Here is a 57671-nt window from a genome sequence, read left to right on the forward strand (position 1 = left end):
GGGCGCCAGAAGTTGTCCCGCATCAGCCGGCCGTTCTCGGCGTACATCTGCCGCCACTCGGCGGCCGGGTCGACGGTCACCCGCAGCCGGGCGAGGTCGACGGTGGTCTCCTCGTCGTCACCGCCCTTGTGATCGGCCGGGACGACCCTCAGCTCGCCCTCGTCCAGCACGGCCACCCGGGTGCCGTCCGCGCTGACCGCGAAGTCGTCCACACCGTGCACCAGCTGCTCGACCCGGCGCTTGCGCAGGTCGAAGCGCTCCAGCACCGGGCGGGGCCGGTCGTCGTCCAACGAGGCCGCCCCGTCCCCGAGTTCGCCCGTCAGCGGGGTCCTGGTCCAGAGCACACCGTCCTTGGCGGCGGCGAGCTCCTCGAAGCGACCGCCCTCGACCGGGAAGGGGACGATCCGGTCGGCGATGCCGTCCAGGTCCACCCTGGTCACCGGCGCGGCGTCGGCGGCCGCCTCCCCGCCGTCCGCCTTCCGGGCCTTCGGCTCGTCCTCCTCCCCGCCGAGCGGGCGCCCGGCCCGCCGCGGCCCGAACGGGGACGGGGTGTCGGCGGCCAGGGTGACCAGGTAGGGGCGGCAGCCGTTCGGGAAGGACAGGTCGAAGACGTGCGCGTCGTAGACCGGGTCGAAGTTGCGCACCGACAGGAAGGCCAGGAAGCGGCCGTCCGCGGTGAAGGAGGGCGAGGTGTCCACGAAGCGCGGCTGGGTCACCTCGCCGACCGTCCGGGTGGCCAGGTCGGCCAGCACGATCTGGCGCAGCGAGTGCGGGCCCATCCCGCGCACCGGGCGCGACCAGGCCAGCCAGGCCGAGTCCGGGCTGAAGACGGGCGCACCGGGCCCGCCGTCGGCGCTGCGGTCCAGCTCGTGCACGGCGCCGTCGGCCAGCGAGACCAGCAGCACCCGGCCGTCGTGCACGCCGAGCGCGGCCTGCCCGCCGTCCGGGGAGACGGTCAGCGAGTCGACCCGGCCGAGCCGTCCCGCGGCCAGCCGGCGGCGCTCGGCGCCGTACAGGTCGGGGGCGAACTCCAGGGCGTCCTCGCCCTCGGCGTCGGACACCCACAGCACGCCCTGGACGCCGTCCTCGCCGGGCACCACCCGGGCCAGCCGCCCGCGCACCCCCGGGGTCTCGTCCAGCACCCGGGCCGGGCCCTCGCGGTGGGTCAGCCAGTGCACGCCGCCCCGCACCACCACGGCGCTGCCCCGGCCGGTGCGGTCGGGGGCGACGGAGTCCAGCCAGTGCGCGGCGGGCACCGGGCGGGGGCGGCGCCCGGCCCGCGGGCCGGCCAGCCGCACGTCCAGGCGGCGCGGCGCGGCGCCCTCCAGGTCGTCCAGCAGCCAGAGGTCCCCGGCCCGGTGGAAGACCACCCGGGTGCCGTCGGTGGCGGCGCCCCGGGCGTAGAAGCCGTCCGGGTCGGCGGTGTGGCGGCGCAGGTCGCTGCCGTCCGGGCGGCTGGACCACAGCTCGCCGACGCCCTCGTGGTCGGACAGGAAGGCGATCCTCCCGCCCCGCCCGCCATCGGGCAGGAGGGGCCCGGCCACCCAGAGCGGCGAGTCCAGCTGCCCGTCCAGCTCCGCGTGGACCCGGGCGAACTCGTCCCGGCCGAGCCACAGCTTGCCGGCCCGCCCGCCCCGGTACCGCTTCCACCAGGCCGGGTCGCGGCCGTTGACGCTGCTCAGCAGCACGCGGTCACCGCCCGGCTCGAAGGCGAGCCCGCCGACCGGCCCGTACGGCAGCCGCTGCGGCTCGCCGCCGTCCAGCGGCACGGCGTGCGCCCAGGTGCGGCGGGAGCTCGCCTCGCCGGCGGCGGTGGCCGCGATCGGACGGCCGTCGGGCGTCCAGCCCAGCACCCGGGTCTGGTGGCTGCCCCAGTGGGTGAGCCGGCGCGAGGGGCCGCCGTCCACCGGCACCACGTGCACCTCGGGGGCGCCGTCCCGGGTGGAGGTGAAGGCGAGGTGCCGCCCGTCCGGGGAGAACCTCGGGTGGTGGACCGGCAGGTGGTCCGCCGTCAGCCGCCAGGCCCGGCCGCCGTCCAGCGGAGCGAGCCAGAGATCGTCCTCGGCGACGAAGGAGACCAGGTCACCGTGCAGGTGGGGATGGCGGAGGTAGGCGTTCGGAGGGGTGCTCAGGGAGTCCGTCACCCGGTCAGCCTAGGCAGGTGCGCGTACGATCCGCGCCGTTTTCCGCAGACTCCCGGCGCCGCCCGCGGACGGCTGCTACGCGGCCCGGACAGCGGCCCCGGACAGCGGCCCCCGGGGCGGCCCGGGGCGCTACGACCAGCGGCCGGTGCGCCCGAGCAGCAGCGCGCCGGCGGCCACCCCGGCGGTGGAGGTGCGCAGCACCGAGGGGCCCAGCCGGTACGGCTTCGCGCCCGCCTCGGCGAAGGCCGCCAGCTCCTCCGGGGAGACCCCGCCCTCCGGGCCGACCACCAGCACGATGTCCCCGCCCCGCGGCAGCCCGGCGTGCGCCAGCGGCTCGGCGCCCTCCTCGTGCAGCACGGCGGCGAACGCGGCCTCCATCAGCACCGGCACCAGTTGCCGGGTGGTCATCACGTCCCGGACCAGGGGGAAGCGCAGCCGGCGGGACTGCTTGCCCGCCTCCCGGGCGGTGGCCCGCCACTTGGCGAGCGCCTTGGCGCCGCGGTCGCCCTTCCACTGGGTGATGCAGCGCGAGGCGGACCACGGGATCACCACGTCCACGCCGACCTCGGTCATCGTCTCCACGGCCAGCTCGCCGCGGTCGCCCTTGGGCAGCGCCTGGACGACCACGATCCGCGGCGCGGGCTCCGGCTCCCGGCGCACGGCGGCGACCGTCACGTCGATCGCGTCCTTGCCGAGCACCTCGGCGACCGCGCCGTCCACCCCGAGCCCGAGCCCGTCGGCCAGGGTCACCGCCTCGCCCGGCGTCAGCCGCTTGACCGCGGCCGCGTGCCGCCCCTCCGGGCCGTCCAGACGCACCACGGCCCCGGGCACGGCGGTGGCGATCCGCTCGGTCTCGACGAAGAAGACGGGCGCGGTCATGACGGGGGAACCTCCGGGAGTGGGACGGGAACACCGAAGGGGTGCCGGGGATCCTCCCCCGGCACCCCTCCGCGGACGACTACCGGCCGTTGAAGGCGTCCTTCAGCCGGGAGAACAGGCCCTGCTGGCCCGGCGCGAACTGGCCGGACGGCCGCTCCTCGCCGCGCAGCACCGCGAGGCGGCGCAGCAGCTCCTCCTGCTCGGCGTCGAGCTTGCTGGGGGTCTTCACCTCGACGTGCACTATCAGGTCGCCCCGGCCGCCGCCGCGCAGGTGGGTGATGCCCCGGCCGTGCAGCGGGATCGACTGGCCGGACTGGGTGCCGGGCCGGATGTCGACCTCCTCCAGGCCGTCCAGGGTCTGCAGCGGCACCTGGGTGCCGAGCGCGGCCGCCGTCATCGGGATGGTGACGGTGCAGTGCAGGTCGTCCCCGCGCCGCTGGAAGATGGCGTGGGTGGTCTCGGCGATCTCGACGTAGAGGTCGCCGGCCGGGCCGCCGCCGGGGCCGACCTCGCCCTCGCCGGCCAGCTGGATCCGGGTGCCGTTGTCGACACCGGCCGGGATCTTGACGGTCAGGGTGCGGCGGGCGCGCACGCGGCCGTCGCCGGCGCACTCCGGGCACGGGGTCGGCACGACGGTGCCGAAGCCCTGGCACTGCGGGCAGGGGCGGGAGGTCATGACCTGGCCCAGGAAGGACCGGGTGACCTGGGAGACCTCGCCCTTGCCGCGGCACATGTCACAGGTCTGCGCGGAGGTGCCGGGGGCCGCGCCCTCGCCGCTGCAGGTGGTGCAGGTGACGGCGGTGTCGACCTGGAGCTCCTTGGTGGTGCCGAAAGCGGCCTCCTCCAGGGTGATCTCCAGCCGGATCATGGCGTCCTGGCCGCGGCGGGTGCGCGAGCGCGGGCCGCGCTGCCCGGCAGCGGCGCCGAAGAAGGCGTCCATGATGTCGGAGAAGCCGAAGCCCGCCGCGCCGGCGCCGAAGCCGCCCGCACCGCCTCCGCCCGGGGACAGCGGGTCCCCGCCGAGGTCGTAGACCTGGCGCTTCTGCGGATCGGAGAGCACCTCGTAGGCGGCGTTGATCTCCTTGAACCGCTCCTGCGTCTTCGGGTCCGGGTTGACGTCCGGGTGCAGTTCGCGTGCCAGGCGCCGGAACGCCTTCTTGATCTCGTCCTGCCCCGCATCCCGTCGGACGCCGAGTACCGCGTAGTAGTCCGTGGCCACCAAATGCTCCGCTTGTTCCGCCTGTAGTAGTGCTGCGACTGGACGCCACCGTTAGAACTCTAACGGCGGCCTTGCTAGGACTCGGCCAGGATCTGGCCCACGTACCGCGCCACCGCTCGCACCGCCCCCATTGTGCCCGGGTAGTCCATCCGGGTCGGACCGATCACACCCAGCTTCGCCACGCTCTCGTCGCCCGAACCGTAGCCGACCGAAACGACCGAGGTGGAATTCAGCCCCTCGTAGGCGTTCTCGCGCCCGATCCGGACCGTCATCGCGGCGTCCGCGGTCTCACCCAGGAGGCGGAGCAGGACGACCTGCTCCTCCAGGGCTTCCAGCACCGGCTGGATGGTGAGCGGGAAGTCGTGCCCGAAGCGGGTCAGGTTGGCCGTGCCGGCCAGCATGATCCGCTCCTCGTTCTGCTCGGCGAGCGTCTCGAACAGGGTCGCCAGGACCGTGCTGACGGTCGGCCGGTCGGCCTGGTCGAACAGCGCCGGCAGCTCCTCCAGCAGCCCCGGGACCTCCGGGAGGCGCCGGCCGGCGGCTCCCGCGTTGATCCGGGCCCGCAGGTCGGCCAGCACCGTCTCGCCGACCGAGCCCGGGCAGTCGACCATCCGCTGCTCGACCCGGCCGGTGTTGGTGATCAGGACCAGCATCACCTTCGCCGGGGCCAGCGCCACCAGCTCGATGTGCCGGACGGTGGAACGCGTCAGCGAGGGGTACTGCACCACCGCGACCTGCCGGGTCAGCTGGGCGAGCAGCCGCACCGTGCGGGCGACCACGTCGTCCAGGTCGACCGCGCCGTCCAGGAAGTGCCGGATGGCCCGGCGCTCGGGGGCGCTCATCGGCTTGATCTCGGCGAGCTTGTCGACGAAGAGGCGGTACCCCTTGTCGGTCGGGATGCGGCCGGCGCTGGTGTGCGGCTGGTGGATGTAACCCTCCTCCTCCAGCCCCGCCATGTCGTTGCGGACGGTCGCCGGGGAGACGCCGAGGTTGTGCCGCTCCACCAGGGCCTTGGAGCCGACCGGCTCCTCGGTGCCCACGTAGTCCTGCACGATGGCGCGGAGCACGGCGAGCTTGCGTTCGTCCAGCTGGCGGACCTCACCGGCCATGGGGCACGCACCTCCGTCTTCGCACGTTGTTCCGACTGCTTCCCTTGCTGCGGCGGGCCCCTGCGGGGAGTCCCTCGGCCCTGGCACTCTGAACAGCCGAGTGCCAAAACCGTACCTGCCAGTGTAAGGCCCGGGTCCTACGGCAGGAACGGCCCGACCGGCGTGATCCTCCCCGCAGTTCCGGACACGGCCCGCGCGGCCCCGGCGGTTCGATTCCCCGGCGCCGGGGTGGTGCCGGGAGGCCGTCCGGGTGGCAGCATCGAAAGCGACGGCGAACGGAGGAGCAAGCGATGTCGAGCTCGGGCCAGCACACCCGTTTCGCGCCCGACCGCGGCCTGACCGGCCGCATGGTCGCGACGATGTTCGTGATCGGGCTGCTGTACGTCGGTTTCACCGGCCTGCTGATCGCGCTGCTGCGCGGCGCCTGGCCACTGATCGTCCTGATCTCCGGCGGGCTGTTCGTGGCCCAGTTCTGGTTCAGCGACAAGATCACCGAACGGGCGATGGGCGCCCACCAGGTGTCCCCGGAACAGTTCCCCCAGCTGCACGGCACCGTCGACCGGCTCTGCGCCCTGGCCGACATGCCCAAACCCCGGGTGGCGGTCGCCGACAACGACATGCCGAACGCCTTCGCCACCGGCCGCAACCCGCAGAACGCGGTGGTCTGCGTGACCACCGGGCTGCTGCGCCGGCTGGAACCGGAGGAACTGGAGGGCGTCCTCGCGCACGAGCTGTCGCACGTCGCCCACCGGGACGTCGCGGTGATGACGATCGCCGGCTTCCTCGGCGTCCTCGCCGGCGCGATGACGCGGATCGCCGTGTACGGCGGGTTCATGGGCGGCGGGCGCAACAACAACGACCAGAACGCGGCCATCCTGGCGCTGATCATCCCGCTGGTGTCGATCGTCGTCTACGCGATCAGCTTCCTGCTCACCCGGCTGCTGTCCCGCTACCGCGAACTCGCCGCCGACCGGGCCGCCGCCCAGCTCACCGGCCGGCCCAGCGCCCTGGCCTCGGCGCTCACCAAGGTGACCGGGCAGATCGCGGCCATCCCCAGCAAGGACCTGCGCCAGGCCCAGGCCTACAACGCCTTCTACTTCGCCCCCGCGCTGAGCGCCCGGGAGACCGCCTCGCAACTGCTGTCCACCCACCCGAGCCTGGAGAAGCGGCTGGAGCAGCTGGCGCGGATCTCCGAGCAGCTCGGCCGCTGACGCCCGCCGTTCGGCCCTCCCGAATCCGTCCCGCCCGAGGCTTCCGTCCCGAGGCTTCCGCCCCGAAACCGTCCTCCCGAAACCGTCCCGTCCCGTCCGTCCCGAAAGGACCGCCGTGGGAATCCTGGACACGCTGTTCGGCCGTACCAAGCCCGTCAAGCCCGACCTCGACCAGCTGTTCGGCGTGCCGTCCGCCGCGCTCACCCTGGAGGCCGGGGCCGGGTTCACCCCCACCGGGCTCGGCTCGGTCTGCTTCGCGGCCGTCGAGGGAGCCGCCTTCGTCCAGGTCGAGCAGCAGGTGCGGGCGCTGCTGGACGCCGACACCGAGCGCGGCGGCGTCCCGGTGGAGGCCTCCAAGGACGACTACGGCTACTCCTGGCTGCTCGCCCGGCACCGGCCCGAGGAGCTGCCGGAGCTGGTGAACGACCTGCACGCGGTCAACAGCGAGCTGGAGGCCAACGGCTTCGGCCCGCAGCTGCTCTGCTCGCTGGTCGCCTTCCGCGACCCGCAGGGGCGCTCGCTGGCCCTGGTCTACCTCTACAAGCGGGGGACGTTCTACCCCTTCGCGCCGATGCCCGGCGGCGGGGAGAAGCGCGACAGCCCGTTGGAGCTGCAGGTCAACGCGATGCTCGGGAACGACCTGCGGCTGGAGAAGGACCTCGGCCGCTGGTTCCCGGTCTGGGGCGCGCCGGGCCTCTGACGGGCCGTCCGCCGTCCCTATGATCACCCGTATGCGCAGCCGCCAGTACGGACCCGACCTGACCCCGCCGTGGAAGAAGCAGCAGCCCGCCCCGGAGGTGCCCGCCGAGCGGGACCTGGTGGTCGAGGAGGCCTCGACCGGTTTCTGCGGGGCGGTGGTGCGCTGCGAGAAGACCGCCGAGGGGTTCACCGTCACCCTGGAGGACCGGTTCGGCAAGCACCGGGTGTTCCCGCTGGTGCCGCGCGGCTTCCTGCTGGAGGGCCGGGTCGTCACCCTGGTCCGCCCGGCCGGCCCGGCGGCGCCCCGCACCCCGGCCCGCACCGCCTCCGGCTCGATCGCCGTCCCGAACGCCCGCGCCCGGGTGGCCCGCGAGTCCCGCATCTACGTGGAGGGCCGGCACGACGCGGAGCTGGTCGAGCGGGTCTGGGGCGACGACCTGCGGGTCGAGGGCGTCGTCGTCGAGTACCTGCGCGGCATCGACGACCTGCCCGCGATCGTCGCCGACTTCGCCCCCGGCCCGGGGCGGCGCCTCGGCGTCCTGGTCGACCACCTGCTCCCCGGCACCAAGGAGCACCGCATCGCCGCCCGGGTCACCGGCGACTCCGTGCTGGTCGTCGGCCACCCCTACATCGACGTCTGGCAGGCCGTGAAGCCCTCCAGCGTGGGCATCCCCGCCTGGCCCGACGTCCCGATGGGCGAGGACTGGAAGGAGGGCACCTGCCGCCGCCTCGGCTGGCCGGTCGACACCCCGGCGGCCTGGAAGCACATCCTGTCCAAGGTGAACAGCTACCGGGACCTGGAGCCCGCGCTGCTCGGCCGCGTGGAGGAGCTGATCGACTTCACGGCCCTGCCGGGTCAGGAGTAGGTCCGGAACTCCGAGGTGTCGAGCGTGATGCCCAGCAGGTCCAGCCGGATGGGGTCACCGAACTTGCTGGTTCGCTCGACCGTGTAGTCCGGCAGCCCCGAGACACTCTCCCGGGTCGGCTCGGTCAGGAGCACGCACACGGCCTTGATCGGGTCCACGACCAGGTAGACCGGGACCGCACCCTCGGCATAGAGCTCCCGCTTGGTCCGGTAGTCGCGGAGCACGCTGGTCTTCGAGACGACCTCGGCCACCAGGGTGAGGGCGGGCGCGGGGACCAGACGGCCCCCGCCTTCGAAGGCATCCCGCTCGAACACGACCAGGTCCGGCTGAGGCTCACTCGTCAGTCCGGGAAGGTCGACGTCCTGCGTGGTCAGTCGATGCCACCTGGCCCGGGGGAGCTGGTCGCGAATGGCCTCGACAATGATGTTGTGGACCAGGTCCGGCCCGGCCATCATCACGATTTCCCCCCTGATGAGCTCGGCCTTGAAGCCTTCGGGGACCTCCAGGTTCTCGAAGATCCCCGTCACCCGGTCATCGATGGCGGTCATTGCGCGCTCCCTCCGACGGCTGACACCACGTTAACGACAATCAGTCCACCAGGTCACGCACCACCGCGTCCGCCAGCAGCCGCCCCTGGAGGGTCAGGGCGGCGCGGCCCCGGGCATGGGGCCCGGCGGCGAGGAGTCCGTCGGCGAGGGCCCGGTCGGCGGCCTCGCGGCCGGCGGCGGTGAGCAGGTCGAGGGAGACCCCCTCGACCAGGCGCAGTTCGAGCAGGATGCGCTCGACCCGGCGGTCCTCCTCGGCCAGCACCTCCCGGCCCAGGCCCGGGGTGCGGCCCTCGGCGAGGGCCTGCGCGTAGGCGGCCGGGTGCTTGGCGTTCCACCAGCGGACGCCGCCGACGTGGCTGTGGGCGCCGGGGCCGGCGCCCCACCAGTCGGCGCCGGTCCAGTACAGCTCGTTGTGGCGGCAGCGGCCCTCCGGGGTGGTGGCCCAGTTGGACACCTCGTACCAGGAGTAGCCGGCGGCGGCGAGCGCCTCCTCGGCGATCAGGTAGCGGTCGGCGTGCACGTCGTCGTCGATCATCGGCAGCTCGCCGCGCTTGACCCGGGCGGCGAGCCGGGTGCCCTCCTCGACGATCAGCGAGTACGCGGAGACGTGGTCGGGACCGGCGCCGATGGCGGCGTCCAGGGAGGCCCGCCAGTCGTCGTCGGACTCGCCCGGGGTGCCGTAGATGAGGTCCAGGTTGACGTGCTCGAAGCCGGCCGCGCGGGCCTCGGCCACGCAGGCCTCGGGACGGCCCGGGGTGTGGTGGCGGTCGAGCAGCTTCAGCACGTGCGGCCGGGCGCTCTGCATGCCGAAGGAGAGCCGGTTGTAGCCGCCCTCGCGCAGTTCGGCCAGGTACGCCGGGTCCACCGACTCCGGGTTGGCCTCGGTGGTGACCTCGGCGTCCTCGGCGAGCCCGAACTCCTCGCGGACCGCGGCGAGCATCTTCACCAGGTCGCGGGCGGGCAGCAGGGTCGGGGTGCCGCCGCCGAGGAAGACGGTCCGCACCGGGAGGTCCGCGTCCCCCAGCACCTTGCGGGCGAGGCGGATCTCGGCGACCACGTTGTCCGCGTACGTCTCCTGCGAGGCGACCGCCCCGGAGGAGCGCAGCTCGGTGGCAGTGTAGGTGTTGAAGTCGCAGTAGCCGCAGCGGCTGGCGCAGTAGGGCACGTGCAGGTAGAAGCCGAACGGCCGCGAGCCCAGCCCGTCGAGGGCGTGCGCGGGCAGGGAACCGTCGGACGGCACCGGTTCGCCGTCGGGGAGTGCGGAGGGCATGAGCCCATTGTCCCGTACGGCCCGACCGAATCGGCGGGCCGTACGGGAGCCGGGCCCCTCACACCTCGCCGGCGGGGCCTCCCGGGCCCTTTCGGCGGGCCGCTCAGGCCTCGTTGGCGGGCCGCTCAGGCCTCGTTGGCGCCCGCGTACATCGCGGTCACCGCGTCCGCGTAGGTCCGCTCGACCACCGGGCGCTTGATCTTCAGGCTCGGGGTGAGCTCGCCGTGCTCGATGTCGAGGTCGCGCGGCAGCAGGTGGAACTTCTTGATCGTCTGCCACCGCTGGAGGTCGCCGTTGACCCGCTTCACGAAGCCCTCGATCAGCTCGTGCACGGCCGGCTCGGCGGCCAGCTCGGCGTAGGACCGGCCGGCCAGGCCGTGCTCGGCGGCCCACGGCAGCAGGACCGCCTCGTCCAGGCCGATCAGCGCGGTGCAGTAGTTGCGGCCGTTGCCGATCACCAGGATGTTGCTGACGAACGGGCAGACCGCCTTGAACTTGCCCTCGACCTCGCTGGGCGCCACGTACTTGCCGCCGGAGGTCTTGAACAGGTCCTTCTTGCGGTCGGTGATCCGCAGGAAGCCGTCCGGGGTGAGCTCGCCGATGTCCTCGGTGTGGAACCAGCCGTCCGACTCCAGCACCTCGGCGGTCTTCTCCGGCAGGTTGTGGTAGCCGCGCATGACGCCGGGGCCGCGCAGCAGGATCTCGCCGTCCTCGGCGATCCGCACCTCGGTGCCGGGCAGCGGGCGGCCCACCGTGCCGATCCGCACGTCCTCCGCGCGGTTCACGCAGGAGCCGGCGCTGGTCTCGCTCAGTCCGTAGCCCTCCAGGATCGGCACCCCGGCGCCGAGGAAGAAGTAGCCGATCTCCGGGGCGAGCGCGGCGCTGCCGGAGACCGCGCCGCGCAACCGGCCGCCGAAGGCCGCCCGGATCTTCGCGTACACCAGTCTGTCGGCCAGCGCGTGCTGCACCCGCAGCCCCAGCGGGGCGGACTCGGTGCCGGTGGCGACCCGGCTCTCCTGGACCGCCCGGGCGTGCTCCCGGGCGACCTTGGCCGCCCACATGAAGATCCGGTACTTGGCGCCGCCCTCCGCCCGGGCCTTCCCGGCGATGCCGTTGTAGACCTTCTCGAAGATGCGCGGCGCCGAGGCCATGATGGTCGGCCGGATCGCCGGCAGGTTGTGGATGATCCGGTCCACCCGGCCGTCCACCGCCATCACGTGCCCGGTGGCGATCTGCCCGGAGATCAGCGTCTTGCCGAACACGTGCGACAGCGGCAGCCACATGAACTGCACGTCGTCGGGGCCCAGCAGCCCGCTGGCCTCCTGCGCCCGGCCCTCGTACGCCCAGCAGTCGTGCACCAGGCGCACGCCCTTGGGGCGGCCCGTGGTGCCGGAGGTGTAGATGAGGGTGGCCAGCTGCTCCTTGCCGAGCCCGTCGACGGTCTTCTCCACCGCGTCCGGGTGCTCCGCCAGGTACCGGGCGCCGCGCTCCTCCAGCTCGGCGAGGGTGAGCAGCTCCAGGCCCTTGGTCTCGGGGGCCCCGGCCGGCGCGTCGAAGAGGATCACGGTGCGCAGCTCGGGCAGCTGGTCGATCTGCTCGACGGCCTTGGCCAGCTGGGCCGCGTTCTCGGCGAACAGCGCCCGGGAGCCGGAGTCGGAGAGGATGAACGCGGTCTCGTCCGCGTTGGTGCTCGGGTAGACGGTCGTGATCGCGGCGCCCGCGCACATGGCGCCGAGGTCGGCGACGATCCATTCGAGCCGGGTCGAGGAGGCCAGGGCCACCCGGTCCTCGGGACGGATGCCGAGCGCCATCAGGCCGGCGGCCACCGCCTTGACCCGGGTCGCGGTCTGCGCCCAGGTGAGCGAGCGCCACTGCTCGGCGCCGGGCGCGCCGTCGGCGGCCTGCTCGTCGACGGGCGAGGGGTAGCGGTAGGCCTCGGCGTTCGGGGTCAGGGCGACCCGCTCCAGGAACAGGTGGGCGACGGAGGCGGGACGCCCGGCGACGAGGTCGGGCCTGCCGGAGTCGATCAGGGACTGCGCGGAACTCAACGAGGACCTCCGGTGGCGGGTGGCCGTCTGAGGGATTGTCGCGGCGTCCGTGGGGGCGGTCGCCGGGCCCCCGGTTCACCTGAGCGGTACCGGTCAGTAACAAAGGGGCAATCAGCAGCCTAGGGGGAAACCGGTCATTCCGTAAGAGGGCTGCACCCGACGGCACACCGCCGAACCGCCCGTGCCGCACCGGCCCCGCCACCGGCCCCGCCACCGCCGCCGCACCCGGCCGTTCGGCAAAGGCCCGGCAAACCTCCGGTTCCCACACGCCGAATGGCCTGTACGACGCTACAGAACACCGAGAATTGGGGTGCGAACCCGACCGGCGACGACAAGAGTGTGCTAGTGCTGATCAGACTGCTGAGGGCGCACCTGCGCCCGTACTCCCGACCCATCTGCCTGCTGGTGCTGCTCCAGCTGGTGTCCACCCTCGCGGCGCTCTACCTGCCGACGCTCAACGCCGACATCATCGACGACGGCGTGGTCAAGGGCGACACCGGCTACATCCTGCGCGTCGGCGGGGTGATGATCGCGGTCACCCTCCTCCAGGCCCTCTGCTCCATCGGCGCCGTCTTCATCGGCGCGCGCACCGCCATGGCCTTCGGCCGGGACGTCCGCGCCGCCGTCTTCGACCGGGTGCAGAGCTTCTCCTCCCGCGAGGTCGGCCAGTTCGGCGCCCCCTCCCTGATCACCCGCACCACCAACGACGTCCAACAGGTCCAGATGCTCGCCCTGATGAGCTTCACGCTCATGGTCGCCGCACCGATCATGTGCGTCGGCGGCATCATCATGGCGCTCAACCAGGACGTCCCGCTGTCCGGCCTGCTGCTCGCCGTCATCCCCGCGCTCGGCGTCGTCGTGGTGCTGCTGGTCCGCGCGCTGCGCCCCAAGTTCCGCAGCATGCAGGAGCGGATCGACACCGTGAACCGGGTCCTGCGCGAGCAGATCACCGGCATCCGGGTCATCCGCGCCTTCGTCAAGGACGACCAGGAGCAGGCCCGCTTCGCCGGCGCCAACGAGGACCTCACCCAGGTCGCCCGGCAGGTCGGCCGGCTGATGTCCGTCATGTTCCCCGCCGTGATGCTGGTCGTGAACGTCTCCAGCGTCGCCGTGCTCTGGTTCGGCGCCCACCGCATCGACAGCGGCGCCATGCAGATCGGCGCGCTCACCGCGTTCCTCTCCTACCTCATGCAGATCCTGATGAGCGTCATGATGGCCACCTTCATGTTCATGATGGTGCCGCGCGCCGAGGTCTGCGCCGAGCGCATCGAGGAGGTCCTCGGCACCGACAGCAGCGTCGTCCCGCCCGCCGCCCCCGTCACCGGGACGAACCGCCGCGGCAACCTGGAACTGCGCGACGTCGACTTCCGCTACCCCGGCGCCGAGGCCTCGGTGCTGCGCGGCATCGACCTCACCGCCCGCCCCGGCGAGACCACCGCCATCATCGGCTCCACCGGCAGCGGCAAGTCCACCCTGCTCGGCCTCGTCCCCCGGCTCTTCGACGCCACCTCCGGCCAGGTCCTGATCGACGGCGTGGACGTCCGCGAACTCGCCCCCGCCGCGATCGCCGAGAGCGTCGGCATCGTCCCGCAGAAGCCCTACCTCTTCTCCGGCACCGTCGCCAGCAACCTCCGCTACGGCCGGCCCGACGCCACCGACGAGGAGCTCTGGCACGCCCTGGAGATCGCCCAGGCCAAGGAGTTCGTCGAGAAGCTGCCCGAAGGCCTGGACTCCCCCATCGCCCAGGGCGGCGGCAACGTCTCCGGCGGCCAGCGCCAACGCCTCGCCATCGCCCGCACCCTGGTCCGCAAACCCTCCGTCTACCTCTTCGACGACTCCTTCTCCGCGCTCGACTACGCCACCGACGCCAAGCTCCGCAAGGCGCTCTCCGGCGAGACCTCCGACGCCACCGTCCTGATCGTCGCCCAGCGCGTGTCCACCATCCGCGACGCCGACCGGATCATCGTCCTCGACGAGGGCGCCGTCGTCGGCAGCGGAACCCACCACGAACTGATGGCCGACAACCCGACGTACCGGGAGATCGTGCTCTCCCAGCTCACCGAGCAGGAGGCGGCGTGACCAGCCCCGGAAAGCAGCCGGACCTCGACAAGGGCCGGGCCCCGAGAGACCCCGCCCCCGCGGACGCCCCGACGGCCGACCTCCTGAAGAAGGACACCCCCGAGGCCGGCGCCCCGCAGAAGGACACCGGACTGCCCAGCGACTCCCAGGCCGCCGCCGCCCGCCGCGGCCCGGCCGGCCCCGGCCGCTTCATGGGCGGCCAGGGCACCGAGAAGTCCATGGACTTCAAGGGCTCCGGCAAGCGCGTCCTCGGCCTGCTGCGCCCCGAACGCAACACCCTGATCGGCGTCCTGCTCCTCGGCGTGCTCGGCATCGGCTGCGCCGTCATCGGCCCCAAGATCCTCGGCGACGCCACCGACCTGATCTTCGCCGGCGTCATCGGCGCCCGCTTCCAGGCCGGCACCACCAAGGCCCAGGTCGTCGACGGGCTGCGCGCCCACGGCGAGGGCGGCGTCGCCGACCTGCTCTCCTCCGTCGACTTCACCCCCGGCCAGGGCATGGACTTCGGCGCCATCGGCACCGTCCTGCTCTGGGTGCTCGGCATCTACGTCGCCTCCGCCGTCTTCGGCATCTTCCAGGGCCGGCTGGCCACCCGGGCCATCCAGGCCGCCAGCTACCGGCTGCGCCAGGACGTCGAGGCCAAGCTCTCCCGACTGCCGCTCAGCTACTTCGACAAGCAGCCGCGCGGCGAGGTGCTCAGCCGGGTCACCAACGACATCGACAACATCGGCCAGTCCATGCAGCAGACCCTGGGACAGGTCGTCAACTCGCTGCTCACCGTGGTCGGTGTGCTCGCGATGATGTTCTGGATCTCCCCGCTGCTCGCCGTGATCGCCCTGGTCTCGGTGCCCGTCTCGGTCGTCGTCGCCACCAAGGTCGGCAAGCGGGCCCAGCCGCAGTTCGTCCAGCAGTGGAAGTCCACCGGCGAACTGAACGCCCACATCGAGGAGATGTACACCGGCCACACCCTGGTCAGGGTGTTCGGGCGCCAGCAGGAGTCCGCGGAAACCTTCCGCGAGCACAACGAGGCGCTCTACCAGGCGAGTTACAAGGCCCAGTTCATCTCCGGCATCATCCAGCCCGCGATGATGCTGATCGGCAACCTCCAGTACGTGCTGGTCGCCGTCGTCGGCGGCCTGCGGGTGGCCAGCGGCGCGCTGTCCATCGGTGACGTCCAGGCGTTCATCCAGTACTCCCGGCAGTTCAGCCAGCCGCTCACCCAGGTCGCCAGCATGGCCAACCTGGTGCAGTCCGGCGTCGCCTCCGCCGAACGCGTCTTCGAGCTGCTCGATGCCCCCGAACAGAGCGCCGAACCGGCCATGCCCGAACGGCCCGACGTGGTCCACGGCCGGGTCGCCTTCCAGGACGTGTCCTTCCGCTACGACCCCGAGAAGCCGCTCATCGAGGACCTCTCGCTCAAGGTCGAACCCGGCCAGACCGTCGCCATCGTCGGCCCCACCGGCGCCGGCAAGACCACCCTCGTCAACCTGCTGATGCGGTTCTACGAGGTCAGCGCCGGGCGGATCACCCTGGACGGCGTGGACATCGCCGCCATGTCCCGCGAGGAACTGCGCTCCGGCATCGGCATGGTGCTCCAGGACACCTGGCTGTTCGGCGGCAGCATCGCCGACAACATCGCCTACGGCGCCGAATCGGCCACCCGCGAACAGGTCGTCGAGGCCGCCAAGGCCGCCCACGTCGACCGCTTCGTCCGCACCCTGCCGGACGGCTACGACACCGTCATCGACGACGAGGGCACCGGCGTCAGCACCGGCGAGAAGCAGCTGATCACCATCGCCCGGGCCTTCCTCGCCCAGCCGTCCATCCTGGTCCTGGACGAGGCGACCAGCTCCGTCGACACCCGCACCGAGGTGCTGATCCAGCGGGCCATGGCCCGGCTGCGCACCGGCCGCACCAGCTTCGTGATCGCCCACCGGCTCTCCACCATCCGGGACGCCGACGTGATCCTGGTGATGGAGAACGGCTCGATCGTCGAGCAGGGCACCCACGACGGGCTGATCGCCGCCGACGGCGCCTACGCCCGGCTCTACCAGGCCCAGTTCGCCGAGGCCGCGGTCGAGGTGGACTGACGCCCGAACGGCCGGCGGAGGGCCGGGGCGGGGACTTCCCGCCCCGGCCCTCCGCGCCTCCGGTCGTTCGCGCCCCCGGTCGTTCGCGCCCCCGGCTCTCCGCGCCGTCCCCTCCCGAACAGCGCTCCACTCCGCCGGAGCGCCCTCGCGAGGAGGCCGACGAGATGAGCGGCACCACCACCGGCCGACGGATCGTCGTCCTGGGTGCCGGATCGAGGCCGCCGACCGACCCCGGACGGCCCAGGGAACGCCGAGGTCGCCGGAGTCGCGGAAACGGCCCCGGGAACGCCGGAAGGGCCCGGGCGGGTGCCCGGGCCCTTCCGGCGGGCGTCACCGCCGCCCTGCCGCTACTTCTTGTCCTTCGGCGCTTCGGCGTCGGTGGACAGCGCGGCGATGAAGGCCTCCTGCGGGACCTCCACGCGGCCGACCATCTTCATCCGCTTCTTGCCTTCCTTCTGCTTCTCCAGCAGCTTCCGCTTGCGGGAGATGTCACCGCCGTAGCACTTGGCGAGGACGTCCTTGCGGATCGCGCGGACCGTCTCGCGGGCGATCACCCGGGAGCCGATGGCCGCCTGGATCGGCACCTCGAACTGCTGGCGGGGAATGAGCTTCTGGAGCTTGCCCGCCATCATCACGCCGTAGCTGTAGGCCTTGTCCTTGTGGACGATCGCGGAGAAGGCGTCCACCGCGTCGCCGTGCAGCAGGATGTCGACCTTCACCAGCTGGGCGGTCTGCTCGCCGATGGGCTCGTAGTCCAGCGAGGCGTAGCCGCGGGTCTTGGACTTCAGCTGGTCGAAGAAGTCGAAGACGATCTCGGCGAGCGGCAGGGTGTAGCGCAGCTCGACGCGGTCCTCGGACAGGTAGTCCATGCCCTGGAGGTTGCCGCGGCGGGACTGGCAGAGCTCCATGATCGCGCCGACGAACTCGTTGGGCGCGAGGATGGTGCCGCGCACGACCGGCTCGTACACCTCGGCGATCTTGCCGGCCGGGAACTCGCTCGGGTTGGTGACGGTGTGCTCGCTGCCGTCCTCCATGATCACCCGGTAGATCACGTTGGGGGCGGTGGAGATCAGGTCGAGGTTGAACTCGCGCTCCAGGCGCTCCCGGATGATCTCCAGGTGCAGCAGGCCGAGGAAGCCGCAGCGGTAGCCGAAGCCGAGCGCGACCGAGGTCTCCGGCTCGTACACCAGGGCGGCGTCGTTGAGCCGCAGCTTGTCCAGGGCGTCGCGCAGCAGCGGGTAGTCCGAGCCGTCCAGCGGGTAGAGGCCGGAGAACACCATCGGGCGCGGGTCCTTGTAGCCGCCGAGCGGCTCGGTGGCGCCCTTGTGCATCGAGGTGATCGTGTCACCGACCTTGGACTGCCGGACGTCCTTCACACCGGTGATGATGTAGCCCACCTCGCCGACGCCGAGGCCGTCGGCGACCTTCGGCTCGGGCGAGATGACGCCGATCTCCAGCAGCTCGTGGGTGGCGCCGGTCGACATCATCGCGATGCGCTCGCGCTTGGTCAGCTGGCCGTCCACGACACGGACGTAGGTGACCACGCCGCGGTAGGCGTCGTACACCGAGTCGAAGATCATCGCGCGGGCCGGGGCGTCCTTGACGCCGACCGGGGCCGGGATGGTGTTGACGATGTGGTCGAGGAGGTCCTCGACGCCCAGACCGGTCTTGGCGCTGACCTGGAGCACGTCGGAGGGGTCGCAGCCGATGATGTGGGCGATCTCGGCCGCGTACTTCTCCGGCTGGGCGGCCGGCAGGTCGATCTTGTTGAGGACCGGGATGATCGTGAGGTCGTTCTCCAGCGCCAGGTACAGGTTGGCGAGGGTCTGCGCCTCGATGCCCTGGGCCGCGTCGACCACCAGGATGGTGCCCTCGCACGCGGCGAGGGAACGGGACACCTCGTACGTGAAGTCCACGTGACCGGGGGTGTCGATCATGTTGAGGATGTGCGTCGTCCCGGCGTTCGGCCCGGTCTTCGGCGCCCACGGGAGGCGGACCGCCTGCGACTTGATGGTGATGCCGCGCTCACGCTCGATGTCCATGCGGTCGAGGTACTGGGCACGCATCTGCCGGGGGTCGACGACGCCGGTGATCTGCAGCATCCGGTCTGCGAGCGTCGACTTGCCGTGGTCGATGTGGGCGATGATGCAGAAGTTGCGGATCAGCGCCGGGTCGGTACGGCTGGGCTCTGGCACATTGCTGGGGGTCGCGGGCACCTTGGTCCGATTCTCCGTTGGTCCGGGGCCGGGGGTGTCCTGGTCATCGCTGACCGGTTTTCCCGGGGACCGGACAGTCTCGTCCGATCGAAATAGTTCCTCCCATCCTCCCACGACCGCGGCCGGGGGCGCCGTCCGGGACTCTCCGGGGGCTTCCGCCCGCCGGGGCGCGGCTCCAGGATGGCCTCCCATGATCCTGGAAAGCGCACTGCTCGACGTCCTGCCCGGCCGCGAGGAGGAGTTCCTCGCGGCCTTCGCCGAGGCCCGCCCGCTGATCGCCGGCCGGCCCGGATTCCGCTCGCTGGCACTGCGGCGGTGCCTGGACGAGGGGCGCGGCTCGCGCTTCCTGCTCCAGGTGGAGTGGGAGACGCTCGCCGACCACACCGAGGGGTTCCGCGGCTCGGCCGAGTACCGGCGCTGGCGGGAACTGCTGCACCACTTCTACCGGCCGTTCCCGGAGGTCGAGCACTACGGGGAGCCGGTGCTGAGCGCCTGGACGCGCTCCGGCTGCCGTTCCACTCCCGCCCGTCGTCCGCCGGACGGGGCCCCCTCCGGTTTGGGACGGGCAGCGGGCCCCTGGTAGCGTGGGCTGCTGCACCTGGCCTCGGCCTGCCCTCTCAGCCGGACCGACGGCCACCGGGTGCAACCCCGTTCAGCAACTTTCAGACAGACTGAGGCTCCTTCGTGGCGAACATCAAGTCCCAGATCAAGCGCAACAAGACCAACGAGAAGGCGCGCCTGCGCAACAAGGCCGTCAAGTCCTCGCTGAAGACCGCCCTGCGCAAGGCCCGTGAGGCCGCTGCCGCCGGCGAGACCGAGAAGGCCACCGAGCTGGCCCGCGCCGCCTCCAAGGCGCTGGACAAGGCCGTGAGCAAGGGCGTCATCCACGCCAACCAGGCCGCCAACAAGAAGTCGGCCATCACCAAGCGCGTCAACGCGGCCGCCCAGGCCTGACGCCCCCGGGGGCTGTGCCCCCACCGCTTCGGGACGACCCGGCCCTCTACCCGGACCCCCGAGGCGCGCGAGACTCGCACCGCACGCGGCCTGCGTTCGCCACGCGGGTGCGGTGCAACGAAGCAGTGCGGCAGGCGCCGCAGCCGGCCTCTTCCCGAGGCCCGCTGCGGCGCCTGTCGCGTTCCGCGGTCCGGCCGCTATGGTCGGTCGGGTCCGAGCGGGATGCGGGGAGCATCCCGGCGCCAGGCCCAGGGGGGACCTCCATGACGACGCCACCGCCACCACCACCGCCGGTACCGAACGGGCCGGGGTACGGCTTCCCGCAGCAGCCGCCGGGCCCAGGCGCGCACCACCTGCCGGGCGCCGCGGGCCCCATGGGCGCGCCGGGCCCCACGGGCCCCATGGGCGCGGCCGGTTTCGGCCCGCCGCCGGGGCTGCCCACCGCGCCCGGCACGGCTCCCGGTACGACTCCCGGCCCGGTGGCCACCGGGCCGGCCCCCAGGAACGCCGGGAACCTGCGGCGCAACGCCGTCTGGGCCTTCGTCGGCGCGGTGATCGTCTCGGCCGGCTGGACCGCCGCCGTCCTGGCCGTCCCCGGACTGGTCAGCAGCGAGTCCTCACCGCGCGGCCTGAACGGCTACCACCTCTCCGACGACTTCTGCACCACCGGGAAGCCCGCGAAGATCCTCCAGACGTACTCCGTCTCGGACACCTCCGCGCCGACCCACCACTCCGACCGGCACCCGGCCCTGGACAGCATGAGCTGCTCGATGTCGCTCAAGCGCACCGGCGGCAACAACGACAGCGAGTACGCCTCCCTGTTCTTCCGCACCGACCTCCACAAGGCGATCAACCCGGCGCCCGAGCAGGAGGCCAACAAGGAGCTCTACCGGGGGCGCGGCTACCAGGTCACCGACGTCGCGGGGCTCGGCGAGGAGGCGTACTACCTGTACAAGGACGACGGCTCGGACCAGTACCACAGCGTCTACGCCGAACTGGACGTCCGCGACGGCGGGATGACGTACTACATCAACTACACGGCCAGCTACACCCAGGGGAAGGGCAAGCCGCCGTCCAAGGACGAGCTGCGCGGCGCCCTCCAGTCCGACGCCCAGGACGCCCTCCGGGCGATGAGGAAGTAGGGCCCCGGGGCGGGCTCGCGCCGGCTCAGTACGCGGGCCGGGAACCGGCCCGGGCGGCCCGGGCGACGGCGACCACCGCGCGCTCCAGGGCGAACGCCGGGTCGTCCGAGCCGCCCTTGACGGCGGCGTCGGCCTGGGCGATCGCGGTCAGCGCGGTGGCCACCCCGTCGCCCGTCCAGCCGCGCATCTGCTGACGGACCCGGTCGACCTTCCACGGCGGCATGCCGAGTTCGCGGGCCAGGTCGGCCGGGCGCATGTTCCGCCCGACGCTCGCCAACCGGCCGATGCTGCGCACGCCGGAGGCCAGCGCGTAGGTGATGCCGGTCGGCGGCTGGCCGACGGCCAGCGCCCAGCGCAGCCGTTCCAGCGCCTCCGCGGCCCGGCCGGTGACGGCCAGGTCGGCCACCTCGAAGCCGGTCGCCTCGGCCCGGCCGCTGTAGTAGCGGGCCACCACCGACTCGTCGATCGTGCCCTCGACGTCCGAGGTCAGCTGGCTGCACGCGGCGGCCAGCTCGCGCAGGTCGCTGCCGAGCGCGTCCAGCAGGGCCTGGCAGGCCTCCGGGGTCGCCGAGCGGCCCAGGGTGCGGAACTCGCCCTTGACGAAGGCCAGCCGCTCGTTCGCCTTGGCCAGCTTGGCGCAGGCCACCTCGCGCCCGCCGGCCTTGCGCCCGGCGTCCAGCAGGCCCTTGCCCTTGGCGCCGCCGGCGTGCACCAGCACGACGATCACCTCGTCGGCCGGCGCCTCGATGTACGCCTTGACCTCCTTCACCGACTCGGCGGAGAGGTCCTGCGCGGCCCGGACCACGATCACCTTGCGCTCGGCGAACAGCGACGGCGTGGTCAGCTCGGCCAGGCCGCCGGGCTGCAAGCCGCCGGGCGGGAGGTCCCGCACGTCGGTGTCCGGGTCCGCCGCCTTCGCCGCCGCCACCACCTGGGCGACCGCGCGGTCCAGCAGCAGCTCCTCCTGGCCGACCGCGAGGGTCAGCGGGGCGAGCAGGTCGTCGGGTGCACTCTTCCTGGCCATCGCCTACCAGCATCCCACGAGCCGCCGACACTCCCGACAGACCGCGGGCACTCCCGCCCGACAGACCGCGGGCACTCCCGCCCGACGGAGCGGGCGGCCCGACCTGGACAATGGCCGGGTGAGCGAGAACCCCACCACCGACCTCCCGGACGTCGACGACCCGTACGCCCGGCAACTGCTCGTCCTGCCCGACCGTGACACCGCCGAAGAGGCCGCCGAGGAGCTCGGCGCCACCCAGCCCGACCTCGGCGAACTCGAAGTCGTCCGCGACGCGCTCGCGGGCGAGGACGACGCCGAGGACGCCCAGTGGCTGGTCGTCGCCGAGGCCCCGGAGAACGGCTGGACCCCGGCACTGCTGCACGCCCTCGACACCCTCGTCTCCGGCTACGAGGGCTGGCGCGAGGAGGCCTGAGGCGCCGCGCGCCCGCCACCCCGCGCCTCCCCCGCCCCCTCAGGGGCCGGCTCGACCACCACGGCGAGCCGGCCCCTGCCGTCGCCCGGCCGCCCGTGAGTGCGGCGGCCGGCGGCTCAGCCCGGTCCTACTCGGTCCTGCTCGGTCCTGCTCGGCCCTACTCGGTCCGCAGCGCGGTGGCGGTCCGGGACCGCGCCGCCCAGCCGGCCGGCAGCGCTGCCCCGAGCAGGGCGATCACGACCCCGGCGGCCAGCAGCGGAAGGAGCAGCCCGGGGGTGTAGACGTGGGTCACGCTCGGTGGCAGGTGCCGGCCGATCGCGTTCCCCATCGGGGACTGTGTCGCCTTCTCCACCACGACCCCGAGCGGCACCCCGATGAGTCCGGCGATCAGGCCGGTGAGTGTCACCGAGGTCAGGACCATCGTGATGGTCTGTCCGGGCGTCATCCCGAGGGCCTTGAAGATTCCCATGTCATGGATCCGCTCCCGGGTGTCCTGCACGACCATGCTCAGCACCCCGACCGCGGCGACCGCGGTCAACATCAGCGTGAAGACCGCCACCAGGGCGCCCATGATGATCACTACGAGGTTCTTGTCGGACGAATTCGTCTGGACCGAGGCGTTCAGCGGGGTCAGCGCGGCGGCGGCCGAGGTGGACCAGTCCTTTCCGCTGACGTTCGAGGCCAGCTCGACGTTGAACTGGTCGATGTGCGGGGTCAGTCCGGCGGCGGTGAAGGTGGCCGCATCCGTCATGGCCGTGTAGTCGGTCCCACGGGTGTCGAAGTTGATGCCGACGACCTTCAGTGACAGTCGCTTGTTCTGCTGCACCACGGTGATGTCGTCACCGACGTGGATCCCCACCGCCGAGGCCAGCTTGTCGCCGACCACGGCCTCGCCGGGCGCCGAGTACCAGCGGCCGGACAGCAGCTCCATGTTCGTCCAGGAGAAGTCGCCGCTGACCGTGTACACGGCCGGCGGTTCGCCGCCGATCGGCGCGCCGAGCATGGTCGCGCCGCTGTCGCCCCAGCCGAACGCGGCCTTCGTGCCCGGGACCTTGGCGAGCGCGTCGGCCACCTTCGCGACATCCAGATCCGCGTGGCGCGGATCGTTGGGGCCGTAGAGACCCCAAGGCTCGCCCACGTCGGCTGTGGGTATCACGATCCTCGACGCGACGTTGAAGCCCGAACTCATAAAAGTGACCTGGTACTTGCTGAACGCGGTCCCCATCCCCACCGCGAAGGTGACGCCGACCGTGCCGAGCAGCACCGCCGCACCGACCAGTACGGCCCGGGCCGGCCTGGCGAAGGGCTGGGCCAGCCCCAGCGACACGGCCCGGGGCAGCGGTAGCCGCGAGGCCAGACGCTGCACGGTCCGACCGCGCCCGGCCTTCGGGGCGCGCCCGACCACCAGGGCCTGAACCGCCGGCATCCGGCCGGCCCGCAACGCCGGGACCGAAGCCGTGACGCCGACGATCAGCAGGGTGCCCAGCGACACCACGACGCTGACCCACGACGGAATCGCGGCACTGCCCGCGCCGAGCTGCTTGCCGGCCTCGCCCAGGATCGGCATGGCCAGGAGATTGCCGAAGACCGTGCCGAGCACCACGCCGAGCGCCGCCGGGATCACGGCCTGCGCGGTGTAGGCGCGGGTCACCTGCGAAGGGGTGAAGCCCAACGACTTCAGAATCCCGATGCGCCGGACTCCCGAGGCCACCGCGCCGCTGACCACGATCGCGATGATCAGCACGGACAGGACCAACCCGAGGATTCCGAAGGCGACCAGGAACGGCACGAAGGCCTTGGCGTTGCCGGTCACCTGCTGTTCCGCGGTCAGATACGACTGTCCGTCCACGACCGCGCCGGCCGGCACGGCGGCGGCCACCGTCTGCTTGCCGGTGGCGATGTCGGCGTCGGTCCCGGCCTCGGCGAACCGGTAGAGCATCTGCTCGTCGGTTCTGGCCCCGGCAGCGGTCAGCCGCGCGAAACCGTCGGCGGTGGCGAAGCCGGTCGCACTGTTGGTCACCGAGTTGGCTAAGCCGACGACCTTGAACGACGGCTTTGCCGGCAGGGAGGAGAACACCACCGAAGAGCCGAAGCAGGCGTCGGCGTAGTTGTTCGCCGGCAGGGCGATCTCGCCCGGGCCGGTCGGCCAGCGCCCGTGGGTCAGCAGCAGCTGGTCCATCCCGGAGGTGCTGGCCAGGTCGGGCCGGGTGGTGACGGTGACCGGATGGTTGTCGTGACCGGCCCAATCGGTCACAGGGCAGTCGGTGCCGACGGCCGTGTCCAACGCGGCGGCGATCGGGTACGGCCCGGCCGCCTCGGTGACACCGGCGGCGTGCGCGGTGGCGGCGGTCTGCGCGGCCGTGACCTTCGAACCGTCGAACTGGACCGCCAGGTGCGCTCCGTTCCGGGTGTCGAAAGCGTGATCGAACGGGGCCTGCACGGCGGTCAGCAGGCCGAGGGAGAGCACTGACGACATCACAGCGGTGCACGTCGTCACGACCATGACGAGGGACTGGACCCGACGCCGGCCCACGCCGGACCGTACGACCTTGCCGAGCGCGCTCACCGGCTCACCGCCGGCAGCACGCGGGCCATGACGTGGAATCCGGCCTCGAAGGGGCGCCAGGGCATCGGCGGCTTGCGCAGCGTCATCCGACCGCTCCCGCCGGACGGGTCGGCCGCGGGTGGGCGGCCGGGCCGGCACCGCTGCCGCCGTTGACGACGTCCCGCACGACCGCACCGTCCACCAACTCGACGGTGCGGTGCGCGGTGGTGGCGGCCAGCTGGATGTCGTGGGTCACCAGCAGGATGGTCTGGCCCTCGGCGTTCAGGTCCAGCAGCAGCCGGCGCACGTCCTCGACCGAGCTCGAGTCCAGCGCGCCGGTCGGCTCGTCGGCCAGCAGCACCGCCGGCCTGTTCATCAGGGCCCTGGCCACCGCCACCCGCTGCCGCTGGCCACCGGACAGCCGCTGCGGATAGGCCCCGGCATGCCGCTCGATCCCCAGCGAGCCGAGCAGCTCGACGGCCCGGCGCTTCGCCTCACCCCTGCCCATCCCGGCCAGCTGCGCCGGAACCATGACGTTGTCCAGCACGGTCAGATCGTCGAGCAGATTGAAGAACTGGAAGACCATGCCGATCGAGGCCCGGCGGAACTTCGCCGATCCGGCCTCACCGAGCTGATCGACGCGCGTGCCGTCGACAGTGACACTGCCGCTGGAGGGCTTGTCCAAACCGGCGATCAGGTTCAGCAGCGTGGACTTCCCGCTGCCGGAATGGCCCAGGATCGCCACGCAATCACCGGACGCCACGGACAAGTTCACACCGGTCAGCACGGGCGGGCCGTCATCGTATTTCTTCGTCGCCTCGCGGACGTCGATCATCGGCGTATTCGTCATGTCCACGAACCTACGAACAGGGCGTGATCCGCCGCGTCGGCCGGCGGATGTCACCGTTCCCCGGGCCGTCGCCCCGGGGGTGTACCCCGCGTACATCCCCGGGGCGACGCGCGGAGCCGACGCCGCTGAATACGATCTCCGCATGGAAGAGCACCTCCAGCGTCTCCCGACATCGAAGCGCGTGACCTGGCTGAGGTCACAGGCCGTGGTGTCGGCCACCGCCTGCTTCTACGCGCTGATGCTCTGCTTCACGATGCCGATCCCTGAGGCCAGGCACTTCGACAGCCCGTTCTGGTTTCCCGGCCTCGGGCCCTTCCAGACCGCCGGTCTGTGCGTCGTGCTCGCCCTTCCGGTTCTGCTGGTGCACCGTCTGCCGACGGCAGTCTTCGCGACGGTTCTGGGCGAAGCAGCCCTCGGCGACATCTTTGGCGCGCGACCCTTGATCGTGTTCGTCCTGCTCATCGCCTTGGGCGGGTATCTCGCCGTCCGGCGGCCGAAGGCTGCCGCCGTCGGCTCCGTCGCGGCCGTCGCGACCGCGTTCGTCAACTTCACCCACGTCAACCCCGAGGGCTCCGTCCGCGACGCGGCCCTGTGGGCCGGGCAGTACGCGTCGTGGCTCGCGGTCGCCTGGGCGATCGGGGGCGTGTACCGCAAACGCCGCGAATACCTCGAAGCCCTGCACGAGCAGAGGGCGGCCCGCGCCGTCGTCACCGAGCGGCTGCGGATCGCCCGCGAACTGCACGACAGCGTCGCGCACAGCATCGGCATCATCACCGTGTTGTCGGGAGCGGCGGCGCGGGTCGTGGACACCAAGCCCGAGCAGACGCGGCAGGCGCTGACCGGCATCGAGACCACCAGCCGCCAGACGCTGCTCGAACTGCAGCGCATGCTCGGGGCACTGCGCCGCGCCGAGCCGGACGCCGCCATGCCGCAGGCCGCTCCGCTGGCGCCGGCCGGCAGCCTGGCCGACGTCCCGGGGCTCGCCGAACGCACGGCCGACGCCGGGGTGCGGGTCCACGTGGACTGGCGGGGCGAGCGCCGTCCGCTGGCGCCGGAGATCGAACTGTCGGCGTTCCGGATCATCCAGGAGTCGCTGACGAACGTGGTGCGGCATTCCGGTGCGCGGACGTGCCGGGTCGCGGTGGGTTACGAGCCGGAGGGAGTGACGATCGAGGTGGTGGACGACGGGGGTGACGGTCCCGGCGGGCCCGGCCGCCCCAGGCACTCGGCGGCGCCCGGCGGAAGCGGCTTCGGCCTGCTCGGCATGCGCGAGCGGGTGTCGCTGCTGTCCGGCCAGTTCAGCGCCGACCGGCGGCCGGAGGGCGGATTCCGGGTGACGGCGAGGCTCCCGGCATGAGCGTGCGGGTACTGCTGGTCGACGACCAGCCGCTGATGCTGGTCGGGCTCGGGATCCTGATCGGCGGCACCGCCGACCTGGAGGTGGTCGGCGAGGCCGGCGACGGCCACGAGGCGGTGCGCCTGGTGCGCGAACTGCGGCCGGACGTCGTGGTGATGGACATCCGGATGCCGGGCATGGACGGGATCGAGGCGACCCGGCGGGCGACCGCCGAGCCGGACCCGCCCAAGGTACTGGTGCTCACGACCTTCGACGACGACGAGTACGTCTACGGTGCCCTGCGCGCCGGCGCCAGCGGATTCCTGCTCAAGAGCATGGCCCTGGACGCGATCCTGGACGCGATCCGCGTGGTGGCGGCCGGCGACGCGTTGATCGCGCCGAGCGTCACCCGACGGCTGATCGCCGACTTCGCCGGAACCTCCGCCACCCCCGCGGCCCCCGCACCCCCGGCACCCCCCGTACCGGACACCGAGCCCGACGCGGGCTCGCGCCTCCTCGCGGAGATCACCGACCGGGAGCGCGAGGTGCTGGCACTGGTCGGACAGGGGCTGTCGAACGGTGAGATAGCCGAGCGGTTGGTGATCAGCGCGGCGACGGCGAAGACCCATGTCGCGCGCCTGTTCGCCAAGCTCGAGGCCCGGGACCGCGTCCACCTGGCGATCATCGCCTACGAGAACGGACTCACGCCGGGTAGACGGTAGGGCGGGGTGAGACGAACGATCGCCGACCACGAGTTCGCCGCGTTCGCCGGATGCGCGAGCTCACCCGCCCGGCCGCGGCGGGATGCCCATGCTTGTGGCTTCTTCTCGGGTTCTCCGGTTCTCCGGCGCGCTCCGGGCCTGCCCGGAGCGCGCCGGAACGTTTCTGCTGGCCCCGCACCCGCACCCCGCACCTCTCCACTCCTCCCACAACCCCCTACCCCATTCCCTGCCCCACGTGGTTGGTGGGAGGAGGAGAGTGCGGCGGGTCGGACGGGTCACGCGGGCGGGGCTCGCGGGACGGCCGGGGTCTGCCCAGGGCTGGTGGGGGTGGAGCGGGTGGCAGGGGTGGAGCGGGTGGCGGGGACGGCGGGCCCGTCCCCGCCACCCCCACTGATCCGGCCGACCCCGCTGGTCCCCCGATGGGCCCGCGCGTGGTGGGCGGCACGGGTGGGCTGGGCGTGGACGGCCGCGCCGAGGGTGGCCGGGGAGTCACCCGTCACCGCGATGTCCCCCTCCCGGTCGGTGCGCAGGACGGTGGCGCCGAGTGCGCGCAGGTGGTCGACCGTCCTCGGGGACGGGTGGCCGTACGAGTTGCCCTCGCCGCAGGAGATCAGGGCCAGTCGGGGCCGCAGCACGGCCGCCAGATCCCAGTCCTGATGGGCCGATCCGTGGTGCGCCACCTTCACGACGTCGGCCTTCCCCACCCGGCCCAGCAGCGCCGACTGGGCCTGCGGTTCGAGATCTCCGAGCAGTGCCATCCGTAGTCCTCCTGTCAGTGTCACCATCAGTGCGACGCTCGCGTTGTTCGGGCCCGGCGCCTCCGCGGCCGCGCCGGGGACGGGCCAGACCACCTCCCAGGCCAACTCCCGGCCGGCTGACCGCCGTTCGCCCTGGCCGACTCTCGTCAGCGGGTGCCCGACGCCTGCGGCCCAACCCGCCACCCGGGCCGCCTCGCCCGGTGGGTCGTCCAGCGTGGTTCCCTGGACCGCTCCGACCCTGCGCCCCCTCAGCACCCCCGGCACGCCCTCGACGTGGTCGGCGTGGAAGTGCGTCAGCAGCAGTAAGGGGACCTTCGTGACGCCGAGGTCGCGCAGGCACCTGTCCGCGGCGTTCGGGTCCGGCCCGGCGTCGATCACCACCGCGCTGTCCGGCTCCCCCGTCGCCAGGGCCAGCATGTCTCCCTGCCCGACGTCACACATCACCAGTCGCCACCCCGGTGGTGGCCAGCCGGTGGCGACCCGGGCGAGCTGCGGCGGGCGCAGCAGCACGGCCAGCAGGACCGCCGTCAGCGCCCCCGTCACCAGGGCCCGCACCCAGCGCCGCCCGGCGCGCCCCGGTACCGAAGCGCGCGGCACCGGAGCACATGGCGTCGGAGTACGTGGCACCGGAGCACGCAGTACCGAACCGCCTGGCTGCGAACCACCCGCCGCCGGCCGTCGGGGCAACAGCAGCGGTGCCGCCCAGCAAGCCGCCAGGACCCCCAGGGCGACCGTCGCCGTCCCGAACCACCCGCCCGGCCAACCTAGTTGACCTCCCGGCACCTCGGCACCGCGACGCGCCAGCAGGGCGAGCCAGCCGACCGGCACCCCGGCCGGTTCCGCGAGCAGGCCGGCCAGGGCCGGAAGGAACGGGTGCAGGACGAGCACCCCGAAGCCGAGCAAAGTCGCCGGGGCCACGGCCGGCTCGGCCAGCAGGTTGCAGGGGATGCCGACCAGGCTGACGTGCCCGGACAGCACCACCGTCACAGGCGCGCACAGCGCCTGGGCGGCCGCCGCTGCCGCGAGCGCGCCCGCCAGGTGGTGCGGCCAGCGGCGGGCCCGCAGGGCCTCCGCCCAGTGCGGGCCGAGGACGAGCAGTCCGGTGGTGGCGAGCACCGACAGCAGGAAGCCGAACGAGCGCGCCAGGAACGGATCGAGCAGGACCAGCACCAGGACGGCCCCGGCGAGCGCGGGCACCGCCCGGCGGGGCCGGCCGGTGGCCAGGGCCAGTATGCCGATCAGCCCTGTACCGGCCGCCCGCAGCACGCTGGGCTCGGGCCTGCAGACGGTGACGAAGGCCAGTGTCAGCGCGGTGCCGAGCAGCGCGCCGGTCCGCAGCGACAGCCCGAGCGCCGCGGCCAGCCCGCGCCGTTCCGGGGTGCCGGCCTGCCCGGGCGCGCCCAGCAGCGCACCGAGGACGATCGCCAGGTTGGCCCCGCTGACCGCCACCAGGTGGACCAGGTCGGTGGCCCGGAAGGCGTCGTCGAGGTCGTCGGGCATCCGCGAGGTGTCACCGACGACCAGCCCGGGGAGCAGTCCGCGCACGTCCGGGGACAGGCCGTCGGTGGCCGTGCGCAGGCCTTCGCGCAGCCGGCCGGCGATGCGCTGCGGCAGGCTCGGCGGCGTCAGCTGCCGGGGCTCCCCGTGCACGACCAGCAACGCGGCGGACTCCTCGCCGTGCCCCTCCCCCTCCGGCCGCACCTCGGCCTCCACGGCCAACCGCTGGGACGGGAGCACCCGTTGCCAGGGCTCGCCGTCCGCCCCTCGGGCCAGGACGGTCACCGGCGTGCGGGTGCGGACGCTCCGTCCGCCCGGGAGCACGGTGACGCGGTCGGCCACCGCGTCCACGGTGAGGAGGGTCTGCCCGCCGACGGTGCCGCCCCGGGAGGTGTGGGTCTTCGGGTCCCCCGCGACGGTCAGCTCCACTTCCACCACCGGGGAGGGCGTGCCCGGCGCGCGCGGCCCGGCGGCCGCGGACGCCCGGGCGAGCTCCGGCAGCGGCCCCCGGTGGAGGTCGGCGGTGTGCAGTGGGGTGGCGATCGCGGCGGCCGCGGCGGTGAGCAGGACGGCCGCCAGCGTCGCCGCAGGACCGTGCCGGCGCGGAACCCCCGGCCTGGCGAGCAGCAGGACGGCCACGACCACGGCGATGCCCGCCGCGGCGAGGAGGGGAGTCTCGTACCCCGGCTCCAGCCGCAGGAGCGCCGCCGTGACAGCCCAGGCCGAGACGGCGGGCAGCAACAGCCGGAAGTCGGCGCCCGGGGACCGGGGCGCGGCGCCCGGACCGACCCGTGCGGTGACGGCGGCCATGGCGGTACCTCCTTTCGGAAGCGGGAAGGCGGACGGGGACCACAGCGGCGGAGGTGTCAGAGGGTGAGCAGCGGCCGGAGCTCCGCGTACGTCCGGGCGCCGATGCCGCTGACCTGGCGGAGCTGGTCGAGGGAGCGGAAGGACCCGTGCGAGGCCCGGTAGGCGAGGATGCGCTGGGCGAGGGTGGGACCGACCCCCGGGAGGGTGTCGAGCTGTTCGAGCGTGGCGCGGTTGAGGCTGACGGGTGCCCGGGGCGCGGCGGGGCCAGGAGGCCCGTTCCCGTTGCCGTTCCCGATGGCCGGAGCGGGAGCGGGCACCTGCTCACCGACCAGGATCTGCTCACCGTCCGTCAGGACGCGGGCCAGGTTGAGGCTCCTGGTGTCCGTCTCCGGCAGTGGGCCGCCCGCAGCCCGCAGGGCGTCGGCCACCCGGGAGCCGCCGGGCAGGGTGTGCAGGCCGGGGAGGTGGACCCGTCCGCCGATGTCCACCACGACGGCGGCGCCGGTACCGGCGACGGCCTCGGAAGCGGAGGTACCGGAGGCACCGGAGGCACCGGGCGAACCGGGGGCACCGGAGGAGACCGAGGCGAGCGGAGCGGAGGGGTCAGCCCCCGAAGGTGCCGCGACCGCGGCCAGCGCGGGCACCGCGACCGTCTCCGGGCGGGCCAGCCAGAAGTGCTGGACGGCGTAGCCGACGGCGAACAGCAGCAGGATGGCCAAGCCGGCCACCGCCCGCCGGTCGAGGGCCAGCGCCGAAGCGAGCGGGGGGAGGGAGGAGGACCGCGGACGAGCCCCGGTCCCCGACGGATCTGCAACCGCGCCCGGATCCACCGCACCGCCCGCCTCCGGGGACGACGGCACGGCGCCGCCCGTCGGCGGCCCAGCCCCGGCCCCTGCCCCAGCCCCAGCCCCAGCCGCTGCCCCTGCCGCCCGGCGCGACTCCAGCGCGGCTGGAGGCGTCCCCGAGGAGCCCTCGGTGGGGCTCTCGAGCGGGTCGTGTTCCGGTTCGTCGGCCGGTGGAAGCAGCGCCGCCATCCGCAGCCGCGCCGTCTCGTCGATCGCATGGCGCTTCGCCGCGCCCAGGCCCATGGTCGTCATGCCGAGGACGGTAGGAGTCCGCCGGCGAGCGTGCGGAAATCAACGAAACCCTGTGGATAACCAGGGGGTTGTGGATAGAAGTGTCACTCGCACGAGTGGGATGTGGAGCTTTGGATTGACATTCGGCCCACCCGAGCCCAGCCGCCCGACATCGCCCCGGGCGCAGCCGCCCGCCCTCAGCGCGGCGCGACCACCACCGCCAGCAGCCCCGGCCCGACGTGCGCGCCGATCACCGCCCCCACCTCTCCCACGTACAGCTCCCGCAGCCCCGGTACCCGGGCCCGCAGCCGCTCCGCGAGCGGTTCGGCCCGTTCCTCGGCCGCCAGGTGGTGCACGGTGATGTCGACCTCCCGCTCCCCCGACCGCTCGACCGCGATCTCCTCCAGTCGCGCGATCGCCCGCGACGCCGTCCGTACCTTCTCCAGCGGCTCGATCCGTCCGCCGTCCAGGTGCAGCAGCGGCTTGACCGCCAGGGCCGAGCCGAGCAGGGCCCGCGCCGCTCCGATCCGGCCGCCCCGGCGCAGGTGTTCCAGGGTGTCGACGTAGAAGAACCCGCTGGTCCCGGCCGCCCGCGCGGAGGCCGCCTCGGCCGCCTCCGTCAGGCCCTGCCCGGCCGCGATCGCCTCGGCCGCCGCCAGCACCCCGTACCCGAGCGCCATCCCGACCAGCCGGCTGTCCACCACCCGCACCGGTACGGGCGCCTCGGCGGCGGCGAGCCGGGCGGCCTCGACGGTGCCGGACAGCTCGCCGGAGATGTGCACCGAGACGATGCCCTCCGCCCCGGCCTCGGCGGCCGCCCGGTAGGCGGCGGCGAAGGTCTCCGGGTTCGGCCGGGAAGTGGTCACCCGCTGCTTTCCGCGCAGCGCCTCGGCGACGTCCTTCGGGGAGATCTCGACGCCCTCGCTCAGCACGGAGTCACCGACCGCGACGCTCAGCGGGACGACCGTGATCCCGTGCCGGTCGAGGGTCTCCTGCGGCAGATAGGCCGTGGAATCGGTGACAAGCGCGAGGTCGGAGGGCATGAGCCGGAGGTTACTCCCCGCCGGTCCGGGACGACAGCGCCCGGTGTGGTCACCGGGCGGAGGTCTCGCGGCGGGCCGCCGGCTCAGCCCGCCGAGGGCCCCGTCGACGGCCCGGCCGAGGGCTTACGAAGCCGCTGTGCCAGCTTGGCCAGCGGATCGGCGAGCCCGAGCAGTTCCTCCGCGCTCGGGCGCCCCTTCCCGTCGGTCAGCCCGGCCCGGACCGCTCCCCCGGCCTTCCCGGCCGCCCGCGCGGAACCGGTGGAACCAGCCGAACCGACCGAACCGACCGAACCGACCGAACCAGCCGAACCCGAAGCAGCCGGCCCACCCGAGGCCCCCGAAGCACCGGAGCCGCCCGAGGAGGCGTCGGAAGTACCCGAAGCGGCACCCCCCGCGACATCCCAGTGCCGCAGCGCCCCCGCCTCGCTCTCGCACTCCTGGCTCAGCCGGCTCAGCTCGTCGTCCGCGAAGCGGTGCATCCGGTCCTGCGCCGCCCAGCGCATCGTCTCCGCGGAGTGGGTGATCCGCTCCGCCCGCTCGCGCAGCTCCGGCAGCTTGGCGGCGATCCGCGCGGTGTCCGGCTCCCGTTCCAGCATCCGCAGTTCGCCGTCGAGCTCGGCGGCGTGCGCGTCGAGCCGTCCGAGCAGGGCGAGTGCCTCGCCGAGCTGGCCGTCCTGCGCGAGCCCGCTCTCCAGCACCTGCCGGGTGCCGTCGAGCGAGGTCCGCAGGCCGAGCCGGACGTTGGCGATCTGCGCGGGCGGGCCGACCTTGGTGTACGTCTTGGCCTTGAGGGCGGCGGTCTCCACGGCGCGACGGGCGCCGGCCTCGTGCTTCTCGATCTTGGCGCCGACGGCCTTGGCGGCCTTCACCGTGCCGACCACGGCCAGGACCATCACCGCGACCCCGAAGAGCAGGACCAGGCCGATCATCACGCCGAACACGTCCATCGCGCGCCACCTTCCGCCGTCGTTTCCGGCCCTCACCGGGCCCAACGCGGGCCGCATCGCCGAGGGTTCCACGGTAGCCGCCGGAAGCCGCCCGGGGGCAGCCCGCGCGGCCTCCGCGAACGGAGATCAGGGTCAGATCCGGGATCTCCCCGAGGGTCCCGCGAGGGTCCCGGGCCACCCCGGACACCGCCCGCGGGACCACCCCGGACACCGCCCGCGAGGCCGCCCCGGACACCGCCCGCGGAGGCCCGGGAACTCCCCGCACCGAACCCGCGCAGCAGCAAGACGGCGCCGGGCGGGCGCCCCGGAGGACACCCGCCCGATCACTTCGCCGGAACTCCCGCGCTCACTCCCCCACCAGCGGGAGCGACAGCGGGAGCACAAGCAACGACAGCCGCACTCAGCCGGTGACGATGTTCACCAGCTTCGGAGCCCGCGCGATCACCTTCCGCACCTCGGCCCCGCCGATCGCCGCGACGACCACCGGCTCCGCCAGCGCCAGCGCCTCCAGCTCGGCGTCCGAGATGCCCGGCGCGACCTCCAGCCGCGCCTTGACCTTGCCCTTGATCTGGACCACGCAGGTCACCGTCTCGTCCACCACGTACGCCGGGTCGGCGACCGGGTAGTCGGTGTGCGCCAGCGAGTCGCCGTGGCCCAGGCGGCGCCACAGCTCCTCGGCGATGTGCGGGGCCAGCGGCGCGACCATCAGCACCAGCTGCTCGGCCACGGTCCGCGGCGTGGAGCCGCGCTTGACCAGGTAGTTGTTCAGCTCGATGGCCTTGGCGACGGCCGTGTTGAAGCGCAGTCCGGCCATGTCGCCGCGGATGCCGTCGATCGCCTTGTGCAGGGCGCGCAGCGTCGCCTCGTCCGGCTCCTCGTCGGTGACGACCAGCTCGCCGGTGGTCTCCGAGACGATGTTGCGCCACAGGCGCTGCAGGAAGCGGTACGAGCCGACGACGGCGCGGGTGTCCCACGGGCGGGAGACGTCCAGCGGGCCCATCGACATCTCGTACAGGCGCAGGGTGTCGGCGCCGTACTCGTCGGCGATGTCGTCCGGCGCGACGGCGTTCTTCAGGGACTTGCCCATCTTCCCGGCCTCGCGCTTGACCGGCTCGCCCTGCCAGAAGTACTGGCCGTCGCGCTCCTCGACCTCGGCGGCGGGCACCGGGAAGCCGCGCTCGTCGCGGTAGACGTCGGCGGTGATCATGCCCTGGTTGAACAGCTTGTGGAACGGCTCGACGGACGAGACGTGGCCCAGGTCGTGCAGCACCTTGTGCCAGAAGCGCGCGTACAGCAGGTGCAGGACGGCGTGCTCAGCGCCGCCGACGTACAGGTCGGCGCCACCGGCAGGCTTGGTCTCCGTCGGGCCCAGCCAGTACTTCTCGTTGGCCGGGTCGACGACCGCCGCGGAGTTCGCCGGGTCGACGTAGCGCAGCTCGTACCAGCAGGAGCCGGCCCAGTTGGGCATGGTGTTGGTCTCGCGGCGGTACTTGCGGACGCCGTCGCCCAGGTCCAGTTCGACGTTGACCCAGGCCTCGTTGCGCGACAGCGGGGTCTCCGGCGAGGAGGCGGCGTCGTACGCGTCGAAGGTGCGCGGCGAGTAGTCGTCGACCTCGGGGACCTCGACCGGCAGCATCGACTCGGGCAGCGCGTGCATGACGCCGTCCTCGTCGTAGACGATCGGGAAGGGCTCGCCCCAGTACCGCTGGCGGCTGAACAGCCAGTCGCGCAGGCGGTAGTTGACGGTGCCCTCGCCGATGCCGCGCTCGGCCAGCCAGGCGGTGACGGCGGCCTTGGCGTCGACGACGCTCAGCCCGTTCAGCGACAGGTCGCCTTCGGAGCGGGCGGAGTCGACGATGACGGAGTCGTAGGTGCCGAACGCGTCGTCCCACTCGGCCGGGTCGGTGCCGCGGCCGTCCGTGGGCTGGACGACGCAGCGCATCGGCAGCGCGAAGGCGCGGGCGAACGCGAAGTCGCGGTGGTCGTGGGCGGGGACGGCCATGATGGCGCCGGTGCCGTAGCCCATCAGCACGTAGTCGGCGATGAACACCGGCACGGACTCGCCGCTGACCGGGTTGACGGCGTAGGCGCCGGTGAAGACACCGGTCTTGACCTTGGCCTCGACCTGCCGCTCGACGTCCGACTTGGCGGCGGCCGCGGCCCGGTAGGCGGCGACGGCCTCGGCGGGGGTCGCGGCGCCGCCGGTCCACTCGGCGGGCACGCCCTCGGGCCAGACGGCGGGGACGATCGAGTCGACCAGGTCGTGCTCGGGGGCCAGCACCATGTAGGTGGCACCGAACAGGGTGTCGGGCCGGGTGGTGAAGACGGTGATCTTCCGGTCGCCGGGGGCCGCGAAGTCGACCCGGGCGCCCTCGGAGCGCCCGATCCAGTTGCGCTGCTGCAGCTTGATGGCCTCGGGCCAGTCCAGCAGGTCCAGGTCCTCGATCAGCCGGTCCGAGTACGCGGTGATGCGCATCATCCACTGGCGCAGGTTGGACTTGAACACCGGGAAGTTGCCGCGCTCGGAGCGGCCGTCCGCGGTGACCTCCTCGTTGGCCAGCACGGTGCCCAGGCCCGGGCACCAGTTGACCGGCACCTCCTTGGAGTAGGCCAGGCGGTACTCGCCCAGCACCTCGTCGCGCTCGGCGACGGACAGCTCGGCCCAGGCGCGCCCGCCCGGGACCTCACGCGTGCCGGACTCGAACTCGGCGACCAGCTCGGTGATCGGTCGGGCCTTGCGGGCGTCCGCGTCGTACCAGGAGTTGAAGATCTGCAGGAAGATCCACTGGGTCCAGCGGTAGTAGTCCGGGTCGATCGTGGAGATCGAGCGGCGCGGGTCGTGTCCCAGGCCCAGCCGGCGCAGCTGCTGGCGCATGTTGGCGATGTTGGCCTCGGTGGAGACCCGCGGGTGGGTGCCGGTCTGCACCGCGTACTGCTCGGCGGGCAGGCCGAAGGCGTCGTAGCCCAGCGTGTGCAGCACGTTGTGGCCGGTCATCCGCTGGTAGCGGGCGAAGACGTCGGTGGCGATGTAGCCCAGCGGGTGGCCGACGTGCAGGCCCGCGCCCGAGGGGTACGGGAACATGTCCATGATGAAGCTGTGCGGCTTCGCGGCGACGTCGCCGGCCGCCGGGTCGGCCAGCGCACCGGTGGGGTTGGGGGCGTGGAAGGTGCCCTCCTTCTCCCAGATGTCCTGCCAGCGGGACTCGATCTCGGCCGCCAGCGCGGCGCTGTACCGGAACGGCTCGGTCACGGTCTCGGCCGCGCCGGACGCAGGGGTCGTCTCGCTCATGGTCCTTCAAGCTCCATCGATGTCGGTTGGCGAACCGCGCAGGCGGCCGGCCCGTGGACCCCGCCCGGGACGGGGTCGGGGGCGGAAAACAAAAAATCCCCTCGCAGGAGGGGACGCCACGCCGACTCCGGCACCGCCCGAGGGCTCAGCCGGTCCTGGTCAGCGCGGCCGGCTAAGGAGCAGGCGCACGGTTCGCATGGGCTCAGGGTACCGCAAGCGGGTCGGCGGGCTGCGGGGTGCACCGCCACCCGCTCCACCGCACCGCACCGCCGCCCACCGCACCGCACCGCGCCGCCACCCGCCCTACCGCGCCGCCGCCCGCCCCACCGCGTCGAACTCCCGCAGCGCCTTCGCCAGCCGCTCCGACTGCATCCCCGCCGCGAGCGAGCGCGCCAGCGAGGCGGTGCGGGCCGCCTCCCGCTGGTCGCCGAGCCTGCGGTGGGCCTCGGCGAGGCGCACCATCAGCAGCGCCTTGGAACGGGCCCGCCCCGGCCCGAGCCCGGCCACGGCCTCGGCGAGCAGCACCTTGGCCAGCCGGTGCTGGCCGAGCGCCAGCCGTCCCTCTCCCACCATCCCGGCGAGCCCGGCCCGGGTCTCCTCGGCGCCGGGCAGACCGTCCAGCTCGGCGAAGGCCCGGGCGGCGGCGGCCTCGGCCCGCTCGGCCTCGCCCCGGCGGCCGTACGCGCGGGCGAGCCGGCCGTACTGGCGGGCCCGGGTCGTGGGGCTGAGCGCGGCGCCGTGGGTGTCCAGGGCGGTCACGAGCGCGGAGACGGCGTCCAGCCCGCGCCCGCCGGTGCCCTGGGTGGCGAGCACGACCAGCGCGCCGAGCACCGCGACCCCGAGGCGGGGGTCGCCGCTGACGTGGGCGGCCCGCAGCGCGGCGACGAAGGCGCGCTGCGCGGCCGCGTCGTGGCCGAGGTCGTACCCGGCCCAGCCGGCCAGCCGGGCGAGTCTGCTGGCGGTGCCGTAGAGCTCGCGGCCGAGCCGTTCGTCGTACGCGCCGAGTTCCAGCAGCTTGGCCAGCATGGCGAGTTCGGCCCGGACGGGGCCGAGGACGAGGCCGCCGCCGCAGGCCCGTTCGAGCTTCTGCTTGCTGCGGTAGGACAGGCCGAGTTCGCCGGCCAGCCCCGGTTCGACGCGCAGCGCGCCCTCGCCGCCGCCGACCGGCGGTGGCGGCGAGTCGAGGCGGGCGGCGGCCTGGTCGAGGTCGGCGCCGCGGAACAGGTCGGTGAGGCGCACCGGTCCGGCGTCGGTGGCGGCCTCGCGCAGCGCGGTCTGGGCGGTGTCGGCGGTCCACGGGTCGGTGAGCAGCCGGGGCGAGAGGATCTTGGCGCCGCGGTGGCCACCCATCCGGCCCCAGAGCTGCTCGTAGGTGACGGCGATGCCGAGGGTGCGGCTGAGCACCTCGCAGACCGCCTGGTCGTGGGGGCTGCGCGGCACCATGCCGCGATCGCGCCACTTGTACGGGGCGGTGGAGCTGATGGCGAGGCCCGGCGGCAGGGCGAGGCTCACCTCGCGGGCGAGCCGTTCCGGACTCCAGCCGAGCTGGTGGAGTATCCGGGCCAGTTCCTCGTTCCGCCTTCGCTCCAGATCGGCCATGGCACGACGGTAGCGGGATTCCGGGCGCTCCGACCGGTGGCGCGGGCAGAACGGCGAAGAGCCGCCTCCCGTTTCCGGGAGGCGGCTCTCGACTGCTGTGGAGCTATGGGGAATTGAACCCCAGACCTCTTGCATGCCATGCAAGCGCTCTACCAACTGAGCTATAGCCCCTTGACCTGCGATGTCACCGTGGTTCCCGGTTGTTTCCGGCCGTTTCCCTCGGCGACATCGACTACTTTACACGGTCCTGGGCGTGCTCCTGAAATCCGTTTCCCGAGGTCCGCACCACGCGCCCCGCGCGCCCCTCCTCCCCGCGCCCCGGGAGTGCACCACCCGCCCGGGGCGCACCTCTACCGACCGCGCGCTCCACCACCTCACAACCCGCCACCCCACAGCCCTCCACCACGCACCGCACCTCACCTCACCGCTCCGCACCGCTACCGCACCGTCCGCCGCCCGCGCGCCGCGAAGCCCGCCGCGGCCAGCGCCGCCGCGGCGGCGACCAGCAGGGTGGTCCGCAGCGCCGCCCCCGACTCGGCGGCCGGCGCCGGCAGGTCGACCCGCCCCAGGAACACCGAGCCCAGCACCGCGACGCCGATCACCTGGCCGAACTGGATGACCGTCACCATCACGCCGCTGGCGTCGGCCGCGTCCTCGGGCGCCACCCCCGCGAGCGCCCGGGCGAACAGCGGCGCGTACGCGCAGCCGGCGGCCATCCCGAGCGCGGTCGTCTCCAGCAGCGGCCCGGCGCCGATCCCCGCCCCGCCGCCGAGCAGCAGCCCGAGCAGCAGGTAGCCGCCGCCGAGCAGCACTCCGGCGAACACCGGCAGGGCCCGGTGCAGCCGCTGGGGCAACCGGTGCCAGAGCAGACTGGACAGGCCGAAGCCGGCGGCGAAGGGCGCCGAGCAGAGTCCGGCCCTCAGCGCGGTGTGGCCGAGCGCGGCCTGCTGGTGCAGGGCGAAGGCGAAGGTGAAGCCCGCGAACGCCGCCATGACCGCGAACAGTCCGGCGGCCGCGGGGCGCAGCCCGGGGGCGCGCAGCACCCGCCCGGAGATCAGCGGCTGTCCGCCGCGCCGGGCGATCCGGCGCTCGACGGCCACGAACAGGCCGAGCAGCAGTGCGCCGGCCACGATCATCGCCCAGCCCCAGCCGGGCCAACCCAGCTCGTGGCCGAGGACGAGCGGGACCACCAGCAGGCCGAGGGCCGCGCCGAGCACCACCAGGCCGGGCAGGTCGAAGCCGCGGGAGGCGTCGCCGGGCAGCCGGGGCAGCAGCCGGGCGCCCGCCGCGAGCAGCAGCAGGCCGATCGGCACGTTGACCAGGAACACCGGCCGCCAGCCGCTGCCGAACAGGTCGGCGCTGACCAGGATGCCGCCGAGCACCTGGCCGAACGCCATGCCGCCGGCCAGCACCGCCGCGTGGAGGCCGAGCGCCCGGGTGCGGGCGGCGCCGGTGAAGGTGCGCTGGAGCAGGCTCATCACCTGGGGCACCATCAGGGCCGAGCCGGCGCCCTGGAGCAGCCGGAAGGCGATCAGCCAGCCGGTGGCCGGGGCGAGGCCGCAGGCCAGCGAGGCGGCGGTGAAGACGGCCAGGCCGAGCCGGAAGATCCGGCTGTAGCCGTAGCGGCCGCCGAGCCGGGCTCCGGTGATGAGCAGCACCGCGTAGGCGATGGTGTAGCCGGCGATGACCAGCTGGAGGGCGGCGCCGGAGGCGCCGAGGTCGGTTCGGATGGTGGGGACCGCGACATTGACGATGGAGACGTCGAGCATGGCCATGAACTGCCCGCACAGGACGAGCGCGAGGAGCAGCCCGGGCCGTACCGCCGGGGCCTCGGTGGTGCCTCCGGCCACGCGGGGCCGGCTCTGAAGGTCCGTCATGGCCGTCAGCCTGGGGCGGCGCCGGTACTGGTGGTTAGAGCCTGCCGATCCTGGTACCGGCAGCACCTGTTCCGGCCGGGCGGGCTGCGGCACGATGGGGCCATGACCGTCCTGGAGGAACTTCCCGCCACGGCCGGCGGGCGAGACCGCCGGCGCACCGAGCTGGCCCGTTTCCTGAGGGCCTGCCGGGCGCGGGTCACCCCCGAGGACGTCGGGCTGCCGCCGGGGCTGCGCCGCCGGACGCCGGGTCTGCGGCGCGAGGAGGTCGCGCAGCTCGCCGGGGTCGGGGTGACCTGGTACACGTGGCTGGAGCAGGGGCGGCCGATCAACGCGAGCGAGCAGGTGCTGCTGGCGGTGGCCCGGGCGCTGCGGCTGGACGGCACCGAGCACGAGCACCTGTTCCGGCTGGCCGGGGTGGCCTCCTCGGCGCGGGTGCTGCCGGCGGCGCCGGAGCTGTCGCCGTCGATCCGGGTGATCCTGGACGCGCTGGCCCCGCTGCCGGCCGCGGTCTCCAACACCCGGTTCGACGTGCTGGGCTTCAACGGCCCGTACCGCGCGATGTTCGGCACCGACCGGTTGCGCCCGTCCCGCGGGGCGGTGTTCAACAGCCTCTGGTGCATGCTGACCTCCCCGCCGTGCTGCAACCCGTGCGAGAACCGGGAGGAGACCCTGCCGCGGATGGTGGCGGTGCTGCGCTCGGCGTACGGCAAGCACGTGGGCGAGCCGGCCTGGGAGGGGCACGTGCAGCGGATGTCGGCGGGCAGCGCGCTGTTCCGGGAGCTGTGGGCCCGCCAGGAGGTCGCGCCGCCGGAGCCGTGGCTGCGGGTGTTCCGTCACCCGGAGGTCGGGGTGCTGAGGCTGAACGCCACCTACCTGACGATGCCGGGCGTGCCGGAGTGCTACATCGTGGTCTACGTGCCGGCCGAGCCGGAGGACCGGGAGCGGGTCGAGCGGCTCGCCGCGCTGCCGCCGGGCGGCCGGGACCACGTCTGCGAGACCTGAGGCCCCTCGGGCCCCGAGCCGCCGCACGCCACAAACCACAAACCACACGACCGGAAGGCCGGAAGACCGGAAGGCCGCAGGCGGGCCCGAAACGCCGGAAGGCCGCCACCCAGTGGGTGACGGCCTTCCGAACTGCTGTGGAGCTATGGGGAATTGAACCCCAGACCTCTTGCATGCCATGCAAGCGCTCTACCAACTGAGCTATAGCCCCGCGACACGGACGACCCTGGCTGACCACGACCGCCGATGCGGAGTGGAGCTATGGGGAATTGAACCCCAGACCTCTTGCATGCCATGCAAGCGCTCTACCAACTGAGCTATAGCCCCGCACTCACCGGATCTCCCGCTTCCCTTCCGGGCCGCGTTCCTTCCCTGCGAACGAGGAAGACTCTAGCTGGTCAGGGGCGGAACTGCGAAATCCGCCCTTCCGAACCCCGCCGGACCCCCACCGAGCCCCGGCCGGGCCCCGGGCCACGGCCCCGGCCGAGGGCCCCTGAGGGCCCCCGGCACCGCCGCCGCCCGAGCCGGTGCGGCGGCGGATCAGGTGTCGTCGCCGATGACCGGCTGCGGGAGCGTGCCCGCGTTGTGCTCCAGCAGGCGCCAGCCGCGCGCCCCCAGGCCGAGCACCGACCAGCAGCAGTTGGACAGCCCGCCGAAGCGCTCCCACTGGGCCGGCTCCAGGTCGAGCAGCCGCCCGAGCATGGTGCGGATCGTCCCGCCGTGGCTGACCACCACCAGCGTGCCGTTCTCCGGGAGCTTGCCGACGGCCTCCAGGACCACCGGCACCGAGCGGTCGGCGACCTCGGTGGCCAGCTCGCCGTCACCGCCGCGCCGCACCGGCTCGCCGGCCGCCCAGGCCTCGTACTCCTCCGGGAAGCGCTCGCGGATCTCGGCGTTGGTCAGGCCCTGCCAGGAGCCCGCGAAGGTCTCCCGCAGCCCCTCGTGGTGCTGCACGTCGAGCCCGGTGACCTCGGCCAGCTCCGCGGCGGTGCGCCGGGCCCGCTGGAGGTCCGAGGAGATGAGCAGGTCGGGACGGAGCCCGGAGAGCAGCCTGGCCGCCCGCTGGGCCTGCAGGACGCCCTGGCCGGTCAGCTCGATGTCCGTGCTGCCCTGGAAGCGCGACTCGAGGTTCCAGGAGGTCTGGCCGTGCCGCCAGAAGACGATGCGCGGGCCGCGCGCGCCCCGGCTCAGTGCAGGTCCTCGGGCTTGCCGAAGTCGTCGGCGGGCGCGACGGCGTTGCCGGCCTCGTCGGTGTGCGCGTCCGGGCGGTTGCGCGAGGCCAGGGCGTCCTCGGGCAGCGGCAGCTCGGGGCAGTCCTTCCAGAGGCGGTCCAGCGAGTAGAAGGAGCGCTCCTCGGAGTGCTGGACGTGCACGACGATGTCCAGGTAGTCGAGCAGGATCCAGCGGCCCTCGCGCTCGCCCTCGCGGCGCACCGGCTTGATGTCCAGCTGCTCGCGCAGCTGGTCCTCGATCTCCTCGGCGATCGAGCGGACCTGGCGGTCGTTGTTCGCGGAGGCGATCAGGAAGGCGTCGGTGATCGACAGCACCTCGCTGACGTCGAAGGCGATGATGTTGTGCGCGAGCTTGTCGGCCGCCGCCTGCGCGGCGACGGTGATGAGCTGCTGGCTGTGGTCGGTGACGGTCACGGTGTTCTTCCGGCTCGGCGGCTTGGGGGCGCCCCGGCGCGCGGCCGGGGTCGCCTTCCAGGATCTCACGCCGCCCGGGCGGGCCCGGAACCGATTTCCCGGGCCCGCCGGGCCGCCCCACCACCGTTCCGGGCCCGCACGGCCGGCCCCATCGGCACTCCGGGCCCGTGCGGCTCGCCCCCGGGCCGGGTCGGCCCGGTCCGGGCCGTCGCCCTACTGGCCCTTCGGCGGCTGGTAGTCCTTGCCGAGGACGACCAGCAGGTCCGCGTTCTGGGTGTCGCCGGTCACCTTCTTCACCGCCGTGTCCGGCAGGCCGAGGCTGGTCGCCAGCGACTTGGCCGCGCCCTGCCGGGCGTCGTCGGTGTAGCGGATCTCACTGGCGGCCTGCGGGGCGGCCTTGGCGCCGCCCGGGATGAACGTCAGGCCGGAGTTGACGATCTGGACCTGCGCCGCGGTGGCGGCCGTGTCGTTGCCGCTGGAGTCCTGGATCGCGACCCGGGCCGGGGCGTCGCCGGCGGCCGCGGACTTCACGGTGCCGCCCAGCACGTCCTTGACCTGCTTGCCCGCGGTCGCCTCGTCCAGGCTGCCGTCCGGCTTGACGGTCAGCGCGGTGGTGCCGAAGTGGCCGTCCTTCGCCTGCTGGGCGAGTTGGACGAGCACCCCGGCGAGGGCGTCCTCGGGCAGCGAGGGGTCGAGCACCGCGTTCATCCGGTGCACGTCGTCCTTGGCGTCCTTGAACTCGGTGGGCATGGTGCGCACCACGGCGTCCATCACCTGTCCGAACCGGGCCAGCTGGGCGTCCCGGTTCTCCCCCTGGTTCTGCAGCGTCGCGTACGCGACGGCGGCCTTCCCGCTGAGCATGGTGTTCTTCCCGGCCGCGGACAGCAGCTTGCCGTCCGGCTTGCCGCCCTCGTGGGTCTCGGCGTTGGTGTCCACCCGGACGCCGCCGAGCTGGGAGACCAGCAGTTCCAGGTACGGGGTGTCCAGCCGCCAGGTGCCGGCCACCGGGGCGCCGAGCACGGTGGACAGGCCCTCGCGGGTCGCCGAGGCGCCGATGCCGTCCATGGACTGGCCGATCGTGGTGACCGGCGGGTCCCCCGGGCCGGGCAGCCGCAGGGTGTCGGGCAGCAGCAGGACCGTGCCCTTCTTCCCGGACGCGTCGTTGACCAGCAGCGCGCTGGACACCTTGCCCTGGAGGTCGCGCAGGTGGACGACGTTGACCTGGCGCCCGCCCGCCGCGGCGGCCGCGGTCGGCTTGTCACCGGTGAGGAAGAGGTAGCCGCCGACGCCGGCGGCCGCGAGCGCCACCACCGCACCGAGGCCGATCAGCCGGTTGCGCAGCTTGCGGCGGCGCTCGGCGCGCACCTCGCTGCGGGACTCGGCGAACTTCAGCCAGTCGATGACGTCCTCGGTCTCCTCCGCCTCCTCGTCGACGAAGGTGAACTCGCCCGTGGTGTAGCTGTCCTTGGGCGCCTTGCCGCCGGCCTTCCCGGCCCGCGCCCCGGCGACCTGCTCGGACGGCGGAGCCGCCTTGGCCGGCGCCGTCTCCGCGGCGGGCCTGGGCACCCGAGGACGCGGCGGCGCGGCAGCGGAGGCGGCGGGGCCGGCGGGCGCAGCGGCCTCGGCCGCCGGAGGCACCACCGAGGCCGGAGCCGGAGCCGCCCCGGGTGACGACGGCGCCTGCGGCTCGGCCGCGACCGGGGCGGCGGCCTGGTACGGCTGCTGCTGGTACCCGTCGTACCCCTGGTAGCCCTGCTGCTGGTAGCCGTACGGGTCCTGCCCGTACACCGGCTGCCCGTACTGGTCGTACTGCTGGTCATACTGCTGCTGCTCGTACGACTGCGACTGCGGCTGGGACGGCGCCTGCGGCTGCTGCTCCTGCTGCGGGTGCCGGTAGCCCTGGTACGGCTGCTGGTACTGCCCGGTGGACCAGTCCTCCGGCCGCCGGCCGTCGTTGCGATCAGTCATGCACCGCTCCCGGATCAGTCCCCGCGCGGCGCGTACAGCGCCCGCTTGTCGATGTAGCGGACCACGCCGTCCGGGACGAGGTACCAGACCGGCTCGCCCTTGGCGACCCGGTTGCGGCAGTCCGTGGAGGAGATGGCCAGCGCCGGGACCTCCACCAGGGAGACCCCGCCCACCGGAAGCCCGGCGTCCGACAGAGTGTGCCCCGGGCGGGTGCATCCGATGAAGTGGGCCAGCGAGAAGAGCTCGTCGGAGTCGCGCCAGGACAGGATCTGGGCGAGCGCGTCGGCGCCGGTGATGAAGAAGAGGTCGGCGTCCGGGTGCATGGCGTGCAGGTCGCGCAGGGTGTCGACGGTGTACGTCGGGCCCTCGCGGTCGATGTCGATCCGGCTGACCGAGAACTGCGGGTTCTCGGCGGTGGCGATGACCGTCATCAGGTAGCGGTCCTCGGCCGGGGTGACGTGCCGGTCGCTCTTCTGCCACGGCTGCCCGGTCGGCACGAAGATCACTTCGTCCAGGTGGAACGCGCTCGCGACCTCACTGGCGGCGACGAGGTGGCCGTGGTGGATCGGGTCGAAGGTGCCGCCCATCACGCCGAGGCGCTTCTTCACCGGTTCCGGTCCGCCGGGATTCCCGGCCTGCTCTCCCATGCCGCCACACCTTACGCGACACCCGTTACGGTGCGGGAACGGCCGGGTGGGGGTTCTCCGGAGATGCGTGAGGGAGCGGCCGGCCGGTGGCCGGACGCTCCCCGAACCGCCCCAGGACCGGGCTCAGCGGTCCCGGTTGAAGCGGGTGGTGATGAAGAGCAGGACCAGCAGGATGACCAGCGCGGCGCCACCGGTCAGGGCCGGGTTCAGACTGTCGTGGTTGCCCCCCTCGCCCTCGGCGAGCAGGTTCAGAACGGGGAGTGCGGCAGCAGTGCTCATGGTCGGCGGGACCTTCTCGGCTCGGTGAACGGACCTGGGGGTTGTTCCGGGCCGGTGAGGGCCCACCCGTCATCGTACGGGGGGTTACACCGCAACCGCTCGGCGGCCCACCGCCGCTGACCGGGCGTGAGCGCGGGCCGCCGCGGGGCCGCGGACCGGGCCGCCGCGGGGGCCGTCGACCGGGTCCGGGGTCCCGGGGCTCGCCGGACCTAGTTGTTCTTGAAGGCGCGGGCCATGATCCAGATCAGCAGGCCGATGCCCACGAAGGACGCGACCACGATGATCCGCAGGAACAGGCCCGGGCCGGACTCGTCGGAGATGGGCGCGGCCAGGCTGACAAGCGTGTCGGTGGACATCTGCGGGGGCTCCTCGAACTGCTCGGTACCGCGGCCGGATCCGGTCTCGGTCGTCCAGGCCTCAGGGTAGACCGGCCTCACACCGGCGGCGCCCACCGGCCCCGGCGACGCGGCCGCCGGCCCGCCCTCGCCCCCACCGGCGCCCCCGTCCGGACCCCGGCCAGGAGCCCCGTCCGGGGCCCCGCCCGCGCCTCCGCCGCCCCACCGCCCACCGTGCGGACCGCGCGTACGCTGAGCCCGGGGACGAGTACGCAACCGCGCACGTTGCACAGACAGTCGTTTCAGGCGAAGACCAGCGGGGGGCGGGCCAGCGGGCCGCGGCCGCCGTCGACCAGGAGGTACTCAGACCATGACCGACACGACCTCGAAGACCCCGAGCCGACGCCGCGAGCGCTTCCCCGGGATCTCCACCCGGGCCTGGGAGCACCCGGCGGACCGCTCGGCCCTGGTCGCGCTGCGCAAGCTGACCGGCTTCGACGACATCCTGAAGAAGCTCGCGGGCCTGGTCTCCGAGCGGGCGATCCGGCTGATGTTCCTGGCCACCGCCGTGAAGACCTCCGAGCGCCAGTTCCCGGAGCTGCACGACATGGTGCGCGACGCCGCCTACGTGCTCGACCTGGAGCAGGTCCCCGACCTGTACGTCTCCCAGGACCCGACGGTCAACGCGTACTGCATCGGCATCGACACCCCGATCATCGTGATCACCAGCGGCCTGGTCGAGCTGCTGGACGAGGAGGAGCTGCGCTCGGTCATCGGCCACGAGGTCGGCCACGCGATGTCCGGCCACGCCGTCTACCGGACGATGCTGATGATCCTCACCAACATCGCCACCCGGATCGCCTGGGTGCCGCTCGGCAACCTGGCGATCACCGCGATCATCACCGCGCTCAAGGAGTGGTTCCGCAAGGCGGAGCTGTCCAGCGACCGGGCCGGCCTGCTCGCCGGGCAGGACCTCCAGGCGTCCATGCGGGCCCTGATGAAGCTGGCCGGCGGCCACAACCTGGCCGAGATGAACGTCGACGCCTTCCTGGAGCAGGCCGAGGAGTACGAGAAGGCCGGCGACCTGCGCGACGGCGTGCTCAAGGTGCTCCAGCTGCTGCCGCAGACCCACCCCTTCGCGGTGGTGCGGGTCGCCCAGCTGAAGAAGTGGGCGGAGAGCGAGGACTACCGCTCGATCCTGGCCGGCGCCTACCCGCGCCGCTCGGACGACCCGGACACCTCGGTCACCGAGCAGTGGAAGGCCGCCGCCGAGCACTACACGACCTCGGTCAAGGAGAGCAAGGACCCGCTGATGGGCCTGCTGCGGGACGTGGCCGGTGGCGCCGCGACCGTCGGCGGCAAGCTCCGCGACACCTTCACCGGCGGCGGCAACGGCAACGGCCGCGGCGGCTCCGCGGACCGCGACGGCAGCTGACCCCTCCCGCGCCCCGCGACGGCGGCCGGTGCCCCGCCCGGGGCGCCGGCCGCCGCGCCGTTCCACGGCCTCGGTGCGGGCGCGGCCCCCGGCGCCTCAGCCCGCCATCACCTCGCACACCTGCCAGCCCGGCCGGGCGTGGTTGCCGGGGTCGACCGGCGTCGGCGGCGCGACCTCCGTGCCCTGCGCGGTGGCCAGCACCGGCTGCAGGAAGCCCGCCATCGAGGTGCCGCAGGGCTCCGGCCCGGCCTGCACCACCGAGTCCACCAGCCGCAGCTGCCCCGAGGCCAGGTCCACCCGGTCGAACTCGAAGGTCAGCTGCCGCCGCACGGTCTCCAGGGTGACCGGCGCTCCGGCCGGGGCCCCGGCCGGCTTCAGCGCGTAGACGAAGGTGTGGTCGGTGGTGATCCGCAGGGTCCCGCCGTCCGCCTCGTCGATCCGCATCGCGCCGACCACCTTCACGGTGTTCGAGGCCAGCGCGACCCGCGTCGGGTCGAAGCGGACGATCCAGCCGGTCACCGCGTGGTGGCGGTCGTCCACCGGTTGGGCCACGCTCGCGTCGAACTCCGCCTGCTCACCGGGTGTGACGAAGTCCCGGACGCCCGCGGTGGCGCCCTGGACCAGCGCGGCCGGGGAGAGCGAGGAGGCGACCAGGTAGCGCTGGACGGTGTCGAGCGCCTTGCCCACCTCGACCCGGCTGAAGTGCCCGGTGGCGGCCCCGGTCGGGGTGTTCAGCCCGACCGTGCCGTCCGCGTAGCCGGGCGGCAGCGCGGCGAAGGGGTTCGCCGGATCGGCGACCGGGTGGACGGCCGAGGACGGGCTCAACGCGACCAGGCTGACGGTCACTTGGCTGCCCTCGGGCCGCACCGCGGCGCCCTTCGGCGAGCTCACCCCGAAGTACACCGCGGTCCCGAAGGCCAGCAGGACGAGCAGCAGCAGGAGCAGCGCCTGGCGCGGGACGGTGCCCAGCGGGCCGAGCCGCACCCGCGGCCGGGTGGCCTTGCCGAAGGAGCCCGCGAGCCGCTCCCGGGCGGACAGTTCCTGGATGCGGGCAGCCCGCACGAACGATTCGTCGAACACGACGGACCGGAATTCGTCCTCGTTGCCGGAGCCGTCCTGGGGCGTACCCTCAGGAGGCTCTCGCGGGTCACCCACACCACCAGGGTAGGCGGACACCAGCGCCGCCACGAGGGTCCGGGCGCACATTCCCGGGGACGCTCCGTGACCACCACTCCGGGGCGTACGCCCGCGCCCGGAAGCGCCCGCGCCCGACCCTCCGCCCCGCCCGCACCCGCACCGGACCGGACCGGCCGGACCGCGCTAGCCCGCCGGCGCCGTGACCACCAGCGGCGGCTCCGCCGGCGCCTGCCCCGGGTCGGCCCCGACGCTGCTGCTGCCGGACTCGGGGCGCCGGGGCGCCCCCGAGGAGCCGCCCACGCCCTGGTAGACCGCCGCGACCGCGACCGCCACCAGGCTCACGCCCATGATCACGGCGAGCACCCAGGCCACCGGCCGGTGCCAGCGCTGCTGAGCCACGTACCGCCCGTCGGCGCGCACCGGGTCGTAGCCGCGTCGCCACCGCCGCCGGACCCGGCGGTCGGCCGCCCGGCCCGGCCCCGACCACGGGTCGGGGTAGAGGTGGTCCGCGTCCAGTCCGCTCGGGTAGGGGCGCAGCTCCAGCGGCAGCCCCTCCCCGGCCGGGACGTCACGGCCCCAGCCCGGACCCGCGGTCTCCGGCTCGAACCGGGCCTCGGCGGCGGCGAGTTGCCGCTCCTTGGCGGTCGGCTCGTGCACGGCGGCGGACCGGACGAAGGCCTCATCGAAGACCACGGTGGCGAACTCGTCGTCCGCACCACCGTGGTCGGCGCCGTCGGGGTACGGGAAGCCCCCCACATCCTCAGCCACGGATTCAGCGTATTACCGGCCGGGCGATTTGTCTGTGGCTCCCGGCAGTTGGTCCGTCACACGTGTGACGGCCGCCCCTCGGAGCGCGGTCAGCGCCCGTCCGCGCCCCCGCCCACGGTCTGCGTCGCCTCGCCGCGGACGTGCCCGTCACCAGTGACGATGTACTTGGTGCTGGTCAGCTCCGGCAGGCCCATCGGGCCGCGGGCGTGCAGCTTCTGGGTGGAGATGCCGATCTCCGCGCCGAAGCCGAATTCGCCGCCGTCGGTGAAGCGGGTGGAGGCGTTGACGGTCACCGTGGTGGAGTCCACCAACCGGGTGAAGCGGCGGGCGGCGGCCTGCGAGGTGGTGACGATCGCCTCGGTGTGGCCGGAGGACCAGCGGCGGATGTGATCGACGGCGGCGTCCAGCGAGGGCACCACGGCCGCGGCCAGGTCCAGCGAGAGGTACTCGGCGCCCCAGTCCTCGTCGGTGGCCGGCACCACGGTGGCCGGGCCGCCCTCGGCGGCCTTCAGCACCGCCTCGTCGCCGTGCACCGTCACCCCGGCCTCGGCGAGGGCCGCCAGCGCGAGCGGCAGGAAGGTCTCCGCGACGTCCTGGTGGACCAGCAGCGTCTCGGCCGCGTTGCAGACGCTGACCCGCTGGGCCTTGGAGTTCAGCAGGATGCCGACGGCCATCGCCAGGTCGGTCTCGGCGTCCACGTAGACGTGGCAGTTGCCGGTGCCGGTCTCGATCACCGGGACGGTCGAGCCCTCGACCACGGCGCGGATCAGCGAGGCGCCGCCGCGCGGGATCAGCACGTCCACGTAGCCGCGGGCGCGCATCAGCTCCTGGACCGAGTCCCGGCTCTCCCCCGGCACCAGCTGGACCGCGTCGGCGGGCAGCCCGGCCGCGGCGACGGCGTCGCGCAGGACGGCGACCAGCGCGGTGTTGGAACGGTAGGCCGAGGCGGAGCCGCGCAGCAGCACCGCGTTGCCGGACTTGAGGCAGAGCGCGGCGGCGTCGGCGGTGACGTTCGGGCGGGCCTCGTAGATGATGCCGACCACGCCGAGCGGCACCCGGACCTGGCGCACGTCCAGGCCGTTGGGCAGGGTGTAGCCGCGCACCACCTCGCCGACCGGGTCGGGCAGGCCGGCCACGTCGCGCACGTCGGAGGCGATCGCGGCGATCCGCTCGTCGGTCAGGGTCAGCCGGTCGATCACCGACTCGGCCGTGCCGGCCGCCCGGGCCCGCTCCACGTCCTCGGCGTTGGCCGCGACGATCTCGGCGCTGCGGGCCACCAGGGCGTCGGCGACCGCCAGCAGCGCGGCGTCCTTCGCGCCGCGCGGCAGCGGGGCGAGCAGGGCGGCGGCCTCCCGGGCTCGGCGCGCTACGGCGAGGACGGGGCTGTCGGCGGTGGCGAGGTCGCTGGTCATGCCGCCAAGGGTAGCGACTGCCCCCGCCCCGCCCGGGCGGCATTTCGCCCGGTGAGACGCCGTACCCGCCCGGGATGCCGTGCCCGACCAGGATGCCGTGCCCGACCAGGATGCCGTACCCGCCCGGGACGCCGTGCCCGCCCGGGCCGCCGGGTCCCGACCGGGACGCGGCCGTGACGCCGGCTCCGGCGCGCACACGCCCGACCGCGGCTCAGTACGGGTGCACCCCGCCCAGGTGCGGTGGCGGATCGCCGAAGCCCTCCGCCACCCGTTTGTGGTACGTCGCCCGGTCGACCACCTCCAGCCCGACGATCTCCCACGGCGGCAGGTTCGCGGTGACCTTGTGCTCGCCCCACAGCCGCAGCGCGATGGCCGCCGCGTCGTGCAGGTCCCGGGCCTGCTCCCAGTAGCGGATCTCGGCGTGGTCGGCCGCGTAGCGGGCGGTCAGGAAGAACGAGTGGTCGTGTGCCAGCTGCTCCAGCGAGGCGCGCAGCGCGGACAGCGGGGTGACCTGCCCGGCCACGCTCAGCACCACGTGCCACAGCCGGGCCTGCTCGGGCACGGTGGGCGGCTGGGCCGCCCGGTCGCGGTCGGGCCGCAGCCTGCGCACCCCACCGGGCCGCTGCGTCGGCGGACCGGCCGGCTCGGCGGGGCCGTCCCCGCGTCCGCCGTCGATGCTGGTCAGCCGTCGGCCCGCCGTCCCTGCGGTCAGCGCTCCCTCGCGCCTGCGTTCCACCGGCGGCCTCCTGTTCGGCGATGTCCTGTCGTCCCCACCGGCCCCGTCGGCCCTCGGCCGACGGGTACGGCTGCGCCCCTCCTCGCCGGTGGCCGGTCCGCTCCGGGTACGGAGCGGCCCGCCGTCCGCGCTGCGCCGATCGGCCGGGCGGCCGGTGCCGGCCCCCGGGCCGGGAAGCCGGGCCGGTCAGCCGCGCAGAACGACCAGGTCGTCGCGGTGGACGACCTCGCGCTCGTACGCGGCGCCGAACTCCTGGGCCAGGTCGCGGGTGGACCGGCCGAGCAGGCGGGGCAACTCCCTCGCATCAAAGTTGACCAGTCCGCGAGCCACGATGTGGCCGTTTTCGCCAAGAAGGTCCACCGGATCACCCGCGGCGAACTCCCCGTCGACCTTGGTGACCCCGGCCGGCAGCAGCGAGGCGCCGCCGGAGACGACCGCCCGGACGGCGCCCTCGTCCAGGTGCAGCGCCCCGCGCGGGCTGCTCGCGTGGGCCAGCCAGAGCATCCGGTCGGAGGTCCGGCTGCCGGTGCGCAGGAAGAGCGTGCCGGTGGGCCGGCCGGCCAGCGCGTCGGCGGCGTGGCTGGCGGCGGTGAGCACTACCGGGATGCCCGCGCCGGTGGCGATCCGGGCCGCCTCGACCTTGGTGACCATGCCGCCGGTGCCGACCCCGGCCTTGCCGGCGCTGCCGATCTCGATGCCGTCGAGGTCCTGCGGGCCGCGCACCTCGGCGATCCGGCTGGTGCCGGGGCGGGCCGGGTCGCCGTCGTACAGACCGTCGACGTCGGAGAGCAGCACCAGCAGGTCGGCCCGGACCAGGTGGGCGACCAGGGCGGCGAGCCGGTCGTTGTCGCCGAACTTGATTTCGGCGGTGGCGACGGTGTCGTTCTCGTTGACGATCGGCATCGCGCCCATCGCCAGCAGCTGGTCCAGGGTGCGGTAGGCGTTGCGGTAGTGGGCGCGCCGGCTGGCGTCCTCGGCCGTGAGCAGCACCTGCCCGACCCGGACTCCGTAGCGGGCGAAGGAGGCGGTGTAGCGGGCGACGAGCAGTCCCTGGCCGACGCTGGCGGCGGCCTGCTGGCGGGCCAGGTCCTTGGGCCGCCTGTCCAGGCCGAGCGGGGCGAGTCCGGCGGCGATCGCGCCGGAGGAGACCAGGACGACCTCCGGGGCTTCGGGGCGGGCGCGCAGCTTGGCGAGCGCGTCCACCAGGGCGTCGACGCGGTCGGCGTCCAGGCCGCCGGCCGCCGTGGTCAGTGAGGAGGAGCCGACCTTGACGACGATCCGCCGAGCGGTCAGCACCTCCTCCCGCAGAGAGTCCTCGCTCATCTCGCTGTACGCCCTTCCGGTGTGGTGCGGGTGCGACGGGGCCCGGGACCGGCCGTCACCCCCGAAATCTACGTGATCGGCGCAGGTCACCGGCGGGTTGTTTCACCGGCTGGACCCGGGGCGGCCACGGGCCTGCCACAGTCCGGCCGCGAATCCGGATGGCTGGTATGGTCCCTGACCGCAAGCCAGATCGGGGGACGGCTTCTTGCCCGCTGGACCCATGTCGTCATCGACCCTTCCTGTCACGACGGGCGGCGCCGCACCGGGCAAAGGCCGGCAACGGCCGCGGCCGCGCGCCCAGGAGAAAAGCGCACCATGCGTTCGTACACCACCAAGCTGACCGTCGCCGCGCTCGCGGCGGCCACCGCCCTGTCGCTCGCCGCCTGCGGGCCGGACAACGCGGACACCCCGGCCGGTACCGGCGGCGCCACCGGCGCGGCCCCGGCCCAGACCGGCGGCGCCCAGACCGGCGGCGCCCCGACCGGCGCGACCCCGGGAGCCACCGCCGGCGGTGCGGCCGGCGGTTCGACCACCGCCCCGTCGGGCGCGGCGACCGGCGGCACCGGGGGCGCCGGCACGGCCGGCGCCGCGGACGGCGGGGCCGGTGCCGGATCCGTCCCGGCGGCCGCCACCAGCGTGAAGGTCGGCCAGAGCGCCACCGTGGACTTCGCCGACAAGACCTCCAAGGTCGCCACCAAGCTGGACATCACCGTCACCGGCGTCGAGGTCGGTTCGGTGCAGGACTTCACCGCCGCCAAGATCAGCATCGTCGGCCTGGAGGGCCGCACCCCGGTGTACGTCAGCTACACCATCAAGAACCTCGGGGACGCCAGCCTCTCCTTCACCGCCCCGGACTCGAAGTTCGTCCTCTTCGACACCGCCGGCAAGAAGGGGCTCAACGTCATGACCGCCGCCACCCCGCTGCCCAAGTGCACCAGCGCGAAGTTCCAGGGCGTGGCCAAGGGCGCCGAGGCCAAGGGCTGCACCATCATCACCATCCCGGGCAACACCCCGGCCGCGGTCGGCTACACCGACCTGACCGACCCGCTGAAGCTCCAGGCCTCCTGGACCAAGTGACGCCCCGTCACCGCGAAAACGCGGACGGCCCCCGCCACCCCGGAGGGTGACGGGGGCCGTCCGGCCCGGACCGGTCAGTGGTCCTCGTCGTCGCCCTCGATGGCGGCCGGGCGGCTGCTGGAGAGCGCCTCGAAGGCGAGGAACTCGGCCTCGGCCGCGTCCCGGCCCTTCTGCTTCTCGCGGCGGCGGTCGACCGCCGGGCGCGGGCTCTCGAAGCGGTGGTCCTCACCGCGGCGGCCGAGCATCTCGGCACCGGCGGCCATGGTCGGCTCCCAGTCGAAGACGACGGCGTTCTCCTCGGGGCCGATGATGACGGTGTCGCCCTCGTGGGCCCCGATCTTCCACAGCTCCTGCTCGATGCCGAGGCGGGCCAGCCGGTCGGCGAGGTAGCCGACGGCCTCGTCGTTGCTGAAGTCGGTCTGGCGGACCCAGCGCTCCGGCTTGACGCCGCGGATGTGGTACGCGCCGTCCTCCTCGGTGATGGTGAAGCCCGCGTCGTCGACGGCCTTGGGGCGCAGCACGATCCGGGTGGACTCCTCGGCCGGCTTGGCGGCGCGCGCCTCGGAGACGATCCCGGCCATCGCGAAGCTCAGCTCGCGCAGGCCCTTGCGGGAGGCGGCGGAGACCTCGAACACCCGGTAGCCGCGCTCCTCCAGGGAGGCGCGGGTCAGGTCGGCGATGTCCTGGCCGTCCGGGACGTCCACCTTGTTGAGCGCGACCAGGCGCGGACGGTCCTCCAGGCCGCCGTACTCGGCGAGCTCGGCCTCGATGGTCTCCAGGTCGGTCAGCGGGTCGCGGCCGGGCTCCAGGGTGGCGCAGTCCAGCACGTGCACCAGCACCGAGCAGCGCTCCACGTGCCGCAGGAACTCCAGGCCGAGGCCGCGGCCCTGGCTGGCGCCCGGGATCAGGCCGGGCACGTCGGCGATGGTGTAGACGATGTCGCCCGCGGTGACCACGCCCAGGTTGGGGATCAGGGTGGTGAACGGGTAGTCCGCGATCTTCGGCTTGGCGGCGGAGAGCACCGAGATCAGCGAGGACTTGCCGGCGCTCGGGTAGCCGACCAGGGCCACGTCGGCGACGGACTTGAGCTCCATGACGATGTCACGGGCCTCGCCGGGCTCGCCGAGCAGCGCGAAGCCGGGCGCCTTGCGGCGGGCCGAGGCCAGCGCGGCGTTGCCGAGGCCGCCGCGGCCGCCCTGGGCGGCGACGAAGCTGGTGCCGTGACCGACCAGGTCGGCCAGCACGTTGCCCTTGCGGTCCAGCACCACGGTGCCGTCCGGCACCAGCAGGACGAGGTCCTCGCCCTCCGCGCCGGTGCGGTTGCCGCCCGCGCCCGGCTTGCCGTTGGTGGCCTTGCGCTTGGGCGAGTGGTGGTACTCCAGCAGGGTGGTGACCTGCGAGTCCACGGTGAGGATGACGCTGCCGCCCTCACCGCCGTTGCCGCCGTCCGGGCCGCCGAGCGGCTTGAACTTCTCGCGGTGCACGGAGGCGCAGCCGTGGCCCCCGTTACCCGCGGCGACATGAAGTTCGACGCGGTCCACGAAGGTGGTCATGGGTGTGCCTCCAGTGCGCGAGAGTCTGCTTGCTGCCTGCGTAAAGCGTGAAGGGTGGACCGGATAATTCCGGCCCACCCTTCACTGTGAGTCTTCTCAGACCCGGTGAGTCCTCTCGGACCCGGTGGGTCTGTTCAGACCCGGGAGTCCGCGGGGACTCAGGCCTCGACGGCCACGATGTTGACGACCTTGCGGCCGCGACGGTTGCCGAACTGCACCGCACCGGCGGTCAGCGCGAACAGGGTGTCGTCGCCACCGCGGCCGACACCGGCACCCGGGTGGAAGTGGGTGCCGCGCTGGCGGACGAGGATCTCGCCGGCGGAGACGACCTGGCCGCCGAAGCGCTTCACGCCGAGGCGCTGGGCGTTCGAGTCACGGCCGTTACGAGTAGAGCTTGCGCCCTTCTTGTGTGCCATTTTTCGCTATCCCCTTACTTGCTGACCGAGTCGATGCTGGTGATGCGCACCGCGGTGTGCTGCTGACGGTGACCCTGACGGCGGCGGTAGCCGGTCTTGTTCTTGTAACGCAGGATGACGATCTTGTCACCCTTGGTCTGGTCGACCACCTCGGCGTGAGCCTTCACGCCGGCCAGGACCCACGGGTCGGAGGTGACAGCGTCACCGTCGACGACGAGGATGGTCGAGAGCTCGACCGAGTCACCCGGCTTGGCCTCGATACGGTCAATCTCCAGCACGTCGCCCACGGCGACCTTGTGCTGGCGGCCGCCTGCGCGAACGATCGCGTACATGCGGTACCTGCTTTCCTTGCTCGGTCGGAACCCCCGACGCCAGCCACCTGGGTACGGACACAGGAGCCTCTCCCCGGCCCTCCGCGCGAACGCGGTGACCTCGGGAAGGTGATGTGCTCGGGAGCATGGCGTAGACACGCCGATGGTCAAGAATACGGACCGGCCGCCCAGGGGGCAAACCGGCCCGTACGCCCCGGGGCGGGATCGCTCCCGCCCCGGGCGTGGGCACTACTCGGACGCCGTATCACCCTCGGCGGCCGCGGCCTTCTTGGCCGCCGCGCTCGTCCGCTTGGTCGCGGTCTTGCGGGCGGTGGTCTTCTTGGCCGCCGTGGTGGTCTTCTTGGCGGCGGTCTTCTTCGCGGCGGTCTTGCGGGCGGCCCGCTTCTTCGGCGCCGGCGCCTCCTCGGCGGCGGCCTCCTCGGCCGGGGCCTCGGGGGCGGCCTCGGGGACCTCGACGGCCTCCGGCGCCTCGGCGACGACCGCGGCCTCCGCGGCCACGACGGGCTCGCCCGGCGCCTCGGCGACCGCCTCGGCGGCGGCCTGCGCGACGGCCGGTGCGGCGGCCTCCAGGGCCGCCTCCAGCGCCGCCTCGGCCTTGGCCTGGAGCACCACGATCTCGGCGGTGTCCGGGGAGCCGGCCGGAGCGGTCGCCTTACGCACCGCGCGGCGCCGCGGACGGCCCGCCGGAGCGGCGGCCGGGGCCTCGGCCGCGGGGGCCTCGACGACGGGCGCCTCGACGACGGGTGCCGCCTCGGCCGGAGCCTCGACGCCCGGGACCTCCAGGGCCAGCTGGCCCTCGATCTCCTCGCGCACCGGCTCGGCCGACTCGATGACGGCCTCCACCGAGAGCGGCTCGGTCACGACGGCCACCGCGGCCTCGACGGCCTGCGGCTCCTCGTGGCCCGCGCCGCCCTTGCCCCGGCGACGGCGCTTGCCGCTGCCCGAACCGGCCTCGCCCGCCGCCACGGGGGCGTGGACGTGGGCGCTCGGCTGCTCCATGTGGACGATCACGCCGCGGCCGTTGCAGTGCACGCACGGCTCGGAGAAGGACTCCAGCAGGCCCTGGCCGACCCGCTTGCGGGTCATCTGGACCAGGCCCAGCGAGGTGACCTCGGCCACCTGGTGCTTGGTCCGGTCCCGGCCCAGGCACTCCAGCAGGCGGCGCAGCACCAGGTCGCGGTTGGACTCCAGCACCATGTCGATGAAGTCGATCACGATGATGCCGCCGAGGTCGCGCAGCCGCAGCTGGCGCACGATCTCCTCGGCCGCCTCGATGTTGTTCCGGGTGACCGTCTCCTCCAGGTTGCCGCCCTGGCCGACGAACTTCCCGGTGTTGACGTCGATGA

The 57671-nt window shown here is 73.4% G+C and carries 47 protein-coding genes and 3 tRNA genes (1 of these 50 running past the window's edge); 14 read left to right on the forward strand and 36 right to left on the reverse strand.

Going from position 1 to position 57671, the window contains the following annotated elements; translation table 11 throughout:
* From ACWD4P_RS10315 to hrcA, 4 genes are all read right to left on the reverse strand, one after another.
* Positions 1-2144 (reverse strand): S41 family peptidase (locus tag ACWD4P_RS10315; RefSeq protein ID WP_449779314.1); only part of this gene is annotated, 2144 nt, incomplete at its 3' end.
* A gap of 129 nt (positions 2145-2273) precedes the next feature.
* On the reverse strand, positions 2274-3023 hold the full coding sequence (locus tag ACWD4P_RS10320) for a 16S rRNA (uracil(1498)-N(3))-methyltransferase (RefSeq protein ID WP_449779315.1): 750 nt from the start codon (positions 3021-3023) through the stop codon (positions 2274-2276).
* Positions 3024-3102: 79 nt separating this feature from the next.
* Positions 3103-4242 carry a molecular chaperone DnaJ gene (dnaJ, locus tag ACWD4P_RS10325; RefSeq protein ID WP_359820530.1) on the reverse strand — a complete coding sequence of 380 codons (1140 nt, stop codon included), beginning with the start codon at positions 4240-4242 and terminating at the stop codon, positions 3103-3105.
* A gap of 74 nt (positions 4243-4316) precedes the next feature.
* Positions 4317-5351, reverse strand: coding sequence for a heat-inducible transcriptional repressor HrcA (hrcA, locus tag ACWD4P_RS10330; RefSeq protein WP_359820533.1), 1035 nt, complete (start codon positions 5349-5351; stop codon positions 4317-4319).
* Positions 5352-5641: 290 nt separating this feature from the next.
* Here hrcA and htpX point away from each other — a divergent pair, with 290 nt between their 5' ends.
* The 3 genes from htpX to ACWD4P_RS10345 all read left to right on the forward strand — a co-directional run bounded on the left by htpX (position 5642) and on the right by ACWD4P_RS10345 (position 8127).
* Entirely contained in the window at positions 5642-6562 is a 921-nt protein-coding gene (gene htpX, locus ACWD4P_RS10335; protein ID WP_449779316.1) for a zinc metalloprotease HtpX, read from the forward strand.
* A 115-nt stretch (positions 6563-6677) separates the two neighbouring features.
* On the forward strand, positions 6678-7262 hold the full coding sequence (pspAB, locus tag ACWD4P_RS10340) for a PspA-associated protein PspAB (RefSeq protein WP_449779317.1): 585 nt from the start codon (positions 6678-6680) through the stop codon (positions 7260-7262).
* 31 nt (positions 7263-7293) lie between these two features.
* Positions 7294-8127 (forward strand): DUF3097 domain-containing protein, encoded by an 834-nt coding sequence (locus ACWD4P_RS10345; protein WP_359820540.1) that lies wholly within the window; start codon positions 7294-7296, stop codon positions 8125-8127.
* Here ACWD4P_RS10345 and ACWD4P_RS10350 read toward each other — a convergent pair.
* From ACWD4P_RS10350 to ACWD4P_RS10360, 3 genes are all read right to left on the reverse strand, one after another.
* Positions 8118-8675, reverse strand: coding sequence for a Uma2 family endonuclease (locus ACWD4P_RS10350; protein ID WP_449779318.1), 558 nt, complete (start codon positions 8673-8675; stop codon positions 8118-8120). The genes ACWD4P_RS10345 and ACWD4P_RS10350 overlap by 10 nt on opposite strands.
* Before the next feature lie 40 nt (positions 8676-8715).
* Positions 8716-9945: a radical SAM family heme chaperone HemW gene (hemW, locus tag ACWD4P_RS10355; RefSeq protein ID WP_449779319.1), complete on the reverse strand. Its 1230-nt coding sequence runs from the start codon at positions 9943-9945 to the stop codon at positions 8716-8718.
* Between the two features lie 125 nt (positions 9946-10070).
* A complete protein-coding gene (locus ACWD4P_RS10360; protein ID WP_359820548.1) occupies positions 10071-11993 on the reverse strand; it encodes an AMP-dependent synthetase/ligase in 1923 nt (640 codons plus the stop codon).
* A 345-nt stretch (positions 11994-12338) separates the two neighbouring features.
* On the opposite strand from ACWD4P_RS10360, the gene ACWD4P_RS10365 reads away from it, so the two are divergent.
* Together ACWD4P_RS10365 and ACWD4P_RS10370 are read left to right on the forward strand one after the other, a co-directional pair.
* A complete protein-coding gene (locus tag ACWD4P_RS10365) occupies positions 12339-14072 on the forward strand; it encodes an ABC transporter ATP-binding protein (protein WP_449779320.1) in 1734 nt (577 codons plus the stop codon).
* Positions 14073-14263: 191 nt separating this feature from the next.
* Positions 14264-16162 carry an ABC transporter ATP-binding protein gene (locus tag ACWD4P_RS10370; RefSeq protein ID WP_359820589.1) on the forward strand — a complete coding sequence of 633 codons (1899 nt, stop codon included), beginning with the start codon at positions 14264-14266 and terminating at the stop codon, positions 16160-16162.
* Between the two features lie 347 nt (positions 16163-16509).
* Here ACWD4P_RS10370 and lepA read toward each other — a convergent pair whose 3' ends face one another.
* A complete protein-coding gene (gene lepA, locus ACWD4P_RS10375; protein ID WP_359820551.1) occupies positions 16510-18378 on the reverse strand; it encodes a translation elongation factor 4 in 1869 nt (622 codons plus the stop codon).
* Between the two features lie 190 nt (positions 18379-18568).
* Between lepA and ACWD4P_RS10380 the strand changes: the two genes are divergently transcribed.
* The 3 genes from ACWD4P_RS10380 to ACWD4P_RS10390 all read left to right on the forward strand — a co-directional run bounded on the left by ACWD4P_RS10380 (position 18569) and on the right by ACWD4P_RS10390 (position 20474).
* Positions 18569-18961, forward strand: coding sequence for an antibiotic biosynthesis monooxygenase family protein (locus ACWD4P_RS10380; RefSeq protein WP_449779321.1), 393 nt, complete (start codon positions 18569-18571; stop codon positions 18959-18961).
* 101 nt (positions 18962-19062) lie between these two features.
* Positions 19063-19332 (forward strand): 30S ribosomal protein S20, encoded by a 270-nt coding sequence (gene rpsT / locus ACWD4P_RS10385; RefSeq protein ID WP_350566336.1) that lies wholly within the window; start codon positions 19063-19065, stop codon positions 19330-19332.
* Between the two features lie 479 nt (positions 19333-19811).
* Complete coding sequence (locus tag ACWD4P_RS10390) at positions 19812-20474, forward strand: hypothetical protein (protein WP_449779322.1); 663 nt, start codon at positions 19812-19814, stop codon at positions 20472-20474.
* 25 nt (positions 20475-20499) lie between these two features.
* Here ACWD4P_RS10390 and holA read toward each other — a convergent pair whose 3' ends face one another.
* Positions 20500-21498 carry a DNA polymerase III subunit delta gene (gene holA, locus ACWD4P_RS10395; protein ID WP_359820559.1) on the reverse strand — a complete coding sequence of 333 codons (999 nt, stop codon included), beginning with the start codon at positions 21496-21498 and terminating at the stop codon, positions 20500-20502.
* Between the two features lie 118 nt (positions 21499-21616).
* On the opposite strand from holA, the gene ACWD4P_RS10400 reads away from it, so the two are divergent.
* Positions 21617-21910, forward strand: coding sequence for a hypothetical protein (locus ACWD4P_RS10400; protein ID WP_359820561.1), 294 nt, complete (start codon positions 21617-21619; stop codon positions 21908-21910).
* A gap of 157 nt (positions 21911-22067) precedes the next feature.
* Here ACWD4P_RS10400 and ACWD4P_RS10405 read toward each other — a convergent pair whose 3' ends face one another.
* Entirely contained in the window at positions 22068-24413 is a 2346-nt protein-coding gene (locus tag ACWD4P_RS10405; RefSeq protein ID WP_449779323.1) for an ABC transporter permease, read from the reverse strand.
* Between the two features lie 145 nt (positions 24414-24558).
* On the reverse strand, positions 24559-25305 hold the full coding sequence (locus ACWD4P_RS10410) for an ABC transporter ATP-binding protein (protein ID WP_359820566.1): 747 nt from the start codon (positions 25303-25305) through the stop codon (positions 24559-24561).
* On the opposite strand from ACWD4P_RS10410, the gene ACWD4P_RS10415 reads away from it, so the two are divergent.
* Both ACWD4P_RS10415 and ACWD4P_RS10420 read left to right on the forward strand, forming a co-directional pair.
* The gene (locus ACWD4P_RS10415) at positions 25304-26662 is read left to right on the forward strand and encodes a sensor histidine kinase (RefSeq protein WP_449779324.1); all 1359 of its coding nucleotides are present in this window, start codon (positions 25304-25306) and stop codon (positions 26660-26662) included. The genes ACWD4P_RS10410 and ACWD4P_RS10415 overlap by 2 nt on opposite strands.
* Positions 26659-27363 carry a response regulator transcription factor gene (locus ACWD4P_RS10420; protein WP_359820571.1) on the forward strand — a complete coding sequence of 235 codons (705 nt, stop codon included), beginning with the start codon at positions 26659-26661 and terminating at the stop codon, positions 27361-27363. The genes ACWD4P_RS10415 and ACWD4P_RS10420 overlap by 4 nt, the downstream gene beginning before the upstream one ends.
* A 275-nt stretch (positions 27364-27638) precedes the next feature.
* Here ACWD4P_RS10420 and ACWD4P_RS10425 read toward each other — a convergent pair whose 3' ends face one another.
* The 8 genes from ACWD4P_RS10425 to ACWD4P_RS10460 form a co-directional block, all read right to left on the reverse strand.
* Positions 27639-30428, reverse strand: coding sequence for a ComEC/Rec2 family competence protein (locus ACWD4P_RS10425; protein WP_449779325.1), 2790 nt, complete (start codon positions 30426-30428; stop codon positions 27639-27641).
* Between the two features lie 56 nt (positions 30429-30484).
* A complete protein-coding gene (locus tag ACWD4P_RS10430) occupies positions 30485-31156 on the reverse strand; it encodes a helix-hairpin-helix domain-containing protein (RefSeq protein WP_449779326.1) in 672 nt (223 codons plus the stop codon).
* Positions 31157-31701: 545 nt separating this feature from the next.
* A complete protein-coding gene (locus tag ACWD4P_RS10435; RefSeq protein ID WP_449779327.1) occupies positions 31702-32547 on the reverse strand; it encodes a DegV family protein in 846 nt (281 codons plus the stop codon).
* Between the two features lie 83 nt (positions 32548-32630).
* Positions 32631-33494 carry a hypothetical protein gene (locus ACWD4P_RS10440; RefSeq protein ID WP_449779328.1) on the reverse strand — a complete coding sequence of 288 codons (864 nt, stop codon included), beginning with the start codon at positions 33492-33494 and terminating at the stop codon, positions 32631-32633.
* 400 nt (positions 33495-33894) lie between these two features.
* Positions 33895-36783 carry a leucine--tRNA ligase gene (gene leuS, locus ACWD4P_RS10445; RefSeq protein ID WP_449779329.1) on the reverse strand — a complete coding sequence of 963 codons (2889 nt, stop codon included), beginning with the start codon at positions 36781-36783 and terminating at the stop codon, positions 33895-33897.
* A gap of 303 nt (positions 36784-37086) precedes the next feature.
* Positions 37087-38382 (reverse strand): hypothetical protein, encoded by a 1296-nt coding sequence (locus ACWD4P_RS10450; protein ID WP_359820587.1) that lies wholly within the window; start codon positions 38380-38382, stop codon positions 37087-37089.
* Between the two features lie 98 nt (positions 38383-38480).
* Positions 38481-38553, reverse strand: a tRNA-Ala gene (locus ACWD4P_RS10455).
* Positions 38554-38819: 266 nt separating this feature from the next.
* Complete coding sequence (locus tag ACWD4P_RS10460) at positions 38820-40259, reverse strand: MFS transporter (RefSeq protein ID WP_449779330.1); 1440 nt, start codon at positions 40257-40259, stop codon at positions 38820-38822.
* A gap of 102 nt (positions 40260-40361) precedes the next feature.
* Here ACWD4P_RS10460 and ACWD4P_RS10465 point away from each other — a divergent pair, with 102 nt between their 5' ends.
* Positions 40362-41261 carry a helix-turn-helix transcriptional regulator gene (locus tag ACWD4P_RS10465; protein WP_359829742.1) on the forward strand — a complete coding sequence of 300 codons (900 nt, stop codon included), beginning with the start codon at positions 40362-40364 and terminating at the stop codon, positions 41259-41261.
* A gap of 138 nt (positions 41262-41399) precedes the next feature.
* On the opposite strand, the gene ACWD4P_RS10470 is transcribed toward ACWD4P_RS10465, so the two are convergent.
* From ACWD4P_RS10470 to ACWD4P_RS10505, 8 genes are all read right to left on the reverse strand, one after another.
* Positions 41400-41472 (reverse strand) — tRNA-Ala (locus ACWD4P_RS10470).
* Between the two features lie 43 nt (positions 41473-41515).
* Positions 41516-41588 (reverse strand) — tRNA-Ala (locus ACWD4P_RS10475).
* Between the two features lie 213 nt (positions 41589-41801).
* Entirely contained in the window at positions 41802-42452 is a 651-nt protein-coding gene (locus ACWD4P_RS10480; RefSeq protein ID WP_359829744.1) for a histidine phosphatase family protein, read from the reverse strand.
* Positions 42449-42907 carry a ribosome silencing factor gene (rsfS, locus tag ACWD4P_RS10485; protein ID WP_224284631.1) on the reverse strand — a complete coding sequence of 153 codons (459 nt, stop codon included), beginning with the start codon at positions 42905-42907 and terminating at the stop codon, positions 42449-42451. Before rsfS ends, ACWD4P_RS10480 begins: the two co-directional genes overlap by 4 nt.
* 213 nt (positions 42908-43120) lie before the next feature.
* Positions 43121-44875 carry an LCP family protein gene (locus tag ACWD4P_RS10490; protein WP_449779331.1) on the reverse strand — a complete coding sequence of 585 codons (1755 nt, stop codon included), beginning with the start codon at positions 44873-44875 and terminating at the stop codon, positions 43121-43123.
* Between the two features lie 14 nt (positions 44876-44889).
* Positions 44890-45522: a nicotinate-nucleotide adenylyltransferase gene (gene nadD / locus ACWD4P_RS10495; protein WP_359829740.1), complete on the reverse strand. Its 633-nt coding sequence runs from the start codon at positions 45520-45522 to the stop codon at positions 44890-44892.
* Positions 45523-45645: 123 nt separating this feature from the next.
* Positions 45646-45801 carry a hypothetical protein gene (locus tag ACWD4P_RS10500; protein WP_181970583.1) on the reverse strand — a complete coding sequence of 52 codons (156 nt, stop codon included), beginning with the start codon at positions 45799-45801 and terminating at the stop codon, positions 45646-45648.
* A gap of 209 nt (positions 45802-46010) precedes the next feature.
* Positions 46011-46157, reverse strand: coding sequence for a hypothetical protein (locus tag ACWD4P_RS10505; protein WP_158077652.1), 147 nt, complete (start codon positions 46155-46157; stop codon positions 46011-46013).
* 349 nt (positions 46158-46506) lie between these two features.
* Here ACWD4P_RS10505 and ACWD4P_RS10510 point away from each other — a divergent pair, with 349 nt between their 5' ends.
* Positions 46507-47571 (forward strand): M48 family metallopeptidase, encoded by a 1065-nt coding sequence (locus tag ACWD4P_RS10510; protein ID WP_359829739.1) that lies wholly within the window; start codon positions 46507-46509, stop codon positions 47569-47571.
* Positions 47572-47667: 96 nt separating this feature from the next.
* On the opposite strand, the gene ACWD4P_RS10515 is transcribed toward ACWD4P_RS10510, so the two are convergent.
* From ACWD4P_RS10515 to proB, 5 genes are all read right to left on the reverse strand, one after another.
* Positions 47668-48726, reverse strand: a complete 1059-nt coding sequence (locus ACWD4P_RS10515) for an SCO2583 family membrane protein (RefSeq protein WP_359830669.1) — start codon at positions 48724-48726, stop codon at positions 47668-47670.
* 165 nt (positions 48727-48891) lie between these two features.
* Positions 48892-49476, reverse strand: a complete 585-nt coding sequence (locus ACWD4P_RS10520) for an SCO2584 family spore wall biosynthesis protein (RefSeq protein WP_359830671.1) — start codon at positions 49474-49476, stop codon at positions 48892-48894.
* A gap of 89 nt (positions 49477-49565) precedes the next feature.
* Positions 49566-50888 (reverse strand): glutamate-5-semialdehyde dehydrogenase, encoded by a 1323-nt coding sequence (locus tag ACWD4P_RS10525; protein ID WP_449779332.1) that lies wholly within the window; start codon positions 50886-50888, stop codon positions 49566-49568.
* Positions 50889-51099: 211 nt separating this feature from the next.
* On the reverse strand, positions 51100-51624 hold the full coding sequence (locus ACWD4P_RS10530; protein ID WP_359830675.1) for a hypothetical protein: 525 nt from the start codon (positions 51622-51624) through the stop codon (positions 51100-51102).
* Positions 51625-51810: 186 nt separating this feature from the next.
* Positions 51811-52947 carry a glutamate 5-kinase gene (gene proB, locus ACWD4P_RS10535; protein ID WP_359830677.1) on the reverse strand — a complete coding sequence of 379 codons (1137 nt, stop codon included), beginning with the start codon at positions 52945-52947 and terminating at the stop codon, positions 51811-51813.
* A 315-nt stretch (positions 52948-53262) separates the two neighbouring features.
* On the opposite strand from proB, the gene ACWD4P_RS10540 reads away from it, so the two are divergent.
* Positions 53263-54024 carry a hypothetical protein gene (locus tag ACWD4P_RS10540; RefSeq protein ID WP_449779333.1) on the forward strand — a complete coding sequence of 254 codons (762 nt, stop codon included), beginning with the start codon at positions 53263-53265 and terminating at the stop codon, positions 54022-54024.
* A gap of 74 nt (positions 54025-54098) precedes the next feature.
* On the opposite strand, the gene obgE is transcribed toward ACWD4P_RS10540, so the two are convergent.
* From obgE to ACWD4P_RS10560, 4 genes are all read right to left on the reverse strand, one after another.
* Positions 54099-55577, reverse strand: coding sequence for a GTPase ObgE (gene obgE, locus ACWD4P_RS10545; RefSeq protein ID WP_359830415.1), 1479 nt, complete (start codon positions 55575-55577; stop codon positions 54099-54101).
* A gap of 158 nt (positions 55578-55735) precedes the next feature.
* Positions 55736-55993 (reverse strand): 50S ribosomal protein L27, encoded by a 258-nt coding sequence (gene rpmA, locus ACWD4P_RS10550; RefSeq protein WP_030058248.1) that lies wholly within the window; start codon positions 55991-55993, stop codon positions 55736-55738.
* 14 nt (positions 55994-56007) lie between these two features.
* Positions 56008-56325: a 50S ribosomal protein L21 gene (gene rplU / locus ACWD4P_RS10555; protein ID WP_045696828.1), complete on the reverse strand. Its 318-nt coding sequence runs from the start codon at positions 56323-56325 to the stop codon at positions 56008-56010.
* 228 nt (positions 56326-56553) lie between these two features.
* Positions 56554-57671, reverse strand: the 3' end of a protein-coding gene (locus ACWD4P_RS10560) for an Rne/Rng family ribonuclease (RefSeq protein ID WP_449779334.1). It continues 2545 nt past the right edge of the window; 1118 of the gene's 3663 nt are visible here — the last part of the coding sequence; its start codon lies beyond the right edge, outside the window; it ends in the stop codon at positions 56554-56556.

The sequence above is a fragment of the Kitasatospora sp. NPDC002543 genome, from assembly GCF_053594915.1.

Coding starts and splice junctions, on each gene's coding strand:
- ACWD4P_RS10505 (WP_158077652.1), bottom strand. CDS start 46,157: ATGTCCACCGACACGCTTGTCAGCCTGGCCGCGCCCATCTCCGACGAG.
- ACWD4P_RS10510 (WP_359829739.1), top strand. CDS start 46,507: ATGACCGACACGACCTCGAAGACCCCGAGCCGACGCCGCGAGCGCTTC.
- leuS (WP_449779329.1), bottom strand. CDS start 36,783: ATGAGCGAGACGACCCCTGCGTCCGGCGCGGCCGAGACCGTGACCGAG.
- nadD (WP_359829740.1), bottom strand. CDS start 45,522: ATGGGAGAGCAGGCCGGGAATCCCGGCGGACCGGAACCGGTGAAGAAG.
- ACWD4P_RS10345 (WP_359820540.1), top strand. CDS start 7,294: ATGCGCAGCCGCCAGTACGGACCCGACCTGACCCCGCCGTGGAAGAAG.
- rplU (WP_045696828.1), bottom strand. CDS start 56,325: ATGTACGCGATCGTTCGCGCAGGCGGCCGCCAGCACAAGGTCGCCGTG.
- ACWD4P_RS10415 (WP_449779324.1), top strand. CDS start 25,304: ATGTCCACGAACCTACGAACAGGGCGTGATCCGCCGCGTCGGCCGGCG.
- ACWD4P_RS10425 (WP_449779325.1), bottom strand. CDS start 30,428: ATGGCCGCCGTCACCGCACGGGTCGGTCCGGGCGCCGCGCCCCGGTCC.
- rpmA (WP_030058248.1), bottom strand. CDS start 55,993: ATGGCACACAAGAAGGGCGCAAGCTCTACTCGTAACGGCCGTGACTCG.
- ACWD4P_RS10440 (WP_449779328.1), bottom strand. CDS start 33,494: ATGGACGTGTTCGGCGTGATGATCGGCCTGGTCCTGCTCTTCGGGGTC.
- ACWD4P_RS10380 (WP_449779321.1), top strand. CDS start 18,569: ATGATCCTGGAAAGCGCACTGCTCGACGTCCTGCCCGGCCGCGAGGAG.
- ACWD4P_RS10460 (WP_449779330.1), bottom strand. CDS start 40,259: ATGACGGACCTTCAGAGCCGGCCCCGCGTGGCCGGAGGCACCACCGAG.
- ACWD4P_RS10540 (WP_449779333.1), top strand. CDS start 53,263: ATGCGTTCGTACACCACCAAGCTGACCGTCGCCGCGCTCGCGGCGGCC.
- ACWD4P_RS10410 (WP_359820566.1), bottom strand. CDS start 25,305: ATGACGAATACGCCGATGATCGACGTCCGCGAGGCGACGAAGAAATAC.
- htpX (WP_449779316.1), top strand. CDS start 5,642: ATGTCGAGCTCGGGCCAGCACACCCGTTTCGCGCCCGACCGCGGCCTG.
- ACWD4P_RS10350 (WP_449779318.1), bottom strand. CDS start 8,675: ATGACCGCCATCGATGACCGGGTGACGGGGATCTTCGAGAACCTGGAG.
- hemW (WP_449779319.1), bottom strand. CDS start 9,945: ATGCCCTCCGCACTCCCCGACGGCGAACCGGTGCCGTCCGACGGTTCC.
- hrcA (WP_359820533.1), bottom strand. CDS start 5,351: ATGGCCGGTGAGGTCCGCCAGCTGGACGAACGCAAGCTCGCCGTGCTC.
- ACWD4P_RS10420 (WP_359820571.1), top strand. CDS start 26,659: ATGAGCGTGCGGGTACTGCTGGTCGACGACCAGCCGCTGATGCTGGTC.
- ACWD4P_RS10490 (WP_449779331.1), bottom strand. CDS start 44,875: ATGACTGATCGCAACGACGGCCGGCGGCCGGAGGACTGGTCCACCGGG.
- ACWD4P_RS10525 (WP_449779332.1), bottom strand. CDS start 50,888: ATGACCAGCGACCTCGCCACCGCCGACAGCCCCGTCCTCGCCGTAGCG.
- proB (WP_359830677.1), bottom strand. CDS start 52,947: ATGAGCGAGGACTCTCTGCGGGAGGAGGTGCTGACCGCTCGGCGGATC.
- obgE (WP_359830415.1), bottom strand. CDS start 55,577: ATGACCACCTTCGTGGACCGCGTCGAACTTCATGTCGCCGCGGGTAAC.
- ACWD4P_RS10465 (WP_359829742.1), top strand. CDS start 40,362: ATGACCGTCCTGGAGGAACTTCCCGCCACGGCCGGCGGGCGAGACCGC.
- ACWD4P_RS10435 (WP_449779327.1), bottom strand. CDS start 32,547: ATGCCCTCCGACCTCGCGCTTGTCACCGATTCCACGGCCTATCTGCCG.
- ACWD4P_RS10370 (WP_359820589.1), top strand. CDS start 14,264: ATGGGCGGCCAGGGCACCGAGAAGTCCATGGACTTCAAGGGCTCCGGC.
- ACWD4P_RS10450 (WP_359820587.1), bottom strand. CDS start 38,382: ATGGCCGATCTGGAGCGAAGGCGGAACGAGGAACTGGCCCGGATACTC.
- ACWD4P_RS10320 (WP_449779315.1), bottom strand. CDS start 3,023: ATGACCGCGCCCGTCTTCTTCGTCGAGACCGAGCGGATCGCCACCGCC.
- ACWD4P_RS10405 (WP_449779323.1), bottom strand. CDS start 24,413: ATGGTCGTGACGACGTGCACCGCTGTGATGTCGTCAGTGCTCTCCCTC.
- ACWD4P_RS10500 (WP_181970583.1), bottom strand. CDS start 45,801: ATGAGCACTGCTGCCGCACTCCCCGTTCTGAACCTGCTCGCCGAGGGC.
- holA (WP_359820559.1), bottom strand. CDS start 21,498: ATGGCCAGGAAGAGTGCACCCGACGACCTGCTCGCCCCGCTGACCCTC.